We start from the raw sequence: 56061 nt of genomic DNA, 5'->3' as shown, positions 1-56061 counted from the left end.
GCCGGGAGGCGAGTGCCCGCGCGACCGCGACACGCTGCTGCTGGCCGCCGGAGAGCTGGCTGGGGCGGTGCTTGAGGCGGCCCGCCAGACCCACGGTCTCCACGACCCGGTCGAGCCAGGCGCGGTCCGGCTTACGGCCGGCGATGTCCATGGGCAGGGTGATGTTCTCCAGCGCGTTCAGCGTGGGCAGGAGGTTGAACGCCTGGAAGATGAAGCCGATCTTGTCGCGGCGCAGCTGGGTGAGCTTCTTGTCCTTCAGCCCGGTCAGCTCGACGTCGCCGATCCTGGCCGAGCCACCGGATATGCCGTCCAGTCCCGCCATGCAGTGCATCAGCGTCGACTTGCCGGAGCCGGAGGGGCCCATGATCGCGGTGAACTGGGCCTGCCGGAAGTCGACGGAGACGGCGTCCAGGGCGACCACCTGGGTCTCACCCTGTCCGTAGACCTTGGTGAGATCCGTGGCACGGGCGGCCACCGCGGTGGAACGGGTGGCGGTGGGGACGCCGGAGTGAGTGGTGGTCACGGGAACGAGCTCCTGTCGGGACGACGTACGGGTGAAGCGGCGGCGGGGTCCGCCATGCCGCGCGAGGGTGCCCTTCCATCGTGAGTGAGGAAAGGGGGCGCGAACGTCAACCCTGGTGCCCGTCCTGCGCCAGCCCTGGGGCGTACCCCGCAATCGCCCGGTCATCCCTGGGGAGGAGACGGACCCTGATGCCGGGCCCTTCGGATGTTCGCGTGCGCGGGGGTGGCCCCGTCACCCGGCAGACGTCGACTTTCCGTCAATTCGGGCACGAATTTCGCCGCACCGTACAACCCCGAGGCGAGGCTTCAGGCATGTGCCGAAGGCTTGTACCGGTCACTGATGCACCCTCAGTTGCCAATAAAATAAGACAACCTCGGGATGAGCGGCCGATCTCTGCGGTGCGCTGCGGGCTACGCTCGTGCTGCCCTCTTTGAGGTGGCATGGGGGATCCCACGCCCGGATGGTGGAATGCAGACACGGCGAGCTTAAACCTCGCTGGCCTTCGGGCCGTGCCGGTTCAAGTCCGGCTCCGGGCACTGCCGGCGACCAGCTCATCGAGCGGCTGATATATCTGAATTTTCAACGAAAGAGGGGCCGTCGGTCAAGACCGGCGGCCCCTCTCGCTTTGCCCCTTTGGCGTATCAGTGCTCCAGGAGCGCGAACAGCGCCTCCCAGCGGGCCACGATCTCCTCCGTGGAGAACCGCTGGATGTTCTCGCGGGCGGCCTCGCCCATGCGGTCCCGAAGCGCCTTGTCGGACATCAACGTGTCGAGGTGGCGGGCGAATTCGGTGATGTTGCCCGGCGGGGCGAGCAGGCCGTCCGCGCCGTCCGAGATGATCTCGTGGACGCCGGGGGCCACGTCGAAGGCCACGCAGGGCACCGCGGTCGCCATCGCCTCCATGGGGGCCAGCGGGAACCCCTCGCCGCGCGAGCTGAGCGCGAACACCGCGCTCTCCCGCAGCACCCCGGGCACATCGGCGGTCCGCCCCATCCATTCGACGGAGGCGGCGACGCCCAGCTCGGCGGCCTGCTTGCGCAGCGCCTCCTCCTCCTCGCCGGAGCCGTACAGGCGCAGCGTCCAGTCCGGATGCTTCGACGCGACCTTCGCCCAGGCCTCCAGGAGCAGGTCAACGCCCTTCTCCTCGTGCAGCCTGCCGATGCTCACCACGCACCGCCGGGAGCGGTCGGAGGGCACCTCGGGGAAGAACGGCAGCGGATTCGGCATGAAGCCGACGTTGTCGAGCCGCTGCCGGATCCAGTGGTCGGCGTCCTCGCGGGTGAGGGCCAGCAGCCGGTCGGTGTCCGCGTAGAACCGCTTCACGCGCTGGAAACGGGAGGACTTGCGGCACGTCGCGAACGATTCATGGGTCATGCCGATCACCTGGAGCCCGGCGGTGTCGGCGAGCGCCACCCACTCCATCGCCCACACCTGGGTGACGATCACCACGCCACCCCGCCGGGCCGCCCGGAACAGCCCGGTGAGCTTGGCAGCCTGTTCGCGCATCCCGGCCTCCCGGGCGGCGCGGCGCCGCTGCTCGACGAGGTTGAGCTTGCCCTTGACGCCGCGCGCGGGCCGCACGCTCGGCGGGTGCTCGTCGTAGAGCGTGGTGGTCCGGTAGGGAAGGTCGTCGGCCAGCTCGTGAACCCGGCCCTGCGGCGGCGGGACCACGCCGACGACGTGCACGCGGTGCCCGCGCTCGCTGAACAGGCGCGCCATCTGGTGCGACCAACTGGTGATGCCGCCCAGCTCGTTGACGCTGTTGGAGACGAGGAAGATGTCCCGCGGCGGTGCTGCGTTCGGCTTGGTCATCAACGGCTCCACTGCGCGAAGAACTGGTCGACGATGCTCTGTGCGGCGTTGCCCCGGTCGTATTCCCCGAACCTGTCGACGAATTCCCGGCGGGCCGCCGCGTACTCCAGGGACTGCGTCTCGAAGGACTTCACTGTCTCGTAGAAGTCCTCCTCGGTACGTACCACCGGGCCCGGCGCGTGTTCCAGCAGATCGAAGTAGGTGCCGCGGCCCTCGTGCACGTACTCGTCGTAGTCGTAGGTGAAGAACACCAACGGCCGGTCGAGCAGCGCGTAGTCGAACATCACCGAGGAATAGTCGGTGATCAGACCGTCGGCCAGCTGCAGTACCGGTGTGATGTCGTGGCGCGCCGATACGTCGATGACGCGGCCCTGCACCGTCGGGGGCAGCACCACGTGATTGAGGTAGTGCGACCGCACCAGGAGGACATAGCGGTCGCCGAATTGGTCGGCGAATCGCTCCACGTCGAAGGGCAGCTCGAAACGGCCGTGCCGGCCGCCCGCCCGGCGGAATGTCGGCGCGTACAGCAGCACCGTCCTGTCCTCGGCGATCCCCAACTCGGCCGCCAGGTCACCGCGTTCACGACGGCCCAGTTCCGCTTCCCGCTCCCGGGCCCTGACGAGGGCGTCGTTGCGCGGGTAACCGACCCGCAGCAGCGTCCTCTCCTTGAGCCGGAAGGCCTTGGCCAGGGTGCGCACATCGTGCTCGGAGCGGATCAGGAACCGGTCGAAACGGTCCAGGGAACTCTGCTGTTCCGCCTGCTGCTGCCGGGTCGTGGCCTTCAGGGCCGGCTGGTCGAAGCCCATGTTCTTCAGGGCCGAGCCGTGCCAGGTCTGGATGTAGGTCGTTTCCGGGCGCTTGGTGAGCTTGAGCGGATAGCTCTGGTTGTCCACCCAGAACTCGGCCTGCGCGAGCGCCTTCAAATACGGCAGCGACCACCGCCGCACCAAGGTGGCGTCCTTGGGGAAGCCCTGCGGTGAGCCGGTGTAGGACCAGATCGCCTCGAATTCCAGGCCCTGCCGGCGCATTTCCTCGTAGAGGGCGCGGGGGCTGTCGCTGTACTGCTTGCCCAGGTGGCTCTCGAAGACGACCGTGCGCTTCTTGATGGGCAGCCGGCTGAACACCTCGTGGTAGGCGCGGAGTTTGTTGTCCCCCGAGACGAGGTTCTTGCGCAGCGCGCGCGCCTTGCGAAAGCCCGTCTTCGCCAGCGTTCCGGGCCTGCCTCGCACCCCGCGGGCGATCAGCTCCTGGACGCGCTCGCCGTTGCGGCTCTCGCTCAGCAGCTGGAAGGCGAGGTGGCCCTTGGCGGAGACCTGTGCCTCGATGTGGTCGGCGACCAGGCGCGTCAGCCGCGGCCGGACGGGCAGCGGGCGCCCGGACAGCACGGTGTCGGCGACGGTCAGGCGGGTCGTGGTGGGCACCCCGTCGATCTCCAGGCGCAGGCGCACGTCCCAGATGGTGTCGACGATGCCCAGCGGACGCAGCCGCGCGGTGAGATCCGCGGCGGCCTCCCAGTGGACGGCGTCGCCGTCGTGGCGCAGCACGCGCACGGGGAAGTGGAAGGACTGCAGGCTGCGTCGGCGGGCGCTGAACTCCAGCTCGCCGGTCAGTCGCGCGCCGGCGGGGATGACGCCGAGCGGATTGGTGATCGAGCCCTCCAGCGACACCGCGCCGCCGTCCTCGGCGAACCGGGTCAGCTGGTTGCGCAGGAACAGCTTGTTGACCGGCTTCTCGTGGTAGCCGAGGTCGGTGACGTCCAGCACACCGCGGCCGAACGGGTCGTCGAAATGACCGCCGCACCAGTAGATGCGGCCGTCGCGCTCGGTGAGCGGCGAGGAGACCTTGTCGCGGTTGATGAGGGTGTCGACCGCGGGAATGAGATTGTCCCAGTCACCCTGTTGCAGCAAGTACGCACAGATGGCCTGGATCGGCTGGACCCGCTCGAATGCCTCCGGCGCGATGCTCGACAGGTATTCCCGGGAGAGTTCGGCGAACTCACGGCGGTAGGACGCGTCCCGGAAGGGCAGATCGCGCAGGTGCAGTACGAGGTCGTGCTTGAGGAACTTGACGTCCTTGGCGAGCTTCAGCTCGCTCAGCCCGCGCTCCGCCAGCAGGGCGTCGATGCGCCGGTGGACCTCAAGCCGGTGGGCGTAGTTGGTCATCTCGTGCCGGCGGTTGGTCACCGACTTCACGGCGGCCCGCTCGTACACGTGCCAGAAATAGACCTGGTTGGGGATCAGGGTGATCCGACGCGCCGCGAGGTAGGCGTCGGCGATGAACATCAGGTCTTCGTAGAACATCCCCTTGGGGAACCGGAGATTGTTCTCGACAAGGAAATCCCGGCGATAACACTTGTTCGTGGACAAGGTGTCCCAAACGAAGAGATCGGGCAATTCCTCCACGGACTCCAGCGTGCGCGTGGTGGCGTACAGCCACGAATACCATTCGTCGCGCTTCTGATTTCGGGTGTCCTTGTGCAGTCGGACGCAGAGGCCGGAGACAATATCCGATCCGCTTTCTTCCGCGGCCTCCAGCATATTGCGGCACGCATTGATCTCCAGGACGTCGTCACTGTCCAGGAACATGACGTACTTACCCGTGGTGTGCTGAATTCCCACATTGCGGGGCTCGCCCCCGGCGCCGCTGTTCTCCGGCAGCTGGAAGGCTCTTACCCGTCCCTTGTGAACGGCGGCGAGATGCTGCGCCACTTCGAAGGAGCGATCGGTGCTGCAATCGTCGACGATCACCACCTCGACGTCCCGGAGCGTTTGATCCAGTACGGACTGGACCGCGGTCGGCAACCGGTCGGCGTCGTTGTAGACGATCACGACTACTGAGACGTCAGGCACAGGCACCTCAACCCTCTTATCGCTACTGTTTCCCGCCAGAATAGACCCATCTGCACCCTTGACCGGCGGACCGCTCGCACCTGCGCGACTACCGAAGGTCACCGGTGGGCGGGCCCGGCCCGGTGCCTGCGCCGGCCCGGCGGCGGGCTTCGGGGAATCGCCGCAGATCCGCCCGCCGGGCAGGTTCCGGCTACCAGCGAAGACGGGTACCGGCGCGAAACGGTTGCCTGCCGGGCAACGGTGAAACGCCCGGCAGGCGGAAGGGCACGCACGGTCCGGATCCGTATGGGGGTTCTGACGCGAGGTCGACACGGGCTCCGACAGGACTCTGCCGCGGTCCCCGCCGCGGTCATCGATGTGAGCACAGATCCGCGTTCGGCTTCGGGTGCGTCCGCCGCTTTCTCCATTCATTCCGAGAGGGCCGGAGGCTTCTTGCCGGCGGGATATTCATCGACCCGCCGGGTGGAAATTGGCGGTGTTTCCTTAAACCGGGGCGCCGGGGGGCCGCCCCGTCGTCCGCGCCCGGCGGCGTGGGTCCCCGCCCCGCGGGTAGGAGCCGTCCGGAGGCGCCTCGCCCGCGGCCGTCCGGGTGGCGGTGGCGTGGGCGGCTCCTGGAGTACGGACGGCGCCTGCCCCGCGTGCGGGCCGTCGGGCACCTCCGGGGCCTCTCGTACGTACTCCATGTAGCGGACGCGTCGCCCGAAGTTCAGGAGAAGATCCTGCTCAAGAACTAGGGACGCGTCTTTGCCAAGCCATTACGCTTGCGTCAAGGCCGCGCAGGGCGGCCATGGAGGAGTGAGATGAGGAGCAGCAACCCGGTCTTCTCGCGTCGGGGATTCAGCCGCGACACCGGCTACGCGGGCTTCAACGCGCCGCCGCAGGCCGGGGGCCCCGCAGCGAATCCGTACGCCGGCGCGAACCCTTACGCGCAGGGGGGCAACCCCTACGCGCAGGCCACCGCCCCCTACCCGCAGGCCACGGACCAGCAGGACGCCACCCAGGCACCGCCGCAGTACACGCCGCAGACGCGCCCGATGACGATGGACGATGTCGTCGCGCGCACGGGCATGACACTCGGCACGGTGATCGCGGGCGCGACCGTCGGCTGGCTCTTCCTGACCGAGAACCTCGGCTTCGCGCTCGGCGCCGGTCTCGTCGCGATGGTGCTGGCACTCGTCCAGTCCTTCAAGCGCAAGCCGTCGCCCGCGCTGATCCTGACGTACGCGGCGCTCGAGGGCCTGTTCCTCGGTGCGCTCAGCGGCTACATCAACGCCATTCCGAAGCTGAGCGGCGCCCCGATGCAGGCGGTGCTGGGCACGATGGCGGTGTTCGTCGCCATGCTGATCGCGTACAAGACGCGGATCATCAGGGTCAACGCCCGCTTCACCCGCTTCGTGATGATCGCCGCCATCGGCTTCGTGCTGCTGTCGATGGTCAACTTGATGTTCATGGTGTTCGGCGGGGGTGACGGCCTCGGCTTCCGCAGCGGCGGCCTCGGCATCCTCTTCGGCGTCGTGGGCGTGGTGCTCGGCGCACTGTTCCTGGCCCTGGACTTCAAGCAGGTCGAGGACGGCGTCGCCTACGGCGCTCCGCGTGAGGAGTCCTGGCTGGCGGCGTTCGGTCTGACGCTGACGCTGGTGTGGATCTACATGGAGATGCTCCGCCTGATCTCCATCCTGCGCGGCGACTGACGCCGACCGCGCCGGCCGGTCCGGCGCGGTCGACGCACCGCACGACAGGCACGACAGACAGAAGGGCCCGCGGGCAACTGCCCGCGGGCCCTTCTGTGTCGGGACGATTCATCCCGTCAGGCGTATCAACGCTTGCGGGCGGCGCGCCTGAGGTCGTGTTCGTGGACGATCGCCTTGGCGTGTCCGTAGGCGAGGTTGTGCTCGCCACGGAGCCAGCTGACCTTTTCGTCGAAGCGGAAGAGAGATGGGCCTTCGTCAACGGTGCGAAGCCAGTCGGAGATTTCCCGGCCGGTGCAGGATGGGATGCGGGAGAGCATGTTCCGGTGGGTCTCTTCGGAGAAGAGCTGGGACATCGGCGCCTCCGGACGCGGTCGATGCTGGTTCTTCAGCCCACCGTGCCTGAGCGTTCGGGCGTTGGCAACCACCCAGGAGGGGCACATAGGCTCACGGCGTGCTTGACGTGATGCCTTTGCAGACTGCCGTGGACGCCCTCGCCGACCGGCTCAGGTCGCTGCCGCAGAGCGCCCTCGCCCGTGGTGCCGCCGCCGAAGGACTGGCCCTCGCCAGGGAGTTGTCCCGGCGCGCGCAGCGGATCGAGCGCCCGGAGCGGGAGCCCATCGAGCTGCCGGACGCCGGGATGTTCGCGGCCGGCGACCAACTCGCGGTGGCCGGCCACGATCTGGTCGAGGCGCTGCGGGCGTCGGCCGCCGGCCCAGCGGGCGAGGCGGCGGTCCAGGACGTGGAAAAGGCCCCCGCCGAGGAGCTGGCGGAGGCCGTGCGACTGGTCGGTGAGACCGCGGGACGCTGCTAGAGGAACCGCCGGGGGGACACGGGAGCGGGCGCGGCGGACCGTGGCGGCCCGCCGTCGGCTCGTCCGGTCAGAGCGAGGCGATGACGCGGTCGGCCAGGATGTAGACGCTCTCCTGGTCTTCCTCGCCCCACGCGAAGGTCAGGGCGTACGCGCCGGAGATACCGGAGCCGCCGAGCAGCACCGGGGCCTCGCCCTCACGCAGCGCACCGGCGATGCTCTCCGCGGTCTCGCGGTGCCCGGGCGTCAGGCAGAGCGTGGTGCCGTCGGTGAAGACGTAGACGTCCAGAGTGCCCAGCGGGCCGGGGCGCACGTCCGCGAGCGGCGTGCCCTGGTCGGCCAGTTCCTCCAGGCGCGCGACGGTGCGCTCGTGGTCGCCGATGACCGGCGCCGGGGAGAAGTCCGGGTGCGAGGGGTGGCGCCGGCGTGCGGCGGCCAGCTCGGCGGACTCGGTCTCCTCGACGGGCTCGAACTCCACGTCGAGCGCCTCCAGGGCCTCCACGGACTCCAGGGTGTTCATCGGCTCCAGGGCGTCCGGGCCCAGCAGCGGCTCCAGGCCGGCCAGGTCCGCCTGACGCGGCAGGAACGGCTGATGGTCGAGCCGGTCCAGTTCAAGGCGCTCGGGGTGGTCCGCGCGGGCGTCCGGGCCCTCCTCGCCGAGACCGGCCTGCCCGCCCAGCATGGACGTGGCGTCCGTGGCGTCCCTGGCCTCCTGAGCGGCCCAGAACGCACGGGCCTCGGCCAGCTCACGCTCCCGCTCCTCGGCCAGCGCGTCCGCGACCGCGGCCCGTATATCGGCCAGCGGGGTCTCGGCGGCGGGGGTGGCGCGGGCGGCCGGGATGGACGCGGCGGTCAGCGCCTCCGCGTCGCTTTGCTCGGCGGCGTCCGTGCGGGCGGCGACGAGCTCGGCGTGCAGTTCGGCGATCTGGCGGCGCAGTCCGCGCGCCGTGTGCAGGGCTGCGGCGCCCAGCGCTACGGCGACGGCTGCTGCCGTCGGCATGACGAGGGTGGTGACGCTCATGCGTCCTCTCCACTTCGCTCGGCGGCCCCGAATGCGCGGGGCGCGCACCTGTTCATGGACTTCCCCTGGCCGCCATTGGCCGGAGGGACCCCCGTGATGCGCTCGCTCATTGGCGTACTCCCGATAGCAGAATGTCCCCCGACTTCCTACATCAGCCTGCCGGTGGTCGGCGACCGTTCCCAGTGCACTATGTCCCGAAATGGACGGGGCTAAGGCCCTCATGCGTTCGGGTGGCCCCATGCTGACCTGCAAGAACGCATTTCCGTCGGGGCGTTGGTCACAATCCTGGGAGCGATTGGGTCGCGATCTTGTCACCAGGTGACGCAGGTCACTCGGCGTCGCTGTACGTGTCCGTACCATGCCGAAGGGTGCGCGCCGAGGGCGAGTTGGGGAGTTCCTCCCCGCACACCCTCCGCACGCACCCTTTCGCGGCCCCGGCGAACCCACCGCCAAACCGCCCCACCCCGCCACCCGAACCGGATAAATGGCTCACTTCAGCCGCTCGGGCCGACGACCGCGGTGGCCCCGGCCGATGGTCGCGCTGCGCTTCGCCTGCGCTGCGGGCAGGTGTCGGCGCTCGTTCCTCGCACCGACCCCTACCCTCCGCTCCGGCTCAGCTCAGCCGCACAGGCCGATGGTCGCGCTGCTCTTCGCCTGCGCTGCGGGCAGGTGTCGGCGCTCGTTCCTCGCACCGACCCCTACTCTCCGCTGCGGCTCAGCTCAGCCGCACAGGCCGGTGGTCGCGCTGCGCTTCGCCTGCGCTGCGGGCAGGTGTCGGCGCTCGTTCCTCGCACCGACCCCTACTCTCCGCTGCGGCTCAGCTCAGCCGCTCGATGACCATCGCCATGCCCTGGCCGCCGCCCACGCACATCGTCTCCAGGCCGAACTGCTTGTCGTGCCACTGCAGGGAGTTGATGAGGGTCGTGGTGATGCGGGCGCCCGTCATGCCGAAGGGGTGGCCGACCGCGATGGCGCCGCCGTTGACGTTCAGGCGGTCCAGGTCGATGCCCAGGTCGCGGTAGGACGGGATCACCTGGGCGGCGAACGCCTCGTTGATCTCGACCAGGTCGATGTCGGACACCGACAGGCCGGCGCGGGACAGCGCCTGCTTGGACGCCTCCACCGGGCCGTATCCCATGATCTCGGGGGAGAGGCCGGAGACGCCGGTGGAGACGATCCGGGCCAGCGGGGTCAGGCCCAGCTCCCGCGCCTTGGTGTCGGACATGATGACCAGCGCAGCGGCACCGTCGTTGAGCGGGCAGCAGTTGGCGGCGGTCACCAGACCGTCGGGGCGGAAGACCGGCTTGAGGCCGGAGACGCCCTCCAGCGTGACACCGCCGCGCGGGCCGTCGTCCTGGGAGACGACCGTGCCGTCGGGCAGCGTGACCGGGGTGATCTCCCGCTCCCAGAAGCCGTCCTTGATGGCCTTCTCGGCGAGGTTCTGCGAGCGCACGCCGAACTCGTCCATGTCCTGACGCGTGACGCCCTTGAGGCGGGCCAGGTTCTCGGCGGTCTGACCCATCGCGATGTACGCGTCGGGGATCAGGCCGTCCTCGCGCGGGTCGTGCCAGTCCGCGCCCGCCTGCTCCGCGCGGGCCGCGGTGCGGGCCTCGGCCTCGGCGAAGAGGGGGTTGTGGGTGTCCGGCAGACCGTCGGAGCTGCCCTTGACCGAACGCGAGACGGTCTCGACACCCGCCGAGATGAAGACATCGCCCTCGCCGGCCTTGATGGCGTGCAGCGCCATCCGGGTCGTCTGCAGCGAGGAGGAACAGTAACGGGTGACGGTGCAGCCGGGGAGGTGGTCCATCCCCATCTGGACGGCCACGATGCGGCCGAGGTTGTGGCCCTGCTCGCCGCCGGGGAGACCGCAGCCCAGCATCAGGTCGTCGATGGTGGTCGGGTCCAGCTCGGGGACCTTGGCGAGGGCCGCCTCGATGATCTTCGCGGTCAGATCGTCGGGGCGAAGATCCTTCAGCGATCCCTTGAAGGCGCGGCCGATCGGGGAGCGGGCGGCTGAGACGATCACGGCTTCGGGCATCACGGCTCCAGTGAGAAGTTGTGGCGCGGCGAGGATCCCCGAGTCTGCCGGGGGTGCCTCGTGGCGTCGGAACAGTCGGACGACGGACGACGACGGACGACGACGGGCAGGACTGTGAGGGAAGTTACCTGTACGTAGTGCTGAGGTCACGGGTCGCGCGCTGTGATGCGGGCCTCTTTTCTAAGCGGGCGCTTATACGGTGAGGGGAGGGGCGGCGACCTGCCCGCACCCTCCCCTCACCCCGCGCCGCTGCGCTCAGTGCGTCACCGGCGGGCGGTCGGGCGACTCCGGGTCCGGCAGCTGACGGCGCCTGCGGTGCTTGAGCAGCGCCCACGGGGCGCGGGAGGCCGTGACCTCCGTACCGCCCTCGGAGGCGGCCTGGGCGGCGGCCTGCTCGACCGGCAGAATGCCCTCGCGGCGGGCGGGCTCCGGCCGCTCCTCCTCGGGCCAGAGGCCGAGCGCGGCGCACAGCGTCGGCAGCACCGCCATCGCGGCGGTGGCGTAGCCCTCCGCCGACGGGTGGTAGTTGTCGGGGCCGAACAGCTCCCGGGGACGCGCCTCGAACTCCGGGCCGAGCAGATCCCCGAGCGAGACCGTACGGCCGCCGCTCTCGACCACGCCGATGGTCTGCGCGGCCGCGAGCTGGCGGGAGAGGCGGCGGGCCACCCAGCGCAGCGGCTGGTAGACCGGTTCGATCGTGCCCATGTCCGGGCAGGTGCCGACGACGACCTCGCAGCCCGCTTCGTTCAGCCGGCGCACCGCGTCCGACAGCAGGCGCACCGACTCCGCGAACGGCATCCGGTGGGTGACATCGTTGGCGCCGATCATGATGACGCAGACGTCGGGCCTGGTGCGCTCGTCGGCCAGGATCAGATCGACCTGGCGCTCCAGGTCGTCGGACCGGGCACCGGGCAGCGCGACGTTGCGGAAGTCGACGGGGAGTTCGGCGACCGCGGCGAGGCCGGAGGCGAGCAGCGCGCCCGGGGTCTGGCGGGGCCGGCTGACGCCCTGGCCTGCGGCGGTGGAGTCGCCGAGGAAGCCGAGCCGCAGCGGCAGCCGGTCGGAGCGGTGGCCGAAGGCGGCGCCGTAGCGGCCGTCGGCGCAGGGAGGAATGTCGCTGGAGCCGCCTACCGTGCGGCGCGCGAGGCGGACCTCGGTCAGCAGCACCCCGACGGCGGCGACGCCGAGCAGGCCCACCCCGCCGCCGCCGACCGCGGCGGCGGTGGCGATCCGCCGGGCCACCCTCGCCCTGGACATCGTCATCGGCATAGGCCGGGCACCTCCCCGTGCAGTGCGTGCGCGCCTCGGCCGCGAGAGCCGGGCGCGCCACGAAAAACGGCAAGAACTCGTACAACAGGTTGTTGCCCCGTTGCGCGCAGATCGCAACGCGCCGGGTCTCCGGCGCGGACGGGCAATAGGCTGGCCGAACGGGCGCAGGACAGCGTGCCCCCGACCGCGGAGACCACCGTGCAGTTTTACGAATCGATGATTGAGCTAGTCGGCAACACCCCGCTCGTGCGGCTCAACAACGTCACCCGAGGGATCCAGGCCACCGTCCTGGTGAAGGTCGAGTACTTCAACCCGGGCGGTTCGGTCAAGGACCGCATCGCGGTGCGCATGATCGAGGCCGCCGAGCAGTCGGGTGAGTTGCAGCCCGGCGGCACCATTGTCGAGCCGACGTCCGGGAACACCGGCGTAGGACTCGCGATCGTCGCCCAGCAAAAGGGTTACAAGTGCATCTTCGTCTGCCCTGACAAGGTGTCGACGGACAAGATCAATGTGTTGCGGGCCTACGGCGCGGAGGTGGTCGTCTGCCCGACCGCCGTGGACCCCGAGCACCCGGACTCCTACTACAACGTCTCGGACCGGCTGGTGCGCGAGACGCCCGGGGCCTGGAAGCCCGACCAGTACAGCAACCCCAACAATCCGCGCTCGCACTACGAGACGACCGGGCCGGAGCTGTGGGAGCAGACGGACGGGCGGATCACCCACTTCGTGGCCGGTGTCGGCACGGGCGGCACGATCAGCGGGACCGGGCGATACCTCAAGGACGCGAGTGAGGGCCGGGTGCAGGTCATCGGAGCCGACCCGGAGGGGTCCGTCTACAGCGGCGGCTCCGGGCGCCCGTACCTCATCGAGGGAGTCGGCGAGGACTTCTGGCCGTCCGCCTACGACCGTACGGTCGCGGACGAGATCGTGGCGGTCTCGGACAAGGACGCCTTCCAGATGACGCGCCGGCTCGCCAAGGAGGAGGGCCTGCTGGTCGGCGGCTCCTGCGGGATGGCGGTGGTGGCGGGCCTGGAGGTCGCCGCGCGGCTCGGGCCGGACGATGTCGTGGTCGTGCTGCTGCCGGACAGCGGCCGCGGCTATCTCTCGAAGATCTTCAACGACGAGTGGATGGCGGACTACGGCTTCCTGGAGGAGAGCGGCACCACGGCGCGCGTCAGCGAGGTGCTCAAGCACAAGGAGGGCGCGCTGCCCTCGCTGGTGCACATGCACCCGGAGGAGACCGTCGGGGAGGCGATCGACGTCCTGCGCGAGTACGGCGTCTCGCAGATGCCGATCGTCAAGCCGGGCGCCGGGCACCCCGATGTGATGGCCGCCGAGGTCGTCGGCTCGGTCGTCGAACGTGAGCTGCTCGACGCGCTCTTCACCAAGCGCGCGTCCCTCAGCGATCCGCTGGAGAAGCACATGTGCCCGCCGCTGCCGCAGGTCGGCTCGGGCGAGCCGGTCGCCGACCTGATGGCGGTCCTGGAGGGCGCCGACGCGGCGATCGTGCTCGTCGACGGCAAGCCGACCGGCGTCGTCAGTCGGCAGGACCTGCTGGCCTACCTGGCACGCGGGGTGGCCCACTAGCGGGGCGGAGCTCGGTGGCGGTCCTTGCGGCGGGCGGGGCCCGGCAGGGCCGTCACGGCGTCAAGTGGCCGTCAGGGAACGGGCGGTCGCCGCAAGGTGTACGTATGCGTCACGTGCTCGCAGCACGGGCTTAACACTCGTCCTGCACATTGGTGACCAGGCGATACGGACCTCCGGAGCGGCTCCCGGACAACCACGGTCGCCAGGATGCGACGACCGGCCCTGACCCGGGTCGCGTCCCTTGCGGGGACCGCCGTCGTCCCGCCCCCGGCTCACGCCGGGGTGCGGCGGTCCCCGCAACACCTTTCTCCCGACGCGCCGTCGGTTCCGTTTCCGGGACCGCGGTTTCGCGTCCGTCAGGCTCTCGGAGGGACTTCCTCGCCCGGGGCGAACGGCGCCGCTAGCCGGCCGGGGTCCGCTGCTCCTCGTGGGTGGTGGAGGCCGGGACGCGGGCGGTGTCGCGGTGGGCGACGGCCCAGTAGAGGACGGCCGGCACGGCGAGTCCGACCAGCCAGGAGATGTCGGCGCCGCCGAGGGGGGCCACCAGCGGGCCGGTGTAGAAGTGCGTGGTGAGGAAGGGGAGCTGGGCGAGCACCCCGAGGCCGTAGACGGCCAGCGCGCGGACGTTCCAGGCGCCGTAGCGGCCCGCGGGGTCGCTGAGTGCGGGGATGTCGTACCGCTCCTTGGAGATCAGGTAGTAGTCGACCAGGTTGACCGCCGACCAGGGGGTGAAGAAGGTCAGCAGGAACAGCAGGAAGTCCTTGAACGAGGTGAGGAAGGAGTCCTTGCCCAGGAGGGCGACGGCGGTCCCGGCCACCATGATCCCCGCGATGTAGAGGGACCGGCCGCGGGCGGAGAGCGTGCGCTGGCCGCGGAAGCCGCTGACGCTGGTGACCAGCGACATGAAGCCGCCGTAGGTGTTGAGGATGTTGATGGTGAGCTTGCCCAGAGCGATGACGAAGTAGAGCAACGAAGCGATCAGCCCGACGCCGCCCAGGCCGACGATGTAGCTGACCTCGTGCCCCACGAACGCGGCGGGTGCCGCGGCGGCCGCCAGCGCACCGAACGTCATCGACCACTGCGAGCCGAGCACCGAGCCGGACAGCGTCCACCAGAAGGTGGCGCGTGCCGAGGTGTGGCGGGGCAGGTAGCGCGAGTAGTCGGCGACGTACGGGCCGAAGGCCAGCTGCCAGGACGCCGACAGCGAGACGGCGAACAGGAAGACCGGCAGCCCGAAGTCGCGGTCGTGCAGGAGTTCGGCGAGGTCGGCGCGCTGTGTCAGGCGGATGCCGAGGTAGACGAAGGCGACCGCGCAGACCAGACCGGCGATCTTGCCGAGGGTGTGGATGAGGCGGTAGCCGACGGCCGCAGCGAAGGCGGTGACGGCCGCGAAGAGGATGATGCCGGGCGTCTCGCCGAGGTGGGTCAGCTCACCGACCGCCTGGCCGGCCAGCACGCTGCCGCTGGCGAAGAACCCGATGTACATCACGATGACCAGGGCGAGCGGTACCACCGCGCCGCGTACCCCGAACTGCGCCCGCGAGGTGATCATCTGCGGCAGTCCCAGGCGGGGGCCCTGCGCGGAGTGCAGGGCCATCACCGCACCGCCCAGGAGGTTGCCCAGGAGCAGCCCGATCACCGACCAGAAGGCGTTCGCCCCGAAGACGACGGCCAGGGCGCCGGTGATGACGGCGGTGATCTGAAGGTTGGCGCCGAGCCAGAGGGTGAACTGGCTGAAGGCGCTGCCGTGCCGTTCGTCGTCAGGAACGACGTCGATCGAGCGCTGTTCCACCACGCCTGCCATAGGTGCCGCCTCTTCCGCCGCCGGGTGCATGAGGTTCGTGACAGGCACGCCCACGGCTGCCTGTATGGGTCCATGCAGAATCGCTTCGGATGAATGGAAGGTCAATAGGTGGGGGGTAAATACTGGTAACCGGCCCCCGGCGCGCGCGGGAACGATCTGCGCTCCCGGGGCGGGCAGCCCCTCGGGATCTGCCGGGAACGGCTGGGCCGCGCGTGGCGGGAACCCGCGCGGCCGGGATCTCAGGCCGCGGGGGCGTCCATCGGCCGCAGCTCGTCCGCGTACGAGACCGAGATCCGGCGCATCAGCCCGTCCTCGGTGATGTCGTACTGCCCCAGGCGCCACAGCGGCGGCGAGTAGGCGTGCACCGAGACCGCGTCGTCGGTGGCGCCGGTGAGCCGGTGGATGTGGTCAGGGCCGAAGCAGAACGACGAGCCGGCGCCGACGGCGGTGGCCAGGTGCTCGCCGCCGATCCGCGGGTTGGACTCGGTCAGCACGCCCTGGACGACGTGGACCGCCCCGGAGGAGAGGTCGTGGTCGTGCCAGCCGGTGTCGTTCTGCCGGGTCCAGCACAGCAGCCAGACGTCGACGTACTCATCGCGGTGGAGGGAGGCGAAGTGGCGCTCGGTGTCGGAGAACGCGACCTGCTCGCGCCACAGGTCCGGGCGGGCGGCGAGTGAGTCGACCAGGGTGCGCAGCTCGCGCTTGTCGAGGTCGCGCTCGGGCAGCGCGCGGAACGGCTCCTCGGCCCGCGCCCGCGCCTCGGGGTCGGCCTGGGAGGTGCGGTACGTCATGGACGGACTCCTTTCGTCGGGCCCAGCAGGCGGGCCGGGTTGGCGATACGCAGGGCGTGGACGGCGGCGTCCGCGCCGAGGTCGGGCAGAACGGGCCGGGCGTAGGGCCGGTCGCTGCCGGTGACGACGACATCGATGCCGACGGCCCGGACGAGCGCGTCGACCGCGCGGGTCCCGTAGGAGGAGGTCTCGTAGAAGGCGTTGTGGTCGACCCGGCCGCGGTCCCGCCCGCCGCCGCGGGCGACCAGCCGCTCGCCGTGCAGCGGCGCGAGGCCCGCGAGCGCCGCGAAGCAGACCCGCAGGTCCGGGTGGCGCGCCCGGCCGAAGGCGCGGAAGGCGAACCAGGAGGCGTGCAGCTGCTGCACGTACGGCACCAGCGCGGGCCACCAGGCGGGGGCGGAGTCCTCGGCGGGCGGGGCCGCGCCGGGGTGGATGAACAGGGGCTTGTCCAGTTCGGCGGCGACATCGAGCAGCGGCGCGCAGCGCGCCCACCCGGCCGCGTCGAGCAGGGCGGTGGCCGGCAACTGCAGCCCCGCGCAACCGCGTTCCAGCTCGCACCGCACGCTCCGGGTGTCCGGATCGGCGGTGGACAGGCACGGGGTGGCCCAGACGCCGAACGGGGCGGGCAGGTCCAGTGCGCCGTCGTGGAAGGCGGCGAGGAGCGGTGCGGCCTCCCGGGGCGGCAGGTATTCGATGCCGAGCGGGCTGGAGAGTGAGACCAGGGCCAGATCGAGGCCGTCCGCGCGGGCCAGGCGGGCGCGGGCCGCGATGTCGTGGTCGGCGGGGTCCACGGCGTACGGCGGTTCACCGGGCAGGTGCAGGGTCCAGCCGTCGAGCAGGGGCGGCGTGCTGCGGGCGCGCAGCAGCGCGAGGAACTCGGGCGGCCAGAGGTGCTGGTGAATGTCGGTGGGCACGGGGCCTTCCTCGGGGGCGGGAGCGGAGAGGGCTGGGTGCGGTGGTCGTGGTCGTGCGGCGGCTGGGGGCAGGCGCCGCCGGTCGGGGGGCGAGGGGCGGCGGCTCGGCCGCGCGGCATCTTGTTAACCGCTTCACTGATGCGGTTAAGTGAAGCGGTTAACACGAAGGGCTGTCAAGGCCGCGGCCGTTCCTGGCACGGCCGGGCCCGCCGCCTTGGGTAGGCTTCCGGTCATGGCCAGGCCCAATAAGCGCACCACCCTCCGCGAGGTGGCCGAGGCCACCGGACTCTCCACCGCGGCCGTCTCCTACGCACTGCGTGGCAAGCACGTCTCCAAGGAGACCGAGGAGCGGGTGCGCAAGGCCGCCGCCGAGCTCGGCTACGAAGCCGACCCGATCGCCCGCGCCCTCGCCAGCGGCCGGACGAGCATGGTCGGCGTCCTGGCGGGCGATCTGCAGGACCTCTGGCAGCAGCAGCTGATGGCCGCGATAGGCCGCGAACTGCTGGCCGGCGACCGCTATGCGCTGATCCTGGACGCGGGCGGTGACCCGGCACGCGAACTGGCCCTCGCCAAGCAGCTGCGCGACCAGCGCGTGGACGGCCTGCTGGTGTCGCCGGTCGACCCCTCGGCGGAGGGGTGGGCGCAGATCGCCGACGCGGTGCCGGTGGTGTCCATCGGTGACGCGCTGAGCCGGGCCAGGACGGCCGGCGAGGTGCTCTTCGACAACCGCGCCGGGATCGACGCGGTGCTGGACTACCTCCGCGGCCTGGGCCACCGCCGTGTCACGGTCCTGACCCCGACCGGACCCTCGACCCCCGACCGCCCCGCCGACGTCTATGTGCGCGAGGCCGCCGACCGGCTCGGCATCGGGGTCGAAGTGCTGCCCTGCGCGCAGGAGTTGGGTGAGGCCACGGCGGTCGCCCGCCAGGTCCTGGCAGGCGCGGGACACGCCGGGGACACCGCCCCCACGGCCGTCTTCTGCTTCTCCGACTCCATCGCCTACGGCGTCTACGCCGCGGCCGCCGAGGCGTCCCTGGCCGTCGGCCGGGACATCTCCGTCGTCGGCTTCGACGACCACCCCGTCTCCCGTGTCCTCACCCCGCCGCTGACCACCCTGGACTGGGGGCTGGCCGACATCGCCAAGGAGGCCGCCCGGCTGGCGGTCGCGGCCATCGAAGGCCGCCGCGTCCGCCGCAAGCGCATCCTGTGCGCCCCCCGGCTCTCCGAGCGGGGATCGGCGGTCCGGGTGCCGGGCTGACGGCGCGCGGCGGCTCTCGCTGCGAACCTTCCGCGGAAGGAGGAGACTGGTGCCGGGCGCTCCGGTAGCCTCGAGCCACGCGTGCCGGGCGGTCGGCCGACGGGTGAGGGGCGGTCCTCGATGAAGCGGTCAGCAACCGGCGACGTCACGGTCGAGGCGGACGTGCGGTCCGCGCCGGCGGCAGGGGATCTGGCGGACCGGCTCGAAACGCACCGTACGGAGCTGACCGGCTACTGCTACCGCATGCTCGGATCGGCCTTCGAGGCCGAGGACGCCGTGCAGGAGACCATGGTGCGGGCCTGGCGCAGCTACGACAGGTTCGAGGGGCGGTCCTCGCTGCGGTCCTGGCTGTACCGGATCGCCACGAACGTCTGCCTGGACCTGCTCAAGGGCAGCAGCCGGCGGGCCCGGCCGATGGATCTGGCATCCCCGGCGAGCGTGGACACACCCGTCGGGACGGGACTGCCCGAGGCCACCTGGATCGGCCCGGTGCCGGACGGCCGGGTGCTGACGGGTGCCGAGGACCCGGCCGAGGCGGCCGTCGCCCGGGAGTCGATCCGGCTCGCGTTCGTCTCGGCACTGCAGCGGCTGGCGCCCCGGCAGCGGGCGGTGCTGATCCTGCGCGAGGTGCTCAGCTGGTCGGCGAGCGAGGTCGCCGAACTGCTCGGCAGTTCCGTCGCCTCGGTCAACAGCGCCCTGCAGCGGGCCCGTGCCACGCTCGCCGCCTCCGCGGACACCGCGACCGAGCCGGCGGAGCCGCTGGGCGAGGCGGAGCAGGAGCTGCTCAAGCGGTATGTCGACGCCTTCGAGCGCTTCGACATGGAGGCTCTCACCGCTGTCCTGCACGAGGACTCGACCCTGTCGATGCCGCCGTACGAATTGTGGCTGCGCGGCCGCGAGGACGTCGTGGAGTGGATGCTCGGGCCGGGCCACGGCTGCCGGGGGTCCCATCTGGTGCCCCTCGCGGCGAACGGCCGGCCGGCGTTCGGGCAGTACCGCGGGGACGGCACGCCGTGGGCGATCCAGGTCATCGAGATGGCCGGCGGGCGGATCACCGGGCTCCATTCCTTCCTCGACACCGACCGGCTGTTCCCGCTGTTCGGACTGCCGCCGCGGTACGCGGGCTGACCGCGGCGCGTCTCCTCAGCGGTCGGCTGCGTCCGTCGCGTCCGTCGCGTCGGCGGGCAGCGCCTCGGAGAGCCCGGTCAGGGCCAGCAGGAGGCCGAGTGCTTCGGGGACGTGCCGCAGCCGCAGGTGGTGGCCGTGCCGGCGGGCGGTGAGCTGGAGTCGGAGCAGTGCCTCGACGGTCGAGGTGTCGGGCGCGACCAGGGCCCGGACGTCGCACAGGACCGCGGCGGGCGGGTGGTCGCGCAGGAGTGCGCGCAGCCGGCGGTGGAGTGCGGGGATCTCCGCCGCCGGGATCGAAGGGCCCGCGGGCCTGAGGGCCGGGTGCTCGCCGGCCGGCGGCCGTACGTGTCCCGTGCCGGGCTCCGGTGGCTCGTACGGGGTGGGCACGGTCGGCCTCCAGTCGTGGCGTGCGTGCCGCGGGGAGGGCGGCGCCTGTAGGGAAGACCGTCCGGGGCGGGCAAAGTCATCGGGAGAGACGAGGGCCGAAGGGGCGAGGCAGGCGGGGGCCGAGGCCGGGAGGGACGCGGCGCGGCCGGTCGGGTGGGCCCATGGATGCCGCGGACACCAGCCGCCCGGCCGGGGGGCGTTCGAGGACTTCGCCGTCTCCCGGCCGGACAGCGACGCCGGAGCAGGGAACCGAAGGCACGGCAGCCGGTGCACGACGCGCGGGGAACCGGCGCGGTCAGCTCAGGTGGTGCTTCTTCAGCCAGGCCTCGGCCACCCGGTCCGGATCCTGCTTCTCCTTGTCCACCTGGCGGTTGAGTTCGGTGAGGTGGCGGGTGGTGAGGGCGTTGCCGAGGCGGGCGAGCGCCTTGCGGACGGTGGAGTCGGCCTTGCGGGAGGCGATCAGCGGGACGATGTGCTGAGCGGGGATGAGGTGCTGCGGATCTGTGAGCAGCACCCAGTTGTTCGCCGCGATGTCGACGTCGGTGGTGAAGACATTGGCGATGTCGATGTCGCCCTTCTTCAGGGCGCCCTTGACCAGCGGTCCGGAGGAGTCGAGCGACTTGAACTCCTTGAACTCCACGCCGTACCGGTCCTTGAGGCCGACCACCCCGACGACCCGCTTCTTCATCTCCGCGGCGGCGCCGAACACCAGCTTGCCGTTCACCTTCTTCAGGTCCGTGAGCGACTTCAGTTCGTAGCGGTCGGCGGTCTCGCGGGTGACGGCGAAGCTGTCGCGGTCCTCCGCGGAGGCGTACGGGAGGATCTCCAGCCCGTTCGGCACCACGGTGGCCAGCGCGTTCTGCATCGCGCCCGCCTCGGTCTCGGTGGCCTTGTCGTCGAGGTAGAGCAGCAGGCTGCCCTGGTACTCGGGGAGCAGGTCGATGTCGCCGGAGCGCAGGGCCGGCACGATGATCTCGCGGGATCCGAGGTTGGGCTTGACGGTGGTCTTGACCCCGGCGGCGTTCAGCACGCCCGCGTAGAGGTAGCCGAGGATCTGGTTCTCGGTGAAGTTGGCGGTGCCGATGGTCAGGCCGCCGCTGCTGTTGCCGCTGTCGCCGCCGGCACCCGCCCCCTTGAGGGAGGTGATGCCGGAGGAACAGGCGCCCAGCAGCGGGACGGAGGCGCCGGCGAGCAGGGCGGTCAGTGCGGTACGGCGGGTCATGGGGGACCGGGGCGTGGGGTTCTCCGGGGTGCGGCGGTTCATCGGGACTCCTGGGTCCGTACGGGAAGGGGCGGCGAGGGCGCGGGCGGTGCGGTCAGCGGGCGGCGGCGGGGCGGCCACGGAACAGCAACCGCTGCAGCCCGCCCAGGGCCAGGTCGGCGATGACGGCGAGCACGGCGACCAGGGCCGCACCGCCCAGCACCTGCACCAGGTCGCGCTGCGCCAGTCCGTCGAAGACGTAGCGCCCGAGCCCGCCGAAGCTGACGTAGGCGGCGATGGTGGCGGTGGCCACGACCTGCACGGTCGCGAGCCGGATACCGGTCATGATCAGCGGCAGCGCCAGCGGGAGTTCGACCTGCCACAGCACCTGATGGCCGCGCAGCCCCACGCCCTTTGCGGCGTCCTTGACCTCCGGGTCGACGGCGGCCATGCCCGCGTAGGTGTTGGTGATGATCACCGGGACGGCGAGCGCGACCAGGGACACGTACACCGGCCAGACGCTCAGGCCGCCCGCGAGGAAGACCAGGGTGACCAGGCCGACGGTGGGCAGCGCCCGGCCGAAGGAGGAGAGGTTGACGGCGAGGAACGCGCCCCGTCCGGTGTGCCCGATGAGCAGGCCGACCGGCAGGGCCAGCACGGCCGCGGCGAGGGTGGCGAGCACCGAGTACTCCAGGTGCTCCAGGAGGCGGGCGGCGATGCCCTCAGGTCCTGACCACTGGGCGGAACTGGTCAGCCAGGAGGCGAGGTTCTTCAGGAGTTCGAGCATCGTCGTCTCACGCTCGCTTCCGCGGCTTGGAGGTGCGCTGGGCGGAGGTGCCGCGCCGCCAGGGCGTGCACAGCCACTGGACGGTCACCAGCAGGGCGTCGGCGACCAGGGCGAGCAGCAGGGTCAGGGCCACGCCGGCGATGACCGGGGTGGGGAAGTTGCGCTGGAAGCCGTCGGTGAAGAGCTGGCCGAGGCCGCCGTAGCCGATGTAACTGGCCACGCTCACCAGGGAGATGGACATCACCGTGGCGACCCGCACCCCGGCCATGATCACCGGGAGGGCGAGCGGCAGCTCGACGGTGAGCAGGGTGCGCAGCGGCCTGGTGCCCATGGCTGTCGACGCCTCGCGGGCCTTGGCCGGGACCGCGTCCAGACCCTCGACGGTGTTCCGTACGAGCACGACCAGCGTGTACGCGGTCAGCCCGACGATCGCGGTGGTGCGGGTCAGGCCGGTGACCGGCAGGAGCAGCACGAAGAAGGCGAGGGAGGGGATGGTGTAGAGGATGTTGGAGGCGCCGAGGACGAAGCCGCGCAGCGGGCGTACGCGGTGGGCGAGGACGGCCAGCGGCAGGGCGATCAGCAGGCCGATCAGCACGGCCGGGACGGCGGTGGCGAGGTGGTCAGCGGTGAGGACGAACAGCTCGCTCGCGTGGTCGGGGAACCAGCCCCATTCGATGGTCATGCGGGACGCTCCGAGCCCTCGGCGCCCTTGCCGATCGAGGCGGTGCCCGCAGTGGCCGCCCCTGCGGTCGCGGTGCTCCCGGAGGTGTCGGCGCCGTCGGGGCTGTCCGCTTCGGCCGTGGTGGCCTTCGCCGCCGCGCCGCCCGCCTCGGCGTGGCTGCGGCCGGCGCGGTCGTGGACGGCCTCGCGTGAGGTGAGCCCGGCGAGCACGCCGTCCGAGGTCACCCGGGCGACGGCCGCGGCGGGCGAGGAGACGGCTTCGTTGAGCGCCGACAGCAGGGAGTCCTCGTCGCGCAGCGGGCGTACGGGCTCCAGCGCGGCCTCGCCCGCCGTCCCGGCGCCGGGCAGCGCGTCGGTGTCCAGCCACCCCAGCGGTTCCCCGCCCGATCCGGTCACCAGGCGCCAGCGGCCGTCGGCGCGGGAGATCCGGGAGACCGGCTCGTCGGCGCGTACCGCGGCGCCGGGGGTGTAGGGGACGTCGGCGAGGGTGGTCAACGACAACAGCTTCAGGCCGCGCTCGGCGCCCAGGAAGTCGGCGACGAAATCGTCGGCGGGACGGGCCAGCAGCTCGGCCGGCTCGGCGCACTGGACGAGGTGGCCTCCGGTGCGGAAGACGGCGATGCGGTCACCGAGGCGGACGGCCTCGTCGATGTCGTGGGTGACGAAGACGACGGTCTTGCGCAACTCCTCCTGGAGACGCAGCAGTTCGTTCTGCAGCTGGGTGCGGACGACCGGGTCGACGGCACCGAACGGCTCGTCCATCAGCAGGACCGGCGGGTCGGCGGCGAGCGCGCGGGCGACGCCGACGCGCTGCTGCTGGCCGCCGGAGAGCTGGTGCGGGTAGCGCTTGCCGGAATCGGCGGGCAGCCCCACCAGCTCCAGCAGCTCGGCGGCGCGGGCGCGCGCCTTGCGGCGACCCCAGCCGAGCAGCAGCGGAACCGTGGCGATGTTGTCGAGGATGGTGCGGTGCGGGAACAGACCGGACTGCTGGATGACGTAGCCGATGCCGCGGCGCAGTTCTGCGGCGTCCGCTTCCAGGATGTCCCGGCCGCCGACGCTGATCGTGCCGGAGGTCGGGTCGACCATCCGGTTGATCATCCGCAGGGTTGTCGTCTTGCCGCATCCGGAGGATCCGACGAGGACGGTGACGCCGCCCTCGGGGAAGTCCAGCGACAGATCGTCAACGGCTGTGGTGCCGTTCGGGTATCGCTTGCTGACTGCGTCGAACTTGATCATCCGCTGCCCCTTGCCCGGCCTGTATAACGTCATGCAGAGTCTTAGGCGCGTGAATAGAAGTCAATAGGTTGGTGTTAATCGCCTGTTACTTCGGTTCACGGTACGGACCTCGGTGTCGGATTTTCCTCCACAAAGCGCGCTATAAGAGGGAGTTGAGCCTCTTGGTTTCCCACATGCTGGACACCGGTCAGCAGGCCGTCCGGCTCGTCGCACTCGACGGCAGCGGGCTGGGCACCGCCGACGTCGCCGCCCTCGCGGAGCGCACCGCTCGCCCCGCCGCGCCCGACCCCAAGGCTCTCGCCCATGCGGAGGAATCCTGGGACACCGCCCGCCGGCTCGCCGCCACCGGGCGTGTCTACGGCCGCAGCACCGGCGTGGGCGCCAACCGCACCGAGGACGTCGCGACCGCCGACGCCGAACACGGTCTGCGCCTGCTGCGCAGCCATGCCGGCGCCATCGGCGACCCGCTGCCGGCCCGCGAGGTCCGTGCCATGCTCGTGGTCCGCGCCAACCAGCTGCTGGCGGGCGGCGCCGGCCTCCACCCCGCCGTCATCACCGCCCTGCTCAGCGCCCTGGACGCGGGGGCGCATCCCGTCGTCAACGAATTCGGCGCGGTCGGCACCGGCGACCTCGCCGCCCTCGCGCAGACCGGGCTGGCCCTCGCCGGCGAACACCCCTGGGCCTGCGAGCCGGGCGGCAGCGCGCCTGCCGCCATCCCCCTCGACAGCAACGACGCCCTCGCGCTGATCAGCAGCAATGCGCTCACCCTGGGCCAGTCCGCGCTCGCCCTCGACGAACTGCGCCGCCTCCTGGCCGCCTCCCTCCCCGTCGCCGCGCTCTCCCTCCTCGCCGTCGGCGGCTCCTACGAGCCGTTCGCGGAACCCGTCATGCGGGCCCGGCCGCACCCGGGCTCGGCGGCCGCCGCGGCACGTCTGCGCACCCTTTCCGGCGTCCCCGACCGCCCCTCGCCACCCCTGGGGCGCATCCAGGACCCGTACGGCTTCCGCTGCATCCCGCAGATCCACGGTCCCGCGCTGGACGCCGCCGACACCCTCGAACAGGTCCTGGCCGTGGACCTCAACGCCGCCGCCGAGAACCCGCTGATCAGCGTCGAGGACCAGGCCGCCTACCACCACGGCAACTTCTACGCCGCGCACGCCGCGCTCGCCCTGGACACCTTCCGGCTGGCCGTCCTGCAGACCGCCCGGCTCTCCACCGCACGCCTCGCGGCCCTGTCCGAGCCGGACTTCACCCGGCTGCGGCCGTTCCTGGGGGACGCAGCGCCCGCCAGCTCCGGCGTGATGATCCTCGAATACGCGGCCGGTGCGGCGCTCGGCGAGATGCGGGCGGTCTCCCACCCGGCGTCGCTCGGCCACGCCGTGCTCTCCCGCGGGGTGGAGGAACAGGCCAGTTTCGCCTCCCTCGGTGCCCGTCAGACGCTGCGTGCCTGTACCCACTACCGTCATGTCCTGGCTTGCGAACTCGTCGCAGCAGTAAGGGCGTTGCGGATGCGGTCGCTGGAGCCCGAGCCCGGCCTGCCGGTCGCCGCCGCCTACGCCCTCGCCACCGAGGCGCTGGACCCGCGGATGGAGGACCGGCCGCTGACCGACGACGTGGCGGTGGCGGCGGGGCTGCTCGACCGGCTGGCGGATCTGTGACCGCCGACGGCCCGGTGCGGGACGTGGCCGGGCGGGCCACGGCGGGGCGGGGACGCCGCCGCGGACCCGACGCGCGGCCGGGCCCCGACGCGTCCGCCGGACCTGAGGGGCCCCGGAATTCCGTACAGTCGGTCGACACACGACAAGGCCCCCGACCGGGCCGGGAAGAAGAGGCGATGAGCGGGGACGGGGACAAGGGCGGCCCGGCCGACGGCGCGCGGGCGCACACCGGTACGGCCGACGAAGCGCCTGCGGCTGCTGCCGCGGGGCGCACGGCGGAGCCCGGCGTGGCGGCTCCGGGCGACGCGGAGGACACACCTGCCCCGGAGGCAGCGGCGGCCGAGGACGTCACGGGACCGGCCGCCCGCCTCCAGAAGCTGTTCGAGGGCCACCGCCTGACGCCCACCCAGCGCCGTATCGCGCACTGCATGGTGCGCCGGGCCGCGGACGCGCCGTTCCTCTCCAGCGTCGAGCTGGCCGACCTGGCCGGCGTGAGCCAGCCCTCCGTCACCCGCTTCGCGGTCGCCCTCGGTTTCGACGGCTACCCGGCGCTGCGCCGCCATCTGCGGGAGGTCGCGCCCGCCGAGAAGCCCGGCGACTCCGGCGCCTTCAACGAGTACCAGCAGGCGGTCCAGGCCGAGATCGAAAACCTCCGCCACCTCTCCGCGGTCCTCGCCGACCCGTCCCCCGTCATCCGGGCCGGCCGCCTCTTCGCCGCGTCCCGGCCGCTGCCGGTGCTCGGACTGCGCGCCGCCTCCGCCCAGGCCGGCGGCTTCGTCTACTTCGCCCGCAAGGTCCACCCCGACGTCCGCCTCCTCGACGAGGGCGGCACCATGCTCACCGACCGCATCGACGCCGCGGTACGCGCCGGCGCGAGTGTCCTGCTGTGCTTCGCGCTGCCCCGTCACCCGCGTGAGGTCGTCGAAGCCCTGGAGTACGCCCGCGCGGCCGGCCTGACCGTCGTCACCGTGGCGGACAGTGCCTTCGCGCCGGTCGCCCAGCACACCGACCTGCTGCTCCCGGCGCCGGTCGGCACGGGCCTGGCGTTCGACACGGTGTGCGCGCCCATGCTGCTGGGCCGGGTCCTGTTGGAAGCGATGTGCGACGGCCTGCCGGACGCCCAGGCCCGCCTGGAGGAGTTCGACGCGAGGGCGGCGGAGCGCGGCCTCTTCGTGGAGTGAGCGGAGCGCGGCTTCGTCGTGGACCGCACCTGCTTCTTCGCCGTGCGAGGGGGCACAGGCGGGACCCGGGCTCGGCCCGGTCTCAGAAAATCCTCATCCGGCCCGGCTACGCTCCGCCGCCGATACAGATGTGGCCCACTGACGCCGCGTTCGGCTGCGACGCGGCCGTCTCGGCTTGAGGAGGTCTGACGTGGGGCGCGGAGCGATTGCGCTGGCACGGGTGGCGGTCGTCGTGCGGGCACCGGCCGGCTGGCTGTGGTGGACCGGGCTGGCGGCGGCGGGCATCGGGGTGCTGGTGCCGGGGCTGACCGGGCGGACGATCGGGGTACTGGCAGGGGCGGCGCTGTGCCTCATCGCCGCGTGCGGGGTGTTCGCCGCCCGACGGGGCCGCTACACGGCCCTGGCGGCCGAGGCGTCCCGCGCCGGCAAGGCCGTCATCCTTCAGGACCGGTCGGTCACCCTGCGGGTCCGGCGGCGGGCGCACCGCCGGTGGCTGCTCCTCGCGTTCCTAGCAGCGGTCGGCTCGTCGTTCGCCCTGCCCGCGGCCGGCGGGCTGCTCATGGCGGGCGCCGCGCTCGGGCTGTGGGCCAAGGCCCGGTGGCTGGGCCGCTGGGAACGGGCGCACGAGTCACTGCTGTGGGTCCGCACGGAGTCCGCCGGCCGGGGCGGCGCCGCGGGCAAGGACGTCCGGGGATACCTCACCACCGGGGTGGCGGCCGGCGATGCCGCCCCCGGGGGCGCACGCGGCAAGGGCACTCCGGCAGCGGCGCACCCGACGCCGGCTGCCGCGGCGCGGCGGTAACGGCTACGGGGTCCGGCCCTGCCCGAGGTCGTGCAGGGCGTCGGCGTGGGCGCCGCCGCTTTCCGCGGTGAGTTCCTCCAGGGTCTGCGGTGTGCGGATGGTCGCGAAGCGGACGCCGTCGGGGTCCGCGGCGTAGCCGTAGATCCCTGGACGGGGCAGCGAGTTGTAGGCGAAGTGGGTGGAGAAGTAGTAGGCGCCGGTGTCCAGGAGGGCGGCATGGTCGCCGGACTCCAGGCGGGGCAGTGAGCGGTTCTCGGCGACCAGATCGCCGGCGAAGCAGCACGGTCCCGCGATGTCCTGCGCGACCGGCTCACCCGGCTTGGGCAGCCCCGCGCCGTCGTAGGCCGCGACCCGGATCGGCCAGGCTTCCGGCACGAAGACCGTACGGGTGGCGACCTGGGCACCGGCGTGGGTGATCGCGATGGGGCGGCCGCCGGCAGTCTTCGCGTACTCGACGCGGGCGAGGACCGTGCCGTGCTTGGCCAGCAGCGAGCGGCCGAACTCGGTGACCAGGCCGTAGCGTCCGGAGAACAGCCCGGGGACGGCGGAGCGCAGCAGCTCGGCGTACTCGCGGTAGGTCGGGCGCATGTCGTCCGAGGCGAAGTTGACCGGCAGGCCGCCGCCGATGTCGAGAGTGTCGATCTGCCGGCGTCCCGCCTTGTCGTTGATCTCCTCGGCGAGGTCGAACAGGGACCGAACCCCCTCGGCCATCAGCTCCAGTGGCATGCCCTGGGAGCCGACGTGGGCGTGCAGCCGGGTCAGCCAGGGGCGGTCGAGGCAGGACCTGACGACCCAGTCGTGGGCGCCCTCGTCGCGCAGCGCGATACCGAACTTCGAGGTGTCGGTTGCGGTGCTCATCGCGCCGATGGTGCCGCCGCCGACCTGCGGATTGACCCGTAGCCCGATGGGCGCGCTGCTGGGCGCGGAGGCCATCAGGCCGTCGATGCGCTCCAGTTCCGCACGGTTGTCGGCGTTGACGGCGATCCCCAGGGCCAGCGCCTCGCGCAGCTCGGCGGGGGTCTTGGCGGGGGAGTCCAGGACGGTACGCGTGGCCGGCACCCCCGCGGCCCGGGCCAGCGCCAGCTCGCCGGGGCTGGCCACCTCGCAGCCCAGCCCCTCCTGTGCGAGCAGCCGCAGGACGGGCACCAGCGAGGCCGCCTTCACCGCGAAGGCGTGCAGAACCGGGGTGCCGGGGGCGGTGAACTCCTCGAAGGCGGCGCAAAGTTCCTTCGCCGAGCGGCGGATCCCGGCGATGTCCAGGAGCCCGGCCACCGGCTCGTCGGGGCCGAGCAGGCCCTGGGCGACGGCTGCCTGTACGGCGCGGTCTCGGTCCGTGAAGGTCGTGGAGCCAGTCATGGGGCAACTCCATCATTGGGTGGGTGCGTCGCGCCATCGGGTGCCGGGCGTCGGCGGGTCCCGGTCCGCCGGCCGGGTGCGCGGCCCGACCGGCAGGGGGCGACGGCGTTACGCCGCCCGTGCCCCGCTCAGGACCGCCTTGCGGTGGCGTTCGGTCAGCCGGGAGCCGGACTCCCGGCGCGCGGCGCGGCGCAGCAGGGGCACGGCGAGCAGGAAGCCGAGGACGGCCCATGCGGTCAGCACCAGCGCCACGGTCGGCAGCTCCCAGGAGCCGGCCGGCTCCGCGGCGCGGGCGGCGTCCGGCAGCAGCGCCGAGCGCAGCCCCTGCGCCATCCACTTGAGCGGGAAGACCGAGGCCACCTTCTGGATCACCACGGGCAGCGAGCTGAGCGGGAAAACCGCGCCCGAGGTCACCAGCAGCCCCATCACGGGCAGCATGATCAGGGCCAGCGCCTCGCGCGGATTGGGCAGCACCGCGCCGATGGCCGCGCCCAGCGGCACGACCGCGAGCAGGCCGAGCGCGGTGACCCACAGCAGGGTCAGCCAGCCGGCGGGCTCGTACGGCAACGGCCCGTCCACCAGCAGCGCGGCGGCGCCCAGCAACACCGCGAGGGTGCCCAGCGCCAACACCACCACCAGCAGCGACTTGGCGACGAGATAGGCCGGTATCCCGCCGGGCGTGGCGCGCAGCCGCAGCAGGGCGCCCTCCTCCCGTTCGGTCACCAGGATCTGCGGGAGGTTGACCAGACCGATCTGGAGCAGCAGATACGCGGCGAAGCCGGCCAGCGTCAGATGTGCCAGCGGGACGTGCGTGCCGGGCACGTCGCTGTCGATGGTGCCGGCGAGCACCAGCGCGACGACCACGTTGATCAGATGGCCGCTGAGCTCCTTGGGGTTGCGCAGGAGGTGTTGCAGCTCGATGCGGCCGCGCAGCACCCCGGCCCGCCAGTAGCGGCGGCGACCTGCACCGGAACGCCGGGGGGTGCTACCGGCCCCTGCGTCGCGCGGGATCCCGGCGTCGCCTGTGGTCCCCGCATCCCCTGTGACCAGCGCCCCGGCTCCGCCGGTCGTGTCCGGTCCCTCCGGCATGTGCGTCCCCCTCATGCTGCTTCCTCCCCGCTCATGCTGCTTCCCCGTTGCGGGGCGTGGTCGCGTTCTCGCGCTGGGCTCCGCTTTCAGCGAGTCCTTCGCCGGATCCGCCTGCGTCTCCCGCGGTCCGCGTCGCTTCCCCGTCACCGCGCCCGTCCGCACCGTCGCTTCCGTTCGCACCGCCGTCCGCGTCCGCGCCGGAGTCCTCCTGGCGCACCATGTGCAGATAGGTGTCCTCCAGCGTCGGGCGGCGGACCTCCAGCCCGGGGATCGGCCCGCCGGTCTCCTGATGGAGGTCCCACACCAGCCGTGAGGGGTCAGCGGTGCGCGCGCGGCGCGCCGTGCCGTCGGCGGTCGTCCAGCGCACCTCGGCCCTTGCGGCGGCCCGCGCGGCCAGCTCGGCTGGCGTCCCACGGGCCTGGATCCGGCCCTTGACCAGCACCGCGATCCGGTCGGCCAGACGCTCGGCCTCCACCAGGTCGTGGGTGGTGAGCAGGACCGTGACACCTTCGTCGCGGGCGAGGCGCTCGATCAGGACGTGGAAGTCGCGGCGCGCCTCCGGGTCGAAGCCGGTCGTCGGCTCGTCCAGGAAGAGCAGTTCGGGCCGGCCGACGAGGGCGAGTGCCACGTCCAGACGCCTGCGCTGCCCGCCGGACAGCTGGTCGACCCGCCTGCCGCCCTGCTCCGCCAGGCCGACCAGCGCCAGCAGCGCGGCGGGCTCGCGCGGGTCGGGGTAGTAGCCGGCGAAGTGCGTGAGCAGCTCGGCGACCCGCCAGCGGCGGTGGTCGCGCCAGGACTGCAGGACCAGGCCGATCCGGGCGCGCCAGGCATCGCCGCCGTGGGCCGGGTCGGTGCCTAGGACCCGGACCTCCCCGGCGGAGCGCTTCCGGAAGCCCTCCAGGATCTCGACGGTGGTGGTCTTCCCGGCACCGTTGGGGCCGAGCAGCGCGAAGATCTCTCCGCGGTGGATGTCCAGGTCGATGCCGTGCAGGACGTCGACGCCGCCGTATGCCATCCGTACGTCGCGCACCTGGATGACGGGGGCCTCGCCGGTGGTGTCGCCGGCGGGGCGCCCGGGTGCGTGCTGCGAGGTCGCGGTCATCGGCCGGCCTCCGCGTGCGCCGCCCCGACAGCCTCGCCGGACTGCGGTGCCCGCAGCTCCGGGCCCGCGCCCTCGACGATCGCCCGGAGCGCCGCCACGTGTCCTTCGAAGGCGGTCCTGCCGCGGTCGGTCAGCCGCACCCTGGTCCGGCGCTTACGGCCGCCGCCCTCTTTGCGTATCTCCAGGTAGCCGGCCTCTTCCAAGGTGTGCAGCTGCTTGGAGAGCGCGGAGTCGCTGAGCGAGAGGCTCTCGCGGATGAACGGGAAGTCGGCCCATTCCGTCGCCGCGAGGAGCGCCACGACGGAGAGCCTGGTGGCGGGATGGATCAGTTCGTCGAAGCCGCTGGGGGTGCTCATCGGTCCGCCCTCGCGCGCTGCGCGGCGGCGCCGCGCAGCGTGTTGGCCGACCAGCGGTTCGCCGGCCCGGTGAACAGCACGAAGACGGCGGCGGAGGCGGTGGCCTGGATCAGGCTGCCGAACGGCAGCTCCAGCGATTCGACCAGGTGGCCGGAGAGCAGGATCGTGCCGCCGGTCGTCACCGCTCCGGCGAGGAACGGGGCCAGCGACCGCCAGGTGTGGCGCGAGCGGTGCAGCCGCATACGGGACCTGCGGTTGTAGACCACGGCGAGGCCGAGGAGCACCGCGACGTAACCGGCGAGTACCAGCCAGACGCCCCACTTGGGCAGGTCCAGGCCCATGCTGACGAGGAAGACCCACATGATCGCCGCCGTGGTGTACGTGGCGCCGGGTCCGCCGGACGCGCAGCGCTCCATCTCGTCGTACACCCGCTCCTGCGGCACCCGGATGCGCTGCAGGTCCTTCCATGCCTGTTCGGCATCCACCGGTGTGGTCATGGCCATCGCCTCCCCAAGACGGTTCCCCGTTTACTTGCCTACCTGGAAAGTTAGCGCCAACTTTCCAGGTAGGCAAGTCCACATCGGGGAGGGCCTGGCGCGCCCGTGTCGCGCGATGGCGCCTGGCCGGTTCGCGTGCTTCCGGCGGAACAGGTCACCGCGCCCTGTTGACTAGAGGTATTCAGTAGCTCCAAGATGTGAATATCTCAATCCATTCGATGGCAGGGAGGCAGGGCCCATGTCGGGACCGCGACCCGTGCGGGCGCCGCGCGGTACGGAGCTGAGTGCTCGGGGATGGCAGCAGGAAGCCGCGCTGCGGATGCTGCAGAACAACCTCGACCCGGAGGTGGCGGAACACCCCGACCAGCTCGTCGTCTACGGCGGAACGGGCAAGGCCGCCCGTGACTGGCGCTCCTTCGACGCGATGGTGCGCACGCTCACCACGCTCAAGCAGGACGAGACCATGCTGGTCCAGTCCGGCAGGCCGGTCGGCGTCATGCAGACCCACGAGTGGGCGCCGCGGGTGCTCATCGCCAACTCCAACCTGGTCGGCGACTGGGCCAACTGGGAGGAGTTCCGGCGCCTGGAGGCTCTCGGCCTGACCATGTACGGGCAGATGACGGCCGGCTCCTGGATCTACATCGGCACCCAGGGCATCCTCCAGGGCACCTACGAGACCTTCGCGGCCGTCGCGGCCAAGAAGTTCAACGGCACCCTCGCCGGCACCATCACCCTCACCGCGGGACTCGGCGGCATGGGCGGCGCCCAGCCGCTCGCCGTCACGATGAACGACGGCGTCGCGATCTGTATCGACGTCGACCCGCGCGCCATCGAGCGCCGGATCGAGCACCGCTACCTCGACGTGCGGGCGGACAGCCTCCAGCACGCCATGCAGCTCGCCGTCGAAGCCCGCGACCAGCGCAAACCGCTCTCCATCGGGCTGCTCGGCAACGCCGCGGAACTGCTGCCGCAGATGCTCGCCGAAGGCGCGCCGATCGACATCGTCACCGACCAGACCAGCGCCCACGACCCGCTGGCCTACCTCCCGGTCGGCGTCGACTTCGACGACATGGCCGCCTACGCCGCCGAGAAGCCCGCCGACTTCACCCAGCGGGCCCGCGAGTCCATGGCCCGGCACGTCGAGGCCATGGTCGGCTTCATGGACGCCGGCGCCGAGGTCTTCGACTACGGCAACTCGATCCGCGGCGAGGCCCAACTCGCCGGATACGACCGCGCCTTCGCCTTCCCCGGCTTCGTGCCCGCCTACATCCGGCCGTTGTTCGCCGAGGGCAAGGGCCCCTTCCGCTGGGCGGCGCTCTCCGGCGACGCCCGGGACATCGCGGCCACCGACAAGGCCATCCTCGACCTCTTCCCGGAGAACGAGTCGCTGGCCCGCTGGATCAAGCTGGCCGGTGAGCGGGTGCACTTCCAGGGCCTGCCCGCCCGGATCTGCTGGCTCGGCTACGGCGAGCGCGACAAGGCAGGCGAGCGGTTCAACGAGATGGTCGCCGACGGCACCCTGCGCGCGCCGCTGGCCATCGGACGCGACCACCTCGACTGCGGCTCGGTGGCCTCGCCGTACCGCGAGACCGAGGCCATGAAGGACGGCTCCGACGCCATCGCCGACTGGCCGCTGCTCAACGCCATGGTCAACGTCGCCTCCGGCGCCTCCTGGGTCTCGCTGCACCACGGCGGCGGCGTCGGCATGGGCCGGTCGATCCACGCCGGCCAGGTGACCGTCGCCGACGGCACTGCGCTCGCCGGCGAGAAGATCCGCCGGGTGCTCACCAACGACCCCGGCATGGGCGTCATCCGGCACGTCGACGCCGGCTACGAGCGCGCCGACGAGGTGGCCGCCGAGCGCGGCGTCCGCGTCCCGATGCGCGAGGGCGAAGGCGGGAGCGCGTGACCGCCTCGTTCCACGAGATGTGGCAGGAGCTGCGGCCCATCGGCCGCAGCTCCGCCTCCGGGGGCTACCGCCGCTACGCCTGGACCGGCGCGGACACCGACTGCCGCGCGTGGTTCCGGGCGCAGGCCGAGGCCCGCGGGCTGGCCTACGAGCTGGACCGCAACGGCAACCAGTGGGCGTGGCTCGGTGCGACGACCTACCGGGACGTGGCCCCCGGAGACGCCGTCGTCACCGGCTCCCATCTGGACTCCGTACCCGACGGCGGCGCCTTCGACGGGCCGCTGGGCGTCGTCTCCTCCTTCGCGGCACTGGACGAACTCCGCGGCAGAGGAGCGGACTTCACCAAGCCGCTGGCGATCGTCAACTTCGGCGACGAGGAAGGCGCCCGCTTCGGACTGGCCTGCGTCGGCTCCCGGCTGGCGGCCGGGGCCCTGACCGCCGAGGCGGCGCAGCAGCTGCGCGACGGCGACGGCATCACCCTGCCGCAGGCCATGGAGCGAGCCGGATACGACCCGGAGGCCATCGGCCCGGACCCCGAACGGCTCGCCCGTATCGGCGCGTTCGTCGAGCTCCACGTCGAGCAGGGCCGGGCCCTGGACCTCTCCGGTGACCCGGTCGGCATCGCCTCCGCCATCTGGCCGCACGGCCGCTGGCGGTTCGACTTCCACGGCGAGGCCAACCACGCCGGCACCACCCGCCTCGACGACCGGCGCGACCCGATGCTCAGCTACGCCGCGACCGTGCTCGCCGCCCGGGAGCAGGCGCGGCTGGCCGGCGCCCTGGCAACCTTCGGGAAGATCAGCGTGGAGCCGAACGGGGTCAACGCCATCCCCTCGCTCGTCCGCGGCTGGCTGGACTCCCGCGCCGCCGACCAGGAGACCCTGGACACCGTCATCGCCGGGATCGAAGCGGCGGCGGCGGAGCGTGCGGCCCGCGACGGCGTGGAACTCCGCGTCGTGCGCGAGTCGTTCACCCCCGTCGTGGAGTTCCAGCACGCCCTGCGGGACGAGCTGGCCGCGATCCTGGGCAAGACGGGGGATCGCCCGCTGCCCGTGCTCGGCACCGGCGCGGGCCACGACGCCGGTATTTTGTCCGGAACCGTCCCCACCGCCATGCTGTTCGTCCGCAACCCCACCGGCGTCTCGCACTCACCCGCCGAAGCGGCGGAGGAGGACGACTGCGTCACCGGGGTCACCGCACTCGCCGACGTACTGGAGGGGCTGGCGTGCCGCTGACGCCGCAGGCAACACCGACGACGTACTGGCTCGAACACGCCTGGCTCGGCACGCATGTCGAGCCGGGCGTCACCGTGGACGTGCGGGACGGGCGCATCGCGGCCGTACGCACCGGCGCCGACGCCCCGCCGCCCGGCGCCGTCACGCTGCGCGGTCTGACCCTGCCCGGCCTCGCCAACGCCCACAGCCACGCCTTCCACCGCGCCCTGCGCGGCACCGTGCAGGTGGGCTCCGGCACCTTCTGGACCTGGCGCGAGGTGATGTACAAGGTCGCCGCGCGCCTCACCCCGGACAGCTACTACGCCCTCGCGCGCGCCGTCTACGCCGAGATGGCGCTGGCCGGCATCACCTGCGTCGGCGAATTCCACTACCTCCACCACGCACCGGGCGGCACCCGCTACGACGACCCCAACGCGATGGGGGAGGCACTGATCGCCGCGGCCGCCGACGCCGGCATCCGCATCACCCTCCTCGACACCGCCTATCTCTCCGCCGGCTTCGGTGCCCCGCCCGAGCAGCACCAACTGCGCTTCTCCGACGGCACCGCCGACGCCTGGGCCCAGCGCGCCGACGCGCTCAAGGACGGCCGCGAACACGCCCGGATCGGCGCCGCCATCCACTCCGTGCGGGCCGTCCCCGCCGACCAGCTGAGCACCGTCGCCCACTGGGCGCAGGAGCGGCGGGCGCCCCTGCACGTCCACCTCTCCGAGCAGACCGCGGAGAACGACGCCTGCCACGAGGCGCACGGCCGCACCCCCACCCGACTGCTCGCCGACCACGGCGCCCTGGGCCCACGCACCACGGCCGTGCACGCCACCCACCTCACCGACGAGGACATCGCCCTGCTCGGCGGGGCCGGTACCGGCGTGTGCATGTGCCCGACCACCGAACGCGACCTCGCCGACGGCATCGGCCCGGCCACCCGGCTCCAGGGCCACGGCAGCCCGCTCTCCCTCGGCAGCGACAGCCACGCCGTCATCGACCTGCTCGAAGAGGCCCGCGCGATGGAGCTCGACGAGCGGCTGCGCAGCCGCACCCGGGGGCACTGGACGGCCGCCGCGCTGCTGCGCGCCGCGACCGCCGACGGCCACGCCGCCCTGGGCTGGGACGACGCGGGCGCCATCGAGACCGGCGCGCTCGCCGACCTCACCACGATCGCGCTGGACTCCGTACGCACCGCCGGACCGCCGCCCCGACTCGGCGCCGAGACGGCAGTATTCGCCGCCTCCGCGGCGGACGTACGGCACACGGTCGTCGGCGGAAGGCAGATCGTCCGGGACGGTGTGCACACGCTGCTGCCCGACGTGCCCGCCGCCCTCGCCGCATCCATCGCCGCAGTGAGCGGCTGACGCGCCCCCCGCCGCTGAAGGAGAACACCCCCGCGATGACGACGAACTCCACGCCGACCACGGCCATCACCCACATCGCCCAGCTGGTCACCAACGACCCCTCCCTAGGTGAAGGCCCCCTCGGCCTGATCCAGGACGCGGCCGTCGTCATCGACGGTGACCGCATCGCCTGGGTCGGTACGACCAGCAAAGCACCCGCCACCGACAGCGCCGTCGACGCGGCCGGCCGCGCGGGCATCCCCGGCTTCGTCGACTCCCACTCCCACCTCGTCTTCGGCGGCGACCGCACCGCGGAGTTCAACGCCCGGATGTCCGGGCGCCCCTACTCCGCCGGCGGCATCCGCACCACCGTCGCGGCCACCCGTGCCGCCACCGACGAGGCCCTGCACGCCAACGTCGCCCGCTACCTCGCCGAGGGGCTCCGCCAGGGCACCACCACCCAGGAGACCAAGTCCGGCTACGGGCTCACCGTCGAGGACGAGGCCAGGGCGCTGCGCATCGCCGCGGCGCACACCGACGAGGTCACCTTCCTCGGCGCCCACATCGTGCCGCCCGAGCACGCCGACGACCCGGCGGCCTACGTCGACCTCGTCACCGGCCCGATGCTGGACGCCTGCGCCCCGCACGCCCGCTGGGTCGACGTCTTCTGCGAGAAGGGCGCCTTCGACGGCGACCAGGCGCGCGCCATCCTCACCGCGGGCAAGGCCAGGGGCCTGCTGCCGCGTGTGCACGCCAACCAGCTCGGGCACGGCCCCGGCGTACAGCTCGCCGTCGAACTGGGCGCGGCCTCCGCCGACCACTGCACCCATCTCACGTCCGCGGACATCGACGCCCTCGCACAGTCCGAGACGGTCGCCACTCTCCTGCCGGGCGCCGAGTTCTCCACCCGCGCGCAGTGGCCCGACGCGCGTCCGCTGCTCGACGCGGGCGCCACCGTCGCGCTGTCCACCGACTGCAACCCCGGCTCGTCCTTCACCAGCTCCATGGCGTTCTGCATCGCGCTGGCCGTTAGGGACATGGGCATGACCCCCGACGAGGCCCTGTGGTCGGCGACCGAGGGCGGTGCCCGCGCTCTGCGCCGTACGGACGTGGGCCGGATCACCCCAGGCGCCCGCGCCGACCTCGCCCTGCTGGACGCGCCCTCCCACGTCCACCTCGCCTACCGGCCCGGGGTACCGCTCGTCTCGGACGTCTGGCACAAGGGAGTCCGCGTCTAGGCGCGAGGGACGCCGCCGCGCGACCGCGGCACGCTCTGAGCGGCTCTCACGGCCGCGAAGGGCGGTGCGGGCTTCCCATACGGTCCACGGGCCCCGCAGCGCGCGAGACGCTCACCCACGGCCCCGGAGGCTGCTCGGCAGCCCCGGGGCCCTCCCATGTCGCCATACTTCCGCGTGTCGCCCGGCCGTGCCCGGAGGCTGTCCGGCGGGCCCCGAGCAGCAGAGGAGGGCCCGTCCCGAGTACCGCTCGGGACAGGCCCTCCTCTGCGCGGGCGGCTGTCGGTCGGCGGACCGGCAGTGACCGCGGACCCTCACTCCTCGATCATCAGCCCCTTGCGGAGCCGTCCCAGCGTGCGGGACAGCAGGCGGGAGACGTGCATCTGCGAGATGTTCAGCTCCTCGCCGATCTCCGACTGCGTCATGTTGGCGACGAAGCGCAGCGAGAGGATCTTGCGATCGCGCGGCGGCAGCTCGGCGATCAGCGGCTTGAGGGACTCCACGTACTCGATGCCCTCGAGACCGTGGTCGTCGTAGCCGATGCGGTCCGCCAGTGCGCCTTCGTTGTCGTCCTCCTCGGGCTGGGCGTCCAGCGAGCTCGCGGTGTACGCGTTGCTCGCGGCCATGCCCTCGACGACCTCGTCCCGGGTGATGCCCAGGCGGTCGGCGAGCTCCTGGACCGTGGGGGCGCGGTCGAGCTTCTGTGCCAGCTCGTCGCCCGCCTTGGCGAGGTCCAGACGGAGTTCCTGCAGGCGCCTCGGTACGCGCACCGACCAGCTGGTGTCGCGGAAGAAGCGCTTGATCTCGCCGACGATGGTCGGCATCGCGAACGTCGGGAACTCGACGCCACGGCTGAGCTCGAAGCGGTCTATCGCCTTGATCAGGCCGATCGTGCCGACCTGGACGATGTCCTCCATGGGCTCGCTGCGGGAGCGGAACCGGGAGGCCGCGAACTTCACCAGGGCGAGGTTGAGCTCGACCAGGGTGTTGCGGACGTACGCGAATTCGTGCGTGCCTTCCTCCAGCGACTCCAGCCGCTCGAAGAGGGTCTTGGACAGTGCCCTCGCGTCCACCGGACCCACCTCGTCGTACGGCGGGATCTCGGGCAGACCCTCGATCTCAGCAATTTCCGCCAGTTCTGATTCGGCGGGCATCGGCTGGGAAGGGATCTGACCGGTCGGGTCGGACGGGGGTGTCGACGACGCGTTCTGCCGGGTGTCTTCGGTGCGCAGTTCGTCGATCCGGGGTGACATGGTGTCCTCCATGGTTCTCGGCATATGGCTGCCGATGGCTCTACGTGAGCGTGGGTGTGCGGCGCCTCCAAAGCCGGCCGTTTCGAACGTGACTGTTCTTGCCTACCTGGGTTTACCTGAAGATGGCAAGTGCGTGTTGCCCGTATTTCGCGCTATATGAGGATTGTTCGGCTACCCGCGCGTCCGGTGAGGGCGTAGGGTTCGACGAGTTCAGTCGTAAAACGCAAACCCATCGCCGAGACAGCAAGAGAGGTGCGCTCGCATGGACCGCGGGACGGTCGACAGTGCAAGCCGGGGCCGGCTGCACGTCGTGATCCGGCATGACGGCGCCAGCGCGGTCGTGACCGTCGCGGGTGAGCTTGATCACCACACCGCAGATCTGTTGCGTGAGTCACTGGAGGGCTGCGTGGACGACGGCTACGCACGCCTGGTGATCGATTGCTCACCCCTCGAGTTCATGGACTCCACGGGGCTCAACGTGCTGCTGGGCGCCCGCCTGAAGGCGGAGGCCGCCGGTGGGGGTGTGCACCTGGTGGGGATGCAGCCGGTGGTCGCCCGGGTCTTCGAGATCACGGGCGCGGACGCGGTCTTCACCGTGCACGACACGCTCGACTCGGCCCTGTCCGACTGACCGTGGCGGGGGTGTCCGGAAGGTTGCGTTCCGGGCACGTAGTCCGTGTCACAACTTCCGTACCCAAGAAGTGGGTGTTCTCACGGTCCGGTCGGGCAGGAGACATCTGAATCCGTTGAATCAGTCAGTTTCTGTTTTCCGTGAACAGGCGAATCGGTGAGGTGAAGCGCTGATGAGCACCACCCGGCCGTACCCGCCGGGCGATCTCGGCCCGGAAGCGGGTGGCGCCGGCGCCTCTGCCCCGGCCGCCGCCCCGGTGGGTCAGGTCCGTCGGCTGCGTCTAGCGGGCACCCGAGGGGCCGTGGCGCGTGGCCGCGACTTCGCCCGGCAGGCGCTGCACGACTGGGGCTGGCTTCCGGCCGCCAACGCCGATCAACGGGCCGCCGCCGAGGACGTGCTGCTGGTCGTCTCGGAGCTGGTCACCAACGCCTGCCTGCACGCCGAAGGGCCCGAGGAGCTGCGGCTGCGCTGCACCCCGAAGATGCTGCGGCTGGAGGTCAGCGACCTCGGCGCGGGCTCGCCCGAGCCCCGCAGTCCGCACCGTCCGGGGCGACCGGGGGGTCACGGCATGTTCATCGTGCAGCGGCTGTGCCTGGACTGGGGCGTCGTACGCAACCCCACGGGCGCGGGCAAGACGGTCTGGGCGGAGCTCGCCGGACCCGCTGCCTGACAGGGCGCGAACCGGAGAGTGAAGAGCGGGCCTGCGGGCCCGCGCTTTGGCGTGTTCGGACCCGAATCCCCCCGCCGCCGTGTGTCCGCCCGGATCGGGGCTGCGCTGTGCCTTCCCTCGACAAGGTCCCCGGCGTACCTTGAGCGCCCAATCTGATGTGTCGTCAGTAAATCCGACGGCGCGCTCTCCGGGAGAAGGGGAACTCACAGTGGCCCGCTTCCACGCACAGCACCGCGGCCGCCCGCGCCGGACGGCCGGCCTGGCCGCCGCCGTGGCCCTGACGGCGGGGTCCGCGGTGATGCTCACCGCGCCGGCCGCGCACGCCGAGGTCGTCGACGTCAACTACCAGTGCAAAACGCCGATAGGCAACAAGGGCGCGGTCTCGCCCATCGACATCAAGGGCACCCCGAGCGGCAGCGCGTACAAGCTCGTCATGTCCTTCCAGAAGGGGGTCTCCTCCAGCCCGGTCGAGCTGGGCAAGGGCGCGATGAAGCCGAGCGCGCTGATCAAGCTGGGCGGTGCGGAGAGCGGCACGGTCCCGGTCTCGGGGCCCGCCAACGACAAGGCCATTCCGGCCAACACCCCCATCAAGATCAGCGACTTGAGCGGCACCTATACGCCGAAGGGCAGCGGCAAGGTCACCTTCACCGCCTCCACGCTCACCATCAAGGCCCTCGGCACCACCACCACCTGTACGCCGAGCAACAGCCCCGAGCCCTCGCTCAGCCTGGACGTCAAGGGCTCCGGCGGCAGCGGTGGCGCGAGTGGCGGCTCCACGGGCTCATCCGGTGGAGAGCTGCCGCAGACCGGCCCCGCGGACTCCGCCGTGGCCCTGGGCACTCTCGGCGGCACCGTGCTGCTGGCGGGCGCGGCCGGCGTCCTCTGGCTGACCCGCCGTCAACAGCGCGCCTGACGCGTCCCGGGACCCGTACGCCTGAGTCGAGCGCCGCGGCGCCGTCCGCCAGTACACCCGCACCCCGCTCTCCGTACGCCAGGAGCCGCCGATGCCGTTCCGTACCCGCGCAGTGGTCACGGGCGCGTCCCTCGCGACCGCCGCCGTGCTGCTGTGCCCCGCCGCGGCCGTCGCCCGGACGCCTGCCGCACCGGCCGCAGCGCCGTCCGCCGCCCCGTCCTCGACGGGCTGGTCCGTTGCGCCCGCGCCCGGCAGCGGGGCCCGGCCCGGCGCGCAGGACCGCCCCTTCTTCTACCTGGAGGGCGCGCCGGGGACCGTCATGACCGACCGGCTCTCTCTCAGCAACCCCACCGACCGGCCCGTCACCGTCCGGCTCCATGGCAGGGCCCTCGGCTCCTCCGGCGGCGGGGACCTGGCCGTGCGCGGCCCCGACCGCGGACCCGGTCCGGGGTCCTGGATCGCACCGGCCACCGAGCGGGTCGAGGTCCCGGCACGCACCCGGGCGAGCGTCCCGTTCACGGTGACCGTGCCCCGCGAAGCGCTCCCCGGCGACCATCCCGCGGCGCTCGTCGCCACGAGCGGCGGACGGGACAGGACGGTACGGATCCATCTGCGGGTGGCCGGGCCCGCGCTGTCCGCGCTGAGTGTGGAGAACGTGTCGGTGACCCGGCGGGGGAGCACAGCGGTCATCGGATACACGCTGGTCAACCGCGGAAACACGGTGCTCACGCCACGGCTCGCGGTGCGCGCGGACGGTCGCCTCGGGACGGAACTGCACCGTGCGGCACGCACCCTGCCGGTCGAGCTGCTGCCCGGCCGGCGCCTCGCGCGCACCGAGATCTGGCGTGATCCGCCCGCGTGGGACGCGGTGGAGGTACGCCTCGACGTGACGGCGGGCGGCGGCGCACGAGCCACCGGTGCGGCGACCTACACGGCCGTCCCGTGGACCGCGACGGCCGGAGCGGCGCTCGCCCTGACGGCGGGCTGCGGCTGGGTGGTGCGACGGCGCCGGAGGCGGACGCAGCCGGGCAGTGGGACCCGGGGGAGCGAGGGCGGCAGCGGTGACGTCGCCGCTGAAGCGGGCGGCCGGGCAAGGGAATTGGCGAGTACGGGAGCCGGTGCGGCATCGGGACCGGGATCGGGAGTGCGCTCGTGAACCGCGAAACGGATCGTTCGGTGGACCGCGGACGGGGAAGGCCCGCGCAGCTCCCGGCGGAGCACGCGGGACCGGCCCGGGCCCTGCGCAGTCGCCTGCTCCGCCGGGCCGTGGGTGCACTCGCACTGTGCGCGGCCTCGGCGCTTGTGACGCTGCCCCCGACGGCCAATGCCACCGGTCACCCCTCGGCCGTGGGCGCCCCCACCGTGGCCCGAGCCCCCGCGGCCGACGACCGCCCCTCCGTCCGGCTCTCCGACAAAGAGGCGGGCAAGGGCGGCACGATCACCGTGACCGGCAGCGGCTGGCGTCCCAAGGCACTGCTCACCCTGCTGATCTGCGGACAGAACATGATCGGCGGCACCAACGCCTGCGCCAACGGTGACGGACGGGCCGTCCCCACCGACAGCCACGGGACATTCCGCAGGAGCCTGCCGGTCGCCGAACCGCCCGAGCCCTGCCCCTGCGTGGTGCACGTGGCCACGGTGACCGGCGCAGCGGCCGACGCGGACGCCGCCTTCGCCGTGGCCGGGCACCCCGTCGCGCCGCTGCCCGAGGAGCGCTCCGGCGGACGGCTGACGGCGCTCGCCCCGCCACGCCTGACGGGCAGCAGCGGCCTGCTGAACTGGTTCGGCGCACCGCCCCGGCGCACGCTGACCGTCACCGTCGGCAACCTCGGCCCGACGGCGGCCCGGAACCCGGTCTTCCAGGTCGGTACCTCGCACGGCGTCTTCGCGCCCGAGTGGGAGGAGCAGCAGTGGCGCGGGACCGTACCCGCCGGGCGGAAGGCCGAGATCACGCTGCCCGTGGAGCTGGCCGCCGGCGCGCACGGCGACTACCTGGTCTCCCTCAAGTACGGCGGCAAGATCCTGGCCGAGCAGCCGTGGGGGGTCGGCAGGCCGTGGGGCGTGACGCTCTTCTGGGTGCTGCTGTGCCTGGTGGTCCCGACGGCCGTGTTCCGTATCGGGATGGCGGTCGTGGAACGTGTACGCCCGGCCCGCACGGCCCCTGCTCGGCCGCGGGCCGCGGCGCACGGCGACGGGAAGTTCCCGATCCGTCGCGGCACGAAGTACGGCAGGAAGTACCGCAGGAAGGACCACAGAACCCCGGCACCACGCGGCGGGCCGGACCGCTCCGCCGCGCTGCCGTGGTTCGCCCCGGACACCGCACCGTCCACCACCACATCAACCGAACGACCGACGTCGAAAGGTTCTGCGTGATGAGGAAACGGAGCAGAGCGGGTGTGGCCTCGGCGGCCGCACTGATGCTCGCGGGTGCGGGCGTGCTGGTCGCGGCCGGCCCCGCCCAGGCAGCGGAGGTGGCGTATCTGACGGAGTGTCTGCCGCCGCCCATATCCGGGCTGCCGCCGATCGAGGGCACCACCAAGGTGGCGGTCAGCGCGCCCGCGACCGCGAAGGTCGGCGACGAGATCGAGGTGGTCTGGAAGACGATCGAGGGGGCGTCGAAGAACCCCGACATCCTGGACCTGGCGGCGGACACCGTCCAGCCGACCGGCACCATCAAGGTGGCGGGCGCGCAGGCAGGGGAGCTGGCGATGAAGGGGCCGCGGCAGAACCCGCCGATCCCCAAGAACAGCCCGATGAAGCTGTCCGACATGACGGGCAAGCTCAAGCTGGAGAAGCCGGGCGAGGTCACGCTGACGCCGGGCTTCTACAACATCAACGTCAACAAGCCGATCTCCACCGACACCAAGTGCACGCCCAAGGAGGAGGTGAAGCCCGCGGTCACCATCACGGTGACCGACGGCGGCGGGACGGGCGGGACCACGGGCGGTGGCACCGCGGGCGGTGCGGACGGCGGTACGACGGCCGGCACCTCGGGGACCACCACCGGGACCACCACCGGGACCACCTCCGGCGCCTCCGGCGGGGGCGACGACGGAGGCTCGAGTGCCGGTTCGGCGGGCGGCTCCGGCGGCTCCGGCGGTTCCGGCGGCGACCCCGACGGCACGGCGTACCAGGGCAAGGAAGTGCAGGTGCCCTACGCCTGCAAGACCCCCATCGGTGACAAGAAGGCCACCTCACCGGTCCAGATCAACGCCGTGAAGAAGGGCGGTGCCTACGACCTGACGGTGAAGTTCGGCAAGTCCGTCATGGACAGCCCGGCGGACATCCCCAAGGATTCGGTCAAACCGTCCATGGAGGTCGCGGTCGGCGGCGCGGACAAGGGCTTGGTCAAGGTGGAGGGCCCGACGAACGCCGAGCCCATCAAGTCCGGCCAGCCGATCGAGATCCCCGACCTCAAGGGCACGTACAAGCCGGGCGCGGCCGGGAAGTCGACGCTGACCCCGGGCGTCCTGACCGTCAACGCCCTCGGGACGACCACGACCTGCACCCCGGAGAAGGATCCGGGCGTCTCACTGGCACTGGACACCACCGCGCAGCCGGGCGGCACCGCGGGCGGCTCCTCCGGCGGCGCGGCCGCGTCCGGCGGCACGGCAGGGCCGGCGAGCGCCTCGGGCGGCAGCGGAAGCGCGGGCAGCGGCGGCCTCGCGGAGACGGGTGCGAGCGGCCAGGGGAGCCTGCGCGCCCTCGGCCTCGTCGCCGGCACCGTCATGCTGCTCGGCGGGGCGGTCTTCACGTTCACCCCGTGGCGGCGGCTGCGGGGGTAACCGCACCGGACGTGCCCGTACGGCGGCACCTGCCGGCCGGACGGACCGTACGCAAAGGAACGCGAAGGGCCCGGCACGCAGCAGCGTGCCGGGCCCTTTCCACGGGTGCGGGGCGTTAGCGGACGTCGCCCATGAGCGCCACGATCTTCTTGCGGTACGCGTACACCGCGAAGCCGGCCAGCACCGCCAGTGCTGCCTCCACCGCCAGCACGACCGAACCGCTCAGGTCCACGCCGCCGATGGACAGCAGGCCCGTCACGCAGTCACCCGCGGTGACGGCGAGGAACCAGACGCCCAGCATCTGGCTGGCGTACTTCTGCGGCGCCAGCTTGGTGGTCACCGACAGACCGACCGGGGACAGGCACAGCTCACCGATGGTCTGGATCATGTAGATGGAGATCAGCCACATCGGGCTGACCTTCGTGCCACCCGCGGACATCATCATCGGGACGATGAAGACGAAGAACGAGGCGCCGATGAGGACCATCGCCATCGCGAACTTCACCGTGGTGCTCGGCTCGCGGTTCCCGCGCGCCAGCCACAGCCACAGCCAGGCGAGGACCGGCGCCAGCGCCATGACCCACAGCGGGTTCACCGACTGGAACCACGAGGACGGGAAGCTCATCCCGAAGACCTCGCCCGCGGTGTTCTTCTCGGCGAAGGCGGACATCGTCGAGCCGCCCTGGTCGAAGATCATCCAGAACACGGCGGCGGCCACGAAGAACCAGATGTAGCCGCTGACCTTGGTCTGCTCGCTCTCGCTGAGCTCCTTGTCGCGCTTGATACGCGCCAGCACCGAGATCGGGATGATCAGGCCGGCCAGCGTGATCGGGATCAGCGCCCAGTTCAGGGTGAAGTGGCCGGACATGACGACCGCGCCGTAGAAGACCGCAGCGACGGCGATCCAGATCAGGCCCTTGCGCAGCCACATGGCGCGCTCCTCGGCCCGGAGCGGGGTCGGGACGACGCTGCTCTGCGGGCTCAGGTGGCGGGTGCCGATCAGGAACTGCACCAGGCCCAGGGCCATACCGAGCGCCGCGAGCGCGAAGCCCAGGTGCCAGTTGACGCTCTGACCGACGGTGCCGATGACCAGCGGAGCGGCGAACGCACCGAGGTTGATGCCCATGTAGAAGATGGTGAAGCCGCCGTCACGACGCGGGTCCTGCGGACCGTCGTAGAGGTGGCCGACCATCGTCGAGATGTTCGCCTTCAGCAGGCCCGAGCCCGCTGCGACAAGCGCGAGGCCGACGAAGAACATCGCCTGGCCCGGGACGGCAAGCGCCAGGTGGCCGGCCATGATGATGCCCGCCGAGATGGCCACGGTCTTCCGCGGTCCCCAGACCCGGTCGCCGAACCAGCCGCCGGGCAGGGCGAGCAGGTAGACCATCGCGAGATAGACCGCGTAGATCGCCGAAGCGGTGACCACGTTCATGGCCAGACCGCCGCCCTGGGCTCCCTTCTCGGCATCCGCGCCGCCGGAGATCAGGTAGACCACGAGCAGGGCTCGCATGCCGTAGAAGCTGAAGCGCTCCCACATCTCGGTCATGAAGAGAGTGGCCAGACCGCGGGGGTGGCCGAAGAAGGTTTTGCCGCCGTTCGCAGGGTTCCCCTGCTGGGCCGCGTCCTTCGTCAGGCTGGACGCCATTGGTGTTCCTTGCTCTCTCGGGACGCGTTCGACACCGATACGCGCCCGGGTGGGGGGTGACCGGCACCGGCGCAGACATGTCCGCCCCCACGTCCGGGGGTTCGGCGCTCACGAGGAGATGCCGGCAGGACGTCGTGCACCGGGGTCCACGCCCCCCGTGCTGCTGGCGCGGCGGACCCGGTCGAGAGGTCTCTCACTGTGAGCGGGGCTGGTGGTTCCAGCCCTGCACACAACAGGGACCGACGACACCAGTAGGAGTCGTGGGCCCCGAGGTTGTGCGACGGACGTCCGGCCACCATACGTCTGGTTCGACCACCAATGGGGCCCGTGAGACAACGCTCACACTGACTGAGGGAACCGGACGGGCCGGCCCCGTCCATGGGTCCGCAGGTCACCGTCGCCGTCCGCGTCAGGAAGGGTCCTGCGTTGCGGCTCCCCGCCGGTCCGCCCCTGGGGCGCAATACATCGGACTACCATCGGGCCATGACCCGTGTACTGCTCGCCGAGGATGACGCGTCCATCTCGGAGCCGCTCGCCCGCGCACTGCGCCGCGAGGGTTACGAAGTCGAGGTGCGCGAGGACGGCCCCACGGCGCTCGACGCCGGTCTCCAGGGCAATATCGACCTGCTCGTTCTCGACCTGGGCCTGCCCGGCATGGACGGCCTGGAGGTCGCCCGCCGGCTGCGCAACGAAGGCCACTCCTGCCCCATCCTGGTGCTGACCGCCCGCGCCGACGAGGTGGACACCGTCGTGGGACTGGACGCCGGCGCCGACGACTACGTCACCAAGCCCTTCCGGCTCGCCGAACTCCTCGCACGCGTACGTGCGCTGCTGCGCCGCGGCTCCACCGCCGAGCCCCAGCAGCCGCCGGCCACCCACGGCGTGCGCATCGACGTCGAGTCCCACCGCGCGTGGATGGGCGAGGAGGAACTCCAGCTCACGGCGAAGGAGTTCGACCTGCTGCGGGTCCTGGTGCGGGACGCCGGCCGGGTCGTCACCCGTGATCAGCTGATGCGCGAGGTCTGGGACACCACCTGGTGGTCCTCGACGAAGACGCTCGACATGCACATCTCCTGGCTCCGCAAGAAGCTCGGTGACGACGCCGCCAACCCGCGCTACATCGCCACCGTGCGCGGTGTCGGTTTCCGGTTCGAGAAGAGCTGAGGCGCCCGCGCCCCTGCCGTCGGGTGGGAAGCGCAGAGAGAACCGCCGATTTCCTGCCCGGAGGGCACCGTGCGCCGCCGCCTGATCAACTCCACGCTCGCCGTGGTGCTCGTCGTGATCGCCGTCTTCGGCGTCTCGCTCGTCATCGTCGAGACCCGCACCATCCAGGCGGGCGCGCAGGAGAGCGTGGCGTCCGAGGCGGTCCGGCTCGTGGGGATAGTGGAGAGCCGGCTGGGCAGCGGGGAGAAGATCACCCCGGAGATCCTCTCCGAGCAGATCACGGCCAAGCGGTACGCCCGGATCCAGGTGCCGGGCAGGTCCGCGATCGAGATCGGGCAACGTCCCTCGGGTGACGTCATCGAGTCGGAGGTCAGGGGGGACCGCGGCGAGTCCGTCACGGTCCAGGAGTCCCGCTCCACCGTCAGCGCGGAGATCGGCAGGACCCTGCTGGTCATCCTGGCCGTCGCGCTGCTGGCCATCGTCGCCGCCGTCATCCTCGCCGTCCGCCAGGCCCGCCGGCTGACCGCACCGCTCACCGACCTCGCCGAGACCGCCGAACGGCTCGGCTCCGGTGACCCGCGCCCGCGCCACCGCCGCTACGGGGTGCAGGAGCTGGACCGGGTCGCGGATGTGCTGGACGCCAGCGCCGAGCGGATCGCCCGGATGCTGACTGCCGAGCGCAGGCTGGCCGCCGACGCCTCCCACCAGCTGCGCACGCCGCTGACCGCGCTGTCGATGCGGCTGGAGGAGATCACCGTCACCGACGACCCGGACACCGTGAAGGAAGAGGCCACCATCGCGCTGGCCCAGGTGGAACGGCTCACCGACGTCGTCCAGCGGCTGCTGACCAATTCCCGCGATCCGCGCAGCGGCTCTGCGGTCGCCTTCGACCTGGACGAGGTCGTCAAGCAGCAGATCGAGGAGTGGCGGCCGGCCTATCGCAGTGCGGGGCGGGTCATCGTCCGCTCCGGCAAGAAGGGGCTGCGGGCGGTCGGCACGCCGGGCGCCGTCGCGCAGGTGCTTGCCACCCTCGTGGAGAACTCGCTGATGCACGGCGACGGCACGGTCGCGCTGCGCATCCGGGTGACGGGCAACCAGGCGGTCGTCGAGGTCACCGACGCCGGGCCCGGGGTGCCCCCGGACCTGGGCTCGCGGGTCTTCGAGCGGACCGTCTCGGGCCGCAACTCCACCGGCCTCGGGCTCGCCGTCGCGCGGGATCTGGCGGAGGCCGACGGCGGGCGGCTGGAGCTGCTCCAGCAGTATCCGCCGATCTTCGCGCTGTTCCTGGCCCGGGAGGCCGAGAGCGGCGAGGGCTGAGCGGACCGGGGAGGCGCCCCGCCCGCTAGTCGCGGGTGGCGCTGCGCGGTCGCTGCGAGCCGTCGGCGAGGAAGGACTCCGCGGTCTCCACGGCCGTGCGCGCGGGCAGCGCGCGGAAGACCCAGGAGCGGTAGGACCAGAAGCGGAAGAGCGTGGCGACGCCGATGCCGAGGAACTTGAAGACGTTGCTCTGGAGCGGGGTGTCCCAGTCGAAGCCGTACGTCGCGGCGTAGAGGATGCCGTTCTCGATGACCAGGCCCACGACGCTGAACAGCAGGAACAGCGAGAGTTCCCTGGTGCGGCCCCGCTTGTCGCGGTCGCGGTAGGTGAAGTAGCGGTAGCCGAGGTAGTTGGTGCCGGTCGCCACCACCGTCGCCACGATGCTGGCCCGTACGACGGGCACCTCGGTCAGGTGGCGTACGAGGTTGAACACCGCGAAGTTCACGATGACCCCCGCGCCGCCCACGGCCCCGAACTTCACGACCTCCCGGGTGAGCGCCTCCAGCCGCGACCGCAGTGCGCTCCGTTCACTCATGGTGATCGTTCAGCTCCCCGTCGTGGGCGGATGTCCGCGGTGGTCGGTCCTTGGTCCGCACCTCATGCTAACCAGCGCCGCCGGGCGCTGCCCGCCGCCCACCGGCGCCCCGGCGCCCGGGACCTGCGGGCGGGCCGGCGGCGGTGCGTCAGCGGACGGTGACGCGGTAGTTCAGGGTGCGGGCGCCGGCCTCGTCGGCCGCGCCGGGGCCGCAGGCGCGGCAGCGCAGCAGCCGCAGGTCAGTACGCCCGGCACGGACCGCGGTGAAGTCAAGGTAGCGCGAGCCGCCGCTGCCGGACGGCGGCGGCTCGTCGGCGTCGAAGTGTCCCCCCGCGGCCTTCAGAACGGCCGGATCCGGACGGGGCTCGGCGATGATCCAGCGGAAGCCGTCGGCGGGGTCCTCGGTGACCCGTATGGCGAAACGCTCGCCGGGGGCGACGGCTATCTCGGTGCTGCGATCGTCGTAGACCTCCGGCCCGGACAGCTGGCTGAGCACCGAATGGACCGCCACCAGCAGCGCGGCGAGCGCGACGATGACCACCAGCACACCGGGGTTCCTCGATATGCCACTCTTCCCCATCGGGCCTCCCCTTCGCCCTGCCCGAGCCCCTGCCCGCTGAGCCTAACGGCCCTTGTTGATCTTCAGGCGGAGATCGTCGAACCGGTCAACTTGGACGATCCTCCAAGCGGGGGGGCGGGGCAGCCCCCTCGGGCGGATACCCTGGGGAGCGTGACGTTCCCGGTAGTCGGCATGGTCGGTGGCGGTCAGCTCGCCCGTATGACCCACGAGGCGGGCATCCCCCTCGGCCTCAGATTCAAGCTCCTCAGTGACACCCCGCAGGACTCGGCGGCCCAGGTGGTCAGCGATGTCGTCATCGGCGACTATCGCGATCTGGACACGCTGCGCGCCTTCGCCAAGGGGTGCGATGTGATCACCTTCGATCACGAACACGTGCCCACCGAGCACTTGCGGGCGCTGGAGGCGGACGGCATCCCCGTCCGCCCCGGCCCGGATGCGTTGGTGCACGCCCAGGACAAGGGGGTGATGCGGGCGAAGCTCGACTCGATCGGCGCTCCCTGCCCCAGGCACCGCATCGTCTCCGACCCCGCGGACGTCGAGCGTTTCGCGGCCGAGGGGGCGGGCTTCCCGGTGGTCCTCAAGACCGTCCGCGGGGGCTATGACGGCAAGGGCGTGTGGATCGTACGATCCTCCAAGGAGGCGGCGGATCCGTTCCGCGCCGGGGTGCCCGTCCTGGCGGAGGAAAAGGTCCCCTTCGTCCGGGAACTGGCCGCCAACGTCGTCCGCTCACCGCACGGCCAGGCCGTCGCGTATCCGGTCGTGGAGTCCATCCAGGTCAACGGCGTCTGCGACACGGTCATCGCCCCGGCACCCGACCTGTCCGAGGCGCTCTCCGCGCGGGCGCAGCAGCTGGCCCTGCGCATCGCGGACGAGCTGGATGTCATCGGCCACCTCGCGGTCGAGCTGTTCGAGGTCAGGGACTCCGACGGCGAGCCCGCGGTCCTCGTCAACGAACTCGCGATGCGGCCGCACAACTCCGGCCACTGGACCCAGGACGGCGCGATCACCTCGCAGTTCGCCAACCACGTCCGCGCCGTGCTCGATCTGCCGCTCGGCGATCCGCGTCCGCGCGCCACCTGGACGGTGATGGCCAACGTCCTCGGCGGCGACTACCCGGACATGTACACCGCGTATCTCCATTGCATGGCACGCGATCCGCAGTTGAAGATCCACATGTACGGCAAGGACGTGAAGCCCGGCCGCAAGGTCGGTCACGTCAACACCTACGGCGACGACCTGGCCGACGTGCGCGAGCGCGCCGCGCACGCCGCCGGCTACCTGCGAGGAACGATCACCGAATGACCGACGCCGCGACGCCCGACCACCGCCCCGCACCGCGCACCGACGACACCGGGGCCCCGGCCGGCCCCGTCGTCGGCATCGTCATGGGCTCCGACTCCGACTGGCCCGTCATGGAGGCCGCGGCCAAGGCCCTCGACGAGTTCGAGATCCCCTACGAGGTCGACGTCGTCTCGGCGCACCGCATGCCGCACGAGATGATCGCGTACGGCGAGGAGGCCGCGGGCCGCGGTCTGAAGGCGATCATCGCGGGCGCCGGGGGAGCGGCCCACCTCCCCGGGATGCTCGCCTCGGTCACCCCGCTGCCGGTCATCGGCGTCCCCGTCCCGCTGAAGTACCTCGACGGCATGGACTCGCTGCTGTCCATCGTGCAGATGCCGGCCGGTGTGCCGGTCGCCACGGTCTCGGTCGGCGGAGCCCGCAACGCCGGGCTGCTCGCGGCCCGCATCCTCGCCGCGCACGACGGTGAACTCCTCGGCCGGATGCGGGAGTTCCAGCAGGATCTGAACGACCAGGCGACGGAGAAGGGCAAGAGGCTGCGCAACAAGGTCGCCTCACCGGCCGGTTTCGGCTTCGGGGGCAAGTGATGGCCGAGGCCGCACCCGACCCGCGGGTCACCGGACTCCTGGCGGAATTCCCCATCGTCGACGGTCACAACGACCTTCCCTGGGCGCTGCGCGAGCAGGTGCGCTACGACCTCGACCAGCGCGACATCGCCGGCGACCAGTCGGAGTATCTGCACACCGACCTGCCCCGGCTGCGGACCGGCGGCGTCGGCGCGCAGTTCTGGTCGGTCTACGTCCGTTCCGACTACCAGGGCGACAAGGCGGTCAGCGCCACCCTCGAACAGATCGACGTGGTGCGGCAGCTGGTCGCCCGCTACCCCGGCGACCTGCGACTCGCGCTGACCGCGGACGACATGGAGGCCGCCCGCGCGGACGGTGTCATCGCCTCCCTGATGGGCGCCGAGGGCGGCCATTCCATCAACAGCTCGCTCGCCACCCTGCGCGCGCTGCACCAGCTGGGCGTGCGCTATATGACGCTCACTCACAACGATTCGCTGGCCTGGGCAGACTCGGCGACGGACGAGCCGCGGGCGGGCGGTCTGAGCGCATTCGGCGAGGAGGTCGTCCGGGAGATGAACCGGCTCGGCATGCTCGTCGACCTCTCCCATGTCGCGGCCGAGACGATGCGCGACGCGCTCCGCGTCACCACCGCGCCGGTGATCTTCTCGCACTCCTCGGCCCGTGCCGTCTGCGGCCACCCGCGCAACATCCCCGATGACGTCCTGGAACGGCTGCCCGCCAACGGCGGCGTCGCGATGGCCACCTTCGTGCCGAAGTTCGTGGTCCCCGCGGTCGGCGAGTGGGTGCTGCGGGCGGACGAGAACATGCGGGCGCACGGTTTCCACCACCTGGACACCACCCCCGAGGCGATGCGGGTCCAGCGCGCCTTCCAGGCCGACCACCCGATGCCGCAGGCCACCGCCTCGGACGTCGCCGACCACCTCGACCACATGCGCGAGGTCGCCGGCATCGACCACCTCGGTCTCGGCGGCGACTACGACGGCACCGCCTTCACCCCGAGCGACCTGGCCGATGTGGCGGGCTATCCGCAGCTGATCGGCGAGCTGTTCGACCGCCGGTGGTCGGCGGCCGATCTGGCCAAGCTCACCTGGCGGAACGCGGTGCGCACCCTGCGCGCCGCCGAGGACGTCGCCCGCGCCGAGCAGGCCACCCGCGGCCCGTCCCACGCGACGATCGACCAGCTGGACGGCCCGGCGGCCGCAGGCTGACGGGTCATCGGCGGGCCGCCGCGCGCGGCCCGCCGATGGTTGCGGTTCACTTCATGCAGAGGCAGAAGGGGTGCCCGGCCGGGTCGAGGTAGACCCGGAAATCGCGCTTTCCCTCGTCGTGCCAGACGAGCTTCGCGCCCAGTCCGAGGACCTTCTGCTCGGCCTCCTCGATGTCCGCGGCGCGCACGTCGAAATCGAGGTGCAGCTGCTGCGGCACCTCCTGGCCCGGCCACCGGGGCGGCTGGTAGTTCTCCACCTGCTGGAAGGCGAGCCGCCGGCCGGCCGGTCCCGCGACCTCGTACCAGTCGCCCTCGCCGCCGGCCTGCCAGCCGAGCACATCGGCGTAGAAGTCGGCGAGGGACGCGGGATCGGGGCAGTCCAGTGCGACGACGCCGAGTTCGATGAGAGCCATGCGTTACCTCCTGATCGGTACAACCGGTAACTCCCGTTACTGCATGATGGGCCGATGCCGGTAACGTGACAAGGGTGACGGACCGCTCAGCGCCGGATGTCCTGCAAGTGGTGCAGGACCTGGTGAACACCCTGAACATCGAAACCGGCGCGGACGCGCTCGCCGCCGAGGGCGGTCTCGTCGCGTTCCTCAGTGAGCACGGCGCGCCGGACCTCGTACCGGTGACCGGCGCGGCGGAGGCACTACCGGAGCTGCAGGAGCTGCGGGAAGCGCTGCGGGCCGTCTGCCTCGCGCACACCGTCCGCGACGCGGTTTCCGAGGAGGCGGCCCGGGCACTGGACCGGCTGCTGGCCCGCGCGCCGCTCGTACTGGCCATGGCACCCGACGGTGGCGTCGCGTTGCGCCCGGCCCCCGGCCTTGAGGGCATCGCCCGGCTCATCGCCCTGATATCGGCGGGTATCGCGACGGCGGACGCCGACGGGACCTGGCCCCGGCTCAAGGCATGCGAGGCCCACGACTGCCGCTGGGTCTTCTACGACAGGAGCCCGGCCGGCCGCAGCCGCTGGTGCACGATGGCGGTCTGCGGCAGCCGGGCGAAGATGCGGACCTACCGCGCCAGACGGGCCGGGCCCTGAGACGCGGGCCGCCGGCCCTGCGCGGCGGCGGACCCCACGGCCCGCGTCAGGTCTATGCCTGCGGACGGCCCAGGGCGCGGTAGGTCCAGCCGGCCTTGCGCCACAACTGCGGGTCCAGGGCGTTGCGTCCGTCGAGGATGCGGCGCTCCGTGACGACCTCGCCGAGCGCGGCCGGGTCCAGCTCGCGGAACTCGCGCCACTCCGTCAGGTGCAGGACGGCGTCCGCGCCGCGCACCGCCTCCAGCGCGCTGTCCGCGTAGCCCAGGGTCGGGAAGAGCCGCCGGGCGTTCTCCATGCCCTTGGGGTCGTAGACCGTGACCTGTCCGCCCTGGAGGTGGATCTGGCCGGCGACATTGAGCGCGGGGGAGTCGCGTACGTCGTCGGAGTCCGGCTTGAAGGTGGCGCCCAGCACGGCTACCCGCTTGCCGAGGAAGGCGCCGCCCACCGCGTCGCGGGTCAGCTCGACCATGTGGCCGCGGCGCCGCATGTTGATCGAGTCGACCTCGCGCAGGAACGTCAGCGCCTGGTCGGCGCCCAGCTCGCCCGCGCGCGCCATGAACGCCCGGATGTCCTTGGGCAGGCAGCCGCCGCCGAAGCCGATGCCGGCCCGCAGGAACTTCTTGCCGATTCGCTCGTCGTGCCCGATGGCCTCGGCGAGCTTGACCACATCGCCGTCGGCCGCCTCGCAGACCTCCGCCATCGCGTTGATGAAGGAGATCTTCGTGGCCAGGAAGGAGTTGGCGGAGGTCTTCACCAACTCGGAGGTCGGGTAGTCCATCACGATGAACGGCGAGCCTTCGCCCACCGGCGTCGAGTAGACCTCGCGCAGCAGATTCTCGGCCCGCTCACTGGCCACGCCCACGACGATCCGGTCAGGGTGCAGGGTGTCCTTGACCGCGAACCCCTCGCGGAGGAACTCCGGGTTCCAGGCCAGCTCGGCGTCCTCGCCGGCCGGGGCCAGGGCGGCCAGCCGCTCGGCGAGCCGGGCGGCGCTGCCCACCGGCACCGTGGACTTGCCGACGACCAGCGTCGGCCGGGTCAGATGCGGCGCCAGCGAGGTGAACGCGGACTCGACGTAAGACATGTCACAGGCGTACTCGCCGTGCTTCTGCGGGGTGTTCACGCAGACGAAGTGCACATCGCCGAACGCCCCTGCCTCCTCGTAGGAGGTGGTGAAGCGCAGCCGTCCTGTGGAGCCCGCGATCCCGGCGACGTGCCGGCGCAGCAGGTCCTCCAGGCCCGGCTCGTACATCGGGACCTCACCGCGCCCCAGCATCTCGATCTTCTCGGGAACCACGTCAAGCCCCAGCACCTCGAAGCCCAGCTCGGCCATGGCCGCGGCGTGGGTGGCGCCGAGGTAGCCGGTGCCGATCACGGTGATCTTGAGGGGCATGGATGCTCCAGACAGGTGGTGCCGGCGCGGTGCGCCGCCGGTGCGGTGCGGGGTGGATGACGGGGGCGTACGGGAAACTGCGCGGACCGAGCATAGCCGCGCGCGGAGGGGCGGGATCCAGCCGTCGCACCGGCTCCGGCCTGGTCTGTCGGGAACCTCACGTATCCGTCACGCTCCCCGCACCCTAGAATCCGGTGAGTATCCGGTTACTTAACGGTAGTTAGCTCAGTCAGCTCTCAGGGGAGTGAGAAACCTTGGCGGGAACCGCCGATTTCGATCTGTACCGGCCGTCCGAGGAGCACGACATGCTCCGGGAGTCGGTGCGTGCGCTCGCCGAGGCGAAGATCGCGCCCTTCGCCACCGCGGTGGACGAGGAGGCGCGCTTCCCGCAGGAGGCGCTGGAGGCACTGGTCGCCAATGACCTGCACGCCGTGCACGTGCCGGAGGCGTACGGCGGTGCGGGGGCCGACGCGCTGGCGACGGTCATCGTGATCGAGGAGGT

The 56061-nt window shown here is 71.8% G+C and carries 51 protein-coding genes and 1 tRNA gene (1 of these 52 only partly in view); 26 read left to right on the top strand and 26 right to left on the bottom strand.

The features are described from left to right. Nucleotides 1–523, bottom strand: the 5' portion of a protein-coding gene (locus tag ACGFZW_RS09165) for an ABC transporter ATP-binding protein (RefSeq protein WP_393892430.1). Its footprint begins 260 nt before the window's first position; 523 of the gene's 783 nt are visible here — the first part of the coding sequence; it begins with the start codon at nt 521–523; its stop codon lies beyond the left edge, outside the window. 454 nt (nt 524–977) lie between these two features. Here ACGFZW_RS09165 and ACGFZW_RS09160 point away from each other — a divergent pair. Next, nucleotides 978–1059: transfer RNA gene (locus ACGFZW_RS09160), tRNA-Leu, on the top strand. A gap of 105 nt (nt 1060–1164) precedes the next feature. On the opposite strand, the gene ACGFZW_RS09155 is transcribed toward ACGFZW_RS09160, so the two are convergent. Both ACGFZW_RS09155 and ACGFZW_RS09150 read right to left on the bottom strand, forming a co-directional pair. Further along, nucleotides 1165–2334 (bottom strand): glycosyltransferase, encoded by a 1170-nt coding sequence (locus tag ACGFZW_RS09155; protein ID WP_393892429.1) that lies wholly within the window; start codon nt 2332–2334, stop codon nt 1165–1167. After that, complete coding sequence (locus ACGFZW_RS09150; protein WP_393892428.1) at nt 2334–5183, bottom strand: CDP-glycerol glycerophosphotransferase family protein; 2850 nt, start codon at nt 5181–5183, stop codon at nt 2334–2336. The genes ACGFZW_RS09155 and ACGFZW_RS09150 overlap by 1 nt, the downstream gene beginning before the upstream one ends. Nucleotides 5184–5983: 800 nt before the next feature. Between ACGFZW_RS09150 and ACGFZW_RS09145 the strand changes: the two genes are divergently transcribed. Further along, nucleotides 5984–6874 carry a Bax inhibitor-1/YccA family protein gene (locus ACGFZW_RS09145; protein WP_393892427.1) on the top strand — a complete coding sequence of 297 codons (891 nt, stop codon included), beginning with the start codon at nt 5984–5986 and terminating at the stop codon, nt 6872–6874. 125 nt (nt 6875–6999) lie between these two features. Here ACGFZW_RS09145 and ACGFZW_RS09140 read toward each other — a convergent pair whose 3' ends face one another. After that, complete coding sequence (locus tag ACGFZW_RS09140; RefSeq protein WP_393892426.1) at nt 7000–7227, bottom strand: DUF4287 domain-containing protein; 228 nt, start codon at nt 7225–7227, stop codon at nt 7000–7002. 98 nt (nt 7228–7325) lie between these two features. On the opposite strand from ACGFZW_RS09140, the gene ACGFZW_RS09135 reads away from it, so the two are divergent. Continuing rightward, nucleotides 7326–7685 (top strand): hypothetical protein, encoded by a 360-nt coding sequence (locus ACGFZW_RS09135; RefSeq protein ID WP_393892425.1) that lies wholly within the window; start codon nt 7326–7328, stop codon nt 7683–7685. A 67-nt stretch (nt 7686–7752) separates the two neighbouring features. Here the strand turns inward: ACGFZW_RS09135 and ACGFZW_RS09130 are convergent, their stop codons facing one another. From ACGFZW_RS09130 to ACGFZW_RS09120, 3 genes are all read right to left on the bottom strand, one after another. Then, nucleotides 7753–8703: a hypothetical protein gene (locus tag ACGFZW_RS09130; protein WP_393892424.1), complete on the bottom strand. Its 951-nt coding sequence runs from the start codon at nt 8701–8703 to the stop codon at nt 7753–7755. Nucleotides 8704–9520: 817 nt separating this feature from the next. Next, nucleotides 9521–10741 (bottom strand): acetyl-CoA C-acetyltransferase, encoded by a 1221-nt coding sequence (locus tag ACGFZW_RS09125; protein ID WP_393892423.1) that lies wholly within the window; start codon nt 10739–10741, stop codon nt 9521–9523. A 255-nt stretch (nt 10742–10996) separates the two neighbouring features. Next, a complete protein-coding gene (locus ACGFZW_RS09120; RefSeq protein ID WP_393892422.1) occupies nt 10997–12010 on the bottom strand; it encodes an SGNH/GDSL hydrolase family protein in 1014 nt (337 codons plus the stop codon). 198 nt (nt 12011–12208) lie between these two features. Between ACGFZW_RS09120 and ACGFZW_RS09115 the strand changes: the two genes are divergently transcribed. After that, nucleotides 12209–13597 carry a cystathionine beta-synthase gene (locus ACGFZW_RS09115; protein WP_393892421.1) on the top strand — a complete coding sequence of 463 codons (1389 nt, stop codon included), beginning with the start codon at nt 12209–12211 and terminating at the stop codon, nt 13595–13597. A gap of 400 nt (nt 13598–13997) precedes the next feature. Here ACGFZW_RS09115 and ACGFZW_RS09110 read toward each other — a convergent pair whose 3' ends face one another. The 3 genes from ACGFZW_RS09110 to ACGFZW_RS09100 all read right to left on the bottom strand — a co-directional run bounded on the left by ACGFZW_RS09110 (nt 13998) and on the right by ACGFZW_RS09100 (nt 17106). After that, entirely contained in the window at nt 13998–15401 is a 1404-nt protein-coding gene (locus tag ACGFZW_RS09110; RefSeq protein ID WP_393892819.1) for a purine-cytosine permease family protein, read from the bottom strand. Between the two features lie 239 nt (nt 15402–15640). Beyond that, nucleotides 15641–16192, bottom strand: a complete 552-nt coding sequence (locus tag ACGFZW_RS09105) for a cysteine dioxygenase (RefSeq protein WP_393892420.1) — start codon at nt 16190–16192, stop codon at nt 15641–15643. Then, a complete protein-coding gene (locus tag ACGFZW_RS09100; protein WP_393892419.1) occupies nt 16189–17106 on the bottom strand; it encodes an amidohydrolase in 918 nt (305 codons plus the stop codon). The genes ACGFZW_RS09105 and ACGFZW_RS09100 overlap by 4 nt, the downstream gene beginning before the upstream one ends. A gap of 232 nt (nt 17107–17338) precedes the next feature. Between ACGFZW_RS09100 and ACGFZW_RS09095 the strand changes: the two genes are divergently transcribed. Both ACGFZW_RS09095 and ACGFZW_RS09090 read left to right on the top strand, forming a co-directional pair. Continuing rightward, nucleotides 17339–18364, top strand: a complete 1026-nt coding sequence (locus tag ACGFZW_RS09095) for a LacI family DNA-binding transcriptional regulator (protein WP_393892418.1) — start codon at nt 17339–17341, stop codon at nt 18362–18364. Between the two features lie 120 nt (nt 18365–18484). After that, nucleotides 18485–19492, top strand: coding sequence for a sigma-70 family RNA polymerase sigma factor (locus ACGFZW_RS09090; protein ID WP_393892417.1), 1008 nt, complete (start codon nt 18485–18487; stop codon nt 19490–19492). Between the two features lie 15 nt (nt 19493–19507). On the opposite strand, the gene ACGFZW_RS09085 is transcribed toward ACGFZW_RS09090, so the two are convergent. From ACGFZW_RS09085 to ACGFZW_RS09065, 5 genes are all read right to left on the bottom strand, one after another. Then, nucleotides 19508–19879, bottom strand: coding sequence for an STAS domain-containing protein (locus ACGFZW_RS09085; protein WP_393892416.1), 372 nt, complete (start codon nt 19877–19879; stop codon nt 19508–19510). 295 nt (nt 19880–20174) lie between these two features. Then, nucleotides 20175–21101 (bottom strand): ABC transporter substrate-binding protein, encoded by a 927-nt coding sequence (locus tag ACGFZW_RS09080; RefSeq protein WP_393892818.1) that lies wholly within the window; start codon nt 21099–21101, stop codon nt 20175–20177. Between the two features lie 94 nt (nt 21102–21195). Beyond that, the gene (locus ACGFZW_RS09075) at nt 21196–21867 is read right to left on the bottom strand and encodes an ABC transporter permease (RefSeq protein ID WP_393892415.1); all 672 of its coding nucleotides are present in this window, start codon (nt 21865–21867) and stop codon (nt 21196–21198) included. 7 nt (nt 21868–21874) lie between these two features. Continuing rightward, nucleotides 21875–22549 carry an ABC transporter permease gene (locus ACGFZW_RS09070; protein ID WP_393892414.1) on the bottom strand — a complete coding sequence of 225 codons (675 nt, stop codon included), beginning with the start codon at nt 22547–22549 and terminating at the stop codon, nt 21875–21877. Continuing rightward, entirely contained in the window at nt 22546–23784 is a 1239-nt protein-coding gene (locus ACGFZW_RS09065) for an ABC transporter ATP-binding protein (RefSeq protein ID WP_393892413.1), read from the bottom strand. The genes ACGFZW_RS09070 and ACGFZW_RS09065 overlap by 4 nt, the downstream gene beginning before the upstream one ends. Before the next feature lie 173 nt (nt 23785–23957). Here ACGFZW_RS09065 and ACGFZW_RS09060 point away from each other — a divergent pair, with 173 nt between their 5' ends. From ACGFZW_RS09060 to ACGFZW_RS09050, 3 genes are all read left to right on the top strand, one after another. Beyond that, complete coding sequence (locus tag ACGFZW_RS09060; RefSeq protein ID WP_393892817.1) at nt 23958–25442, top strand: aromatic amino acid ammonia-lyase; 1485 nt, start codon at nt 23958–23960, stop codon at nt 25440–25442. 176 nt (nt 25443–25618) lie between these two features. Next, nucleotides 25619–26623 carry a MurR/RpiR family transcriptional regulator gene (locus tag ACGFZW_RS09055; RefSeq protein ID WP_393892412.1) on the top strand — a complete coding sequence of 335 codons (1005 nt, stop codon included), beginning with the start codon at nt 25619–25621 and terminating at the stop codon, nt 26621–26623. A gap of 190 nt (nt 26624–26813) precedes the next feature. After that, nucleotides 26814–27425, top strand: coding sequence for a hypothetical protein (locus tag ACGFZW_RS09050; protein WP_393892411.1), 612 nt, complete (start codon nt 26814–26816; stop codon nt 27423–27425). A 3-nt stretch (nt 27426–27428) separates the two neighbouring features. Here ACGFZW_RS09050 and ACGFZW_RS09045 read toward each other — a convergent pair whose 3' ends face one another. The 5 genes from ACGFZW_RS09045 to ACGFZW_RS09025 form a co-directional block, all read right to left on the bottom strand. Next, nucleotides 27429–28781, bottom strand: coding sequence for a diaminopimelate decarboxylase (locus ACGFZW_RS09045; RefSeq protein WP_393892410.1), 1353 nt, complete (start codon nt 28779–28781; stop codon nt 27429–27431). 108 nt (nt 28782–28889) lie between these two features. Continuing rightward, nucleotides 28890–29885 carry an ABC transporter permease gene (locus ACGFZW_RS09040; RefSeq protein WP_393892409.1) on the bottom strand — a complete coding sequence of 332 codons (996 nt, stop codon included), beginning with the start codon at nt 29883–29885 and terminating at the stop codon, nt 28890–28892. Between the two features lie 16 nt (nt 29886–29901). Next, nucleotides 29902–30885, bottom strand: a complete 984-nt coding sequence (locus tag ACGFZW_RS09035) for an ABC transporter ATP-binding protein (protein WP_393892816.1) — start codon at nt 30883–30885, stop codon at nt 29902–29904. Between the two features lie 83 nt (nt 30886–30968). Further along, complete coding sequence (locus ACGFZW_RS09030; RefSeq protein WP_393892408.1) at nt 30969–31328, bottom strand: transcriptional regulator; 360 nt, start codon at nt 31326–31328, stop codon at nt 30969–30971. Next, nucleotides 31325–31825, bottom strand: a complete 501-nt coding sequence (locus ACGFZW_RS09025; RefSeq protein WP_393892407.1) for a hypothetical protein — start codon at nt 31823–31825, stop codon at nt 31325–31327. Before ACGFZW_RS09025 ends, ACGFZW_RS09030 begins: the two co-directional genes overlap by 4 nt. 238 nt (nt 31826–32063) lie before the next feature. Between ACGFZW_RS09025 and hutU the strand changes: the two genes are divergently transcribed. The 4 genes from hutU to hutI are packed head-to-tail and all read left to right on the top strand — an operon-like array spanning nt 32064 to nt 37535. Continuing rightward, nucleotides 32064–33734 (top strand): urocanate hydratase, encoded by a 1671-nt coding sequence (gene hutU / locus ACGFZW_RS09020; protein ID WP_393892406.1) that lies wholly within the window; start codon nt 32064–32066, stop codon nt 33732–33734. A gap of 17 nt (nt 33735–33751) precedes the next feature. Further along, the gene (locus tag ACGFZW_RS09015; protein WP_393892815.1) at nt 33752–34969 is read left to right on the top strand and encodes an allantoate amidohydrolase; all 1218 of its coding nucleotides are present in this window, start codon (nt 33752–33754) and stop codon (nt 34967–34969) included. After that, nucleotides 34960–36318 (top strand): formimidoylglutamate deiminase, encoded by a 1359-nt coding sequence (locus ACGFZW_RS09010; RefSeq protein WP_393892405.1) that lies wholly within the window; start codon nt 34960–34962, stop codon nt 36316–36318. The genes ACGFZW_RS09015 and ACGFZW_RS09010 overlap by 10 nt, the downstream gene beginning before the upstream one ends. A gap of 35 nt (nt 36319–36353) precedes the next feature. Then, the gene (hutI, locus tag ACGFZW_RS09005) at nt 36354–37535 is read left to right on the top strand and encodes an imidazolonepropionase (protein ID WP_393892404.1); all 1182 of its coding nucleotides are present in this window, start codon (nt 36354–36356) and stop codon (nt 37533–37535) included. 311 nt (nt 37536–37846) lie between these two features. Here hutI and ACGFZW_RS09000 read toward each other — a convergent pair whose 3' ends face one another. Beyond that, entirely contained in the window at nt 37847–38686 is an 840-nt protein-coding gene (locus tag ACGFZW_RS09000) for an RNA polymerase sigma factor SigF (protein ID WP_393892814.1), read from the bottom strand. A gap of 361 nt (nt 38687–39047) precedes the next feature. On the opposite strand from ACGFZW_RS09000, the gene ACGFZW_RS08995 reads away from it, so the two are divergent. The 6 genes from ACGFZW_RS08995 to ACGFZW_RS08970 all read left to right on the top strand — a co-directional run bounded on the left by ACGFZW_RS08995 (nt 39048) and on the right by ACGFZW_RS08970 (nt 44784). Further along, entirely contained in the window at nt 39048–39416 is a 369-nt protein-coding gene (locus tag ACGFZW_RS08995) for an STAS domain-containing protein (RefSeq protein WP_393892403.1), read from the top strand. Between the two features lie 172 nt (nt 39417–39588). Further along, the gene (locus tag ACGFZW_RS08990) at nt 39589–40086 is read left to right on the top strand and encodes an ATP-binding protein (RefSeq protein WP_393892402.1); all 498 of its coding nucleotides are present in this window, start codon (nt 39589–39591) and stop codon (nt 40084–40086) included. A 208-nt stretch (nt 40087–40294) separates the two neighbouring features. Continuing rightward, nucleotides 40295–40999 (top strand): LPXTG cell wall anchor domain-containing protein, encoded by a 705-nt coding sequence (locus ACGFZW_RS08985; protein WP_393892401.1) that lies wholly within the window; start codon nt 40295–40297, stop codon nt 40997–40999. A gap of 91 nt (nt 41000–41090) precedes the next feature. Continuing rightward, the gene (locus ACGFZW_RS08980; RefSeq protein WP_393892400.1) at nt 41091–42155 is read left to right on the top strand and encodes a hypothetical protein; all 1065 of its coding nucleotides are present in this window, start codon (nt 41091–41093) and stop codon (nt 42153–42155) included. Between the two features lie 146 nt (nt 42156–42301). Continuing rightward, nucleotides 42302–43372 carry a hypothetical protein gene (locus ACGFZW_RS08975; RefSeq protein ID WP_393892813.1) on the top strand — a complete coding sequence of 357 codons (1071 nt, stop codon included), beginning with the start codon at nt 42302–42304 and terminating at the stop codon, nt 43370–43372. Beyond that, nucleotides 43372–44784 (top strand): hypothetical protein, encoded by a 1413-nt coding sequence (locus ACGFZW_RS08970; RefSeq protein WP_393892399.1) that lies wholly within the window; start codon nt 43372–43374, stop codon nt 44782–44784. Before ACGFZW_RS08975 ends, ACGFZW_RS08970 begins: the two co-directional genes overlap by 1 nt. 115 nt (nt 44785–44899) lie before the next feature. Here ACGFZW_RS08970 and ACGFZW_RS08965 read toward each other — a convergent pair whose 3' ends face one another. Next, on the bottom strand, nt 44900–46429 hold the full coding sequence (locus tag ACGFZW_RS08965; protein WP_393892398.1) for a peptide MFS transporter: 1530 nt from the start codon (nt 46427–46429) through the stop codon (nt 44900–44902). 483 nt (nt 46430–46912) lie between these two features. Here ACGFZW_RS08965 and ACGFZW_RS08960 point away from each other — a divergent pair, with 483 nt between their 5' ends. Both ACGFZW_RS08960 and ACGFZW_RS08955 read left to right on the top strand, forming a co-directional pair. Continuing rightward, nucleotides 46913–47593, top strand: a complete 681-nt coding sequence (locus ACGFZW_RS08960) for a response regulator transcription factor (protein WP_393892397.1) — start codon at nt 46913–46915, stop codon at nt 47591–47593. Nucleotides 47594–47662: 69 nt separating this feature from the next. Then, entirely contained in the window at nt 47663–48910 is a 1248-nt protein-coding gene (locus tag ACGFZW_RS08955) for an ATP-binding protein (RefSeq protein WP_393892396.1), read from the top strand. 25 nt (nt 48911–48935) lie between these two features. Here ACGFZW_RS08955 and ACGFZW_RS08950 read toward each other — a convergent pair whose 3' ends face one another. Both ACGFZW_RS08950 and ACGFZW_RS08945 read right to left on the bottom strand, forming a co-directional pair. Beyond that, a complete protein-coding gene (locus tag ACGFZW_RS08950) occupies nt 48936–49445 on the bottom strand; it encodes a GtrA family protein (protein ID WP_393892395.1) in 510 nt (169 codons plus the stop codon). Nucleotides 49446–49593: 148 nt separating this feature from the next. Further along, the gene (locus ACGFZW_RS08945) at nt 49594–50025 is read right to left on the bottom strand and encodes a protease inhibitor I42 family protein (RefSeq protein ID WP_393892394.1); all 432 of its coding nucleotides are present in this window, start codon (nt 50023–50025) and stop codon (nt 49594–49596) included. A gap of 150 nt (nt 50026–50175) precedes the next feature. Between ACGFZW_RS08945 and ACGFZW_RS08940 the strand changes: the two genes are divergently transcribed. The 3 genes from ACGFZW_RS08940 to ACGFZW_RS08930 all read left to right on the top strand — a co-directional run bounded on the left by ACGFZW_RS08940 (nt 50176) and on the right by ACGFZW_RS08930 (nt 53119). Then, on the top strand, nt 50176–51327 hold the full coding sequence (locus ACGFZW_RS08940) for a 5-(carboxyamino)imidazole ribonucleotide synthase (protein ID WP_393892393.1): 1152 nt from the start codon (nt 50176–50178) through the stop codon (nt 51325–51327). Nucleotides 51328–51410: 83 nt separating this feature from the next. Continuing rightward, on the top strand, nt 51411–51911 hold the full coding sequence (gene purE, locus ACGFZW_RS08935; protein ID WP_393892812.1) for a 5-(carboxyamino)imidazole ribonucleotide mutase: 501 nt from the start codon (nt 51411–51413) through the stop codon (nt 51909–51911). Further along, nucleotides 51911–53119, top strand: coding sequence for a dipeptidase (locus ACGFZW_RS08930; protein WP_393892392.1), 1209 nt, complete (start codon nt 51911–51913; stop codon nt 53117–53119). The genes purE and ACGFZW_RS08930 overlap by 1 nt, the downstream gene beginning before the upstream one ends. A gap of 46 nt (nt 53120–53165) precedes the next feature. On the opposite strand, the gene ACGFZW_RS08925 is transcribed toward ACGFZW_RS08930, so the two are convergent. Then, nucleotides 53166–53531: a VOC family protein gene (locus tag ACGFZW_RS08925; RefSeq protein ID WP_393892391.1), complete on the bottom strand. Its 366-nt coding sequence runs from the start codon at nt 53529–53531 to the stop codon at nt 53166–53168. 74 nt (nt 53532–53605) lie between these two features. On the opposite strand from ACGFZW_RS08925, the gene ACGFZW_RS08920 reads away from it, so the two are divergent. Further along, nucleotides 53606–54166: a CGNR zinc finger domain-containing protein gene (locus ACGFZW_RS08920; RefSeq protein WP_393892390.1), complete on the top strand. Its 561-nt coding sequence runs from the start codon at nt 53606–53608 to the stop codon at nt 54164–54166. Nucleotides 54167–54218: 52 nt separating this feature from the next. Here the strand turns inward: ACGFZW_RS08920 and ACGFZW_RS08915 are convergent, their stop codons facing one another. After that, nucleotides 54219–55559 carry a UDP-glucose dehydrogenase family protein gene (locus ACGFZW_RS08915; RefSeq protein ID WP_393892389.1) on the bottom strand — a complete coding sequence of 447 codons (1341 nt, stop codon included), beginning with the start codon at nt 55557–55559 and terminating at the stop codon, nt 54219–54221. 254 nt (nt 55560–55813) lie between these two features. Here ACGFZW_RS08915 and ACGFZW_RS08910 point away from each other — a divergent pair. After that, nucleotides 55814–56061, top strand: a 248-nt coding sequence (locus ACGFZW_RS08910; RefSeq protein ID WP_393892388.1) for an acyl-CoA dehydrogenase family protein, incomplete at its 3' end; no start/stop codon positions are given.

Source organism: Streptomyces sp. NPDC048248, from assembly GCF_043201875.1.
Lineage (GTDB): Bacteria > Actinomycetota > Actinomycetes > Streptomycetales > Streptomycetaceae > Streptomyces.
The sequence above is the reverse complement of the archived record's forward strand: the minus strand, read 5'-3'. Positions and strand labels throughout refer to the sequence as shown.

Bases quoted from the DNA above. Each gene is read 5' to 3' on its own strand.
- ACGFZW_RS09155 (WP_393892429.1), bottom strand. From the start codon at position 2,334: ATGACCAAGCCGAACGCAGCACCGCCGCGGGACATCTTCCTCGTCTCC.
- ACGFZW_RS09145 (WP_393892427.1), top strand. From the start codon at position 5,984: ATGAGGAGCAGCAACCCGGTCTTCTCGCGTCGGGGATTCAGCCGCGAC.
- ACGFZW_RS09140 (WP_393892426.1), bottom strand. From the start codon at position 7,227: ATGTCCCAGCTCTTCTCCGAAGAGACCCACCGGAACATGCTCTCCCGC.
- ACGFZW_RS09130 (WP_393892424.1), bottom strand. From the start codon at position 8,703: ATGAGCGTCACCACCCTCGTCATGCCGACGGCAGCAGCCGTCGCCGTA.
- ACGFZW_RS09125 (WP_393892423.1), bottom strand. From the start codon at position 10,741: ATGCCCGAAGCCGTGATCGTCTCAGCCGCCCGCTCCCCGATCGGCCGC.
- ACGFZW_RS09120 (WP_393892422.1), bottom strand. From the start codon at position 12,010: ATGCCGATGACGATGTCCAGGGCGAGGGTGGCCCGGCGGATCGCCACC.
- ACGFZW_RS09110 (WP_393892819.1), bottom strand. From the start codon at position 15,401: ATGGCAGGCGTGGTGGAACAGCGCTCGATCGACGTCGTTCCTGACGAC.
- ACGFZW_RS09105 (WP_393892420.1), bottom strand. From the start codon at position 16,192: ATGACGTACCGCACCTCCCAGGCCGACCCCGAGGCGCGGGCGCGGGCC.
- ACGFZW_RS09095 (WP_393892418.1), top strand. From the start codon at position 17,339: ATGGCCAGGCCCAATAAGCGCACCACCCTCCGCGAGGTGGCCGAGGCC.
- ACGFZW_RS09090 (WP_393892417.1), top strand. From the start codon at position 18,485: ATGAAGCGGTCAGCAACCGGCGACGTCACGGTCGAGGCGGACGTGCGG.
- ACGFZW_RS09080 (WP_393892818.1), bottom strand. From the start codon at position 21,101: ATGACCCGCCGTACCGCACTGACCGCCCTGCTCGCCGGCGCCTCCGTC.
- ACGFZW_RS09075 (WP_393892415.1), bottom strand. From the start codon at position 21,867: ATGCTCGAACTCCTGAAGAACCTCGCCTCCTGGCTGACCAGTTCCGCC.
- ACGFZW_RS09070 (WP_393892414.1), bottom strand. From the start codon at position 22,549: ATGACCATCGAATGGGGCTGGTTCCCCGACCACGCGAGCGAGCTGTTC.
- ACGFZW_RS09065 (WP_393892413.1), bottom strand. From the start codon at position 23,784: ATGATCAAGTTCGACGCAGTCAGCAAGCGATACCCGAACGGCACCACA.
- ACGFZW_RS09060 (WP_393892817.1), top strand. From the start codon at position 23,958: ATGCTGGACACCGGTCAGCAGGCCGTCCGGCTCGTCGCACTCGACGGC.
- ACGFZW_RS09055 (WP_393892412.1), top strand. From the start codon at position 25,619: ATGAGCGGGGACGGGGACAAGGGCGGCCCGGCCGACGGCGCGCGGGCG.
- ACGFZW_RS09045 (WP_393892410.1), bottom strand. From the start codon at position 28,781: ATGACTGGCTCCACGACCTTCACGGACCGAGACCGCGCCGTACAGGCA.
- ACGFZW_RS09040 (WP_393892409.1), bottom strand. From the start codon at position 29,885: ATGAGGGGGACGCACATGCCGGAGGGACCGGACACGACCGGCGGAGCC.
- ACGFZW_RS09035 (WP_393892816.1), bottom strand. From the start codon at position 30,885: ATGGCATACGGCGGCGTCGACGTCCTGCACGGCATCGACCTGGACATC.
- ACGFZW_RS09030 (WP_393892408.1), bottom strand. From the start codon at position 31,328: ATGAGCACCCCCAGCGGCTTCGACGAACTGATCCATCCCGCCACCAGG.
- ACGFZW_RS09025 (WP_393892407.1), bottom strand. From the start codon at position 31,825: ATGACCACACCGGTGGATGCCGAACAGGCATGGAAGGACCTGCAGCGC.
- hutU (WP_393892406.1), top strand. From the start codon at position 32,064: ATGTCGGGACCGCGACCCGTGCGGGCGCCGCGCGGTACGGAGCTGAGT.
- ACGFZW_RS09015 (WP_393892815.1), top strand. From the start codon at position 33,752: ATGTGGCAGGAGCTGCGGCCCATCGGCCGCAGCTCCGCCTCCGGGGGC.
- hutI (WP_393892404.1), top strand. From the start codon at position 36,354: ATGACGACGAACTCCACGCCGACCACGGCCATCACCCACATCGCCCAG.
- ACGFZW_RS09000 (WP_393892814.1), bottom strand. From the start codon at position 38,686: ATGCCCGCCGAATCAGAACTGGCGGAAATTGCTGAGATCGAGGGTCTG.
- ACGFZW_RS08995 (WP_393892403.1), top strand. From the start codon at position 39,048: ATGGACCGCGGGACGGTCGACAGTGCAAGCCGGGGCCGGCTGCACGTC.
- ACGFZW_RS08990 (WP_393892402.1), top strand. From the start codon at position 39,589: ATGAGCACCACCCGGCCGTACCCGCCGGGCGATCTCGGCCCGGAAGCG.
- ACGFZW_RS08980 (WP_393892400.1), top strand. From the start codon at position 41,091: ATGCCGTTCCGTACCCGCGCAGTGGTCACGGGCGCGTCCCTCGCGACC.
- ACGFZW_RS08970 (WP_393892399.1), top strand. From the start codon at position 43,372: ATGAGGAAACGGAGCAGAGCGGGTGTGGCCTCGGCGGCCGCACTGATG.
- ACGFZW_RS08965 (WP_393892398.1), bottom strand. From the start codon at position 46,429: ATGGCGTCCAGCCTGACGAAGGACGCGGCCCAGCAGGGGAACCCTGCG.
- ACGFZW_RS08960 (WP_393892397.1), top strand. From the start codon at position 46,913: ATGACCCGTGTACTGCTCGCCGAGGATGACGCGTCCATCTCGGAGCCG.
- ACGFZW_RS08950 (WP_393892395.1), bottom strand. From the start codon at position 49,445: ATGAGTGAACGGAGCGCACTGCGGTCGCGGCTGGAGGCGCTCACCCGG.
- ACGFZW_RS08945 (WP_393892394.1), bottom strand. From the start codon at position 50,025: ATGGGGAAGAGTGGCATATCGAGGAACCCCGGTGTGCTGGTGGTCATC.
- purE (WP_393892812.1), top strand. From the start codon at position 51,411: ATGGGCTCCGACTCCGACTGGCCCGTCATGGAGGCCGCGGCCAAGGCC.
- ACGFZW_RS08930 (WP_393892392.1), top strand. From the start codon at position 51,911: ATGGCCGAGGCCGCACCCGACCCGCGGGTCACCGGACTCCTGGCGGAA.
- ACGFZW_RS08925 (WP_393892391.1), bottom strand. From the start codon at position 53,531: ATGGCTCTCATCGAACTCGGCGTCGTCGCACTGGACTGCCCCGATCCC.
- ACGFZW_RS08915 (WP_393892389.1), bottom strand. From the start codon at position 55,559: ATGCCCCTCAAGATCACCGTGATCGGCACCGGCTACCTCGGCGCCACC.